Genomic DNA, 57,671 nt, shown 5'->3' on the forward strand with positions numbered 1-57,671 from the left:
GCATCTACATGGGTGATCAGCAGCGTGTCTTTTTGCAAACCCAAGTGACTATGCGAATGCGTGAACTTGATTTCGAGCGTTATTCTGATTATCTCGAATATATCTTAGATGGCGTATCGGGCATGCTTGAGTGGACACGCTTAATTGATCGCTTGGTGGTTAAGGAAACCAGTTTTTTTCGCCATAAAGAATCGATTGATTTTATTGCTCGGCACCTGGCTGATCGCTTGATGAATAATAATAGCGATGATGCTTTCGAACTATGGAGTGTAGGCTGCTCGACGGGAGAAGAGCCTTACTCGCTAGCAATGGTTATTAACGACGCTTATCAATGGGTTAATAAAGATCCACTGTACGGAATTACTGCGACAGATATTAGTCGTGCTGCTCTATCGCTGGCAAAAAATGGCGTCTATAACGATCGGAAGTTGGAACGGCTCAATGAAACTTACTGCAAGCGCTATTTCACTCAATTAGATGATGGCAAGTATCAAATCATTTCGTCACTGCGCGATCGCATTTGTTTTCATCAGGGAAATATTTTAAATATTGCTGAGATGCCAGTGGTTAAGGTCGACGTGATTTACTGCCAGAATTTATTAATCTATTTTAAAAAATGGCTGCGCGAAAGCATTATGAATGCTTTTGTTGAACGCTTAAAACCAGGGGGAGTACTCGTCATAGGACTTGGGGAAGTTGTTGACTGGTCTCATCCTAAAATGAAGCGTCTTTCCGCGGAAGAAGTACAAGCCTACGTGCATATATAAGAATGGGACCCCCAATGGGAGATAAACGTAATTACGCAGCCCTTGAGTGGGTAATAGGCGAGATTGGCGAAGCGCTGAATGAAGCGCGACAAGCCTTAGAGGCCTATGCCGACGATACCCGTGATAGCACGCGTATCCGCTTTTGTCTTACACATATCCATCAGGTTTTGGGTTCGCTCAAAATGGTGGAGTTTCACGGTGCCTCTTTGTTTGCTGAAGAAATGGAGCTTCTTGCCCACGCAATCATTAACAAAAATGTTGTGAATGAAGCGGAGGCTTTAGAAGTATTAATGCGTAGCTTGTTGCAGCTACCTATTTATTTAGATCATGTTAAGCGCATTCAGGATGATCACCCAGGTATAGTATTGCCTCTGTTGAATGATTTACGGGCTGCGCGTAAAGAGCGCTATCTGAGCGAAACAAATTTATTTACGCCAGAATTAGGCGCTTTATTAGAGCTTCATGGGGCTAAGCACCCTCTCCTGAACAATACTCAAAAGCTAAAAGAAGTTCTTAAAAAGCTCTTTGAAATGTACCAATACGCTGCAGCTAGTGTGTTGCGCGGTATAAAAATTGATGAAAACCTTGTTTACGTGAGTAAGGTATTTGCCCGCTTGCAAAACTCATCAACAGGTACGGTGCATAATAACCTTTGGCAGATGGCAGGTGCATTGGTTGATAGCTTAATTGAAGATGAGATTGAGCTCAGTGTTGCGGTTAAAGGTTTATTACGTCGCTTAGCAAAAGAAATTAAAAAACTCTATGAAGATGCTCCCGCGGCCTTTGATAGGCCTATTGATGAAGCCCTAGCACGCAATCTTTTATATTATATTGCACGCTCTGGTGAAGTTAGCCGCGGTATTAAAAATGTCAAAGAGCGTTATCGCCTAAATAGTGCATTGTTTGAAGGTGCCGTAGAAGGGCGTGGTTTCCACAAAAATATGATCTCGGCACCTGAGCCAGATACTATTCGATCTGTAGTCACGGCATTGCGCGAAGAGATGAATACCGTTAAACAGATTCTAAGCCATGTTGTCACCGAGGGTGGTGCGACCAGTAGTTTAGAGGCTTCATTGCCAATTGTTAAGCGTGTTGCCGATACCCTAGCGGTATTAGGCGTGGCTAATTTACGCCAAGCTGCCAATGCGCAGCATGATCGTCTTTTAGCGGCAAGCCAACATGTAGACGTCAATATAGATGAGCTCACCGATGTTGCTAATGAGCTCGTGACTATTGAGCATCGCTTAGATGCGATTGCCAAAGGTGCTGGTAAAGCTAATTTATCCGATGTTAATGAGCGCGATATTGAAATTGATGAGGCTAAAGTTGTTGTACTTCAGCAAAGTCGCATTGGCTTGGAAAAACTTAAAGAAGCGATTGTTGAGTTTTATTCGTCGCAGTGGGATAGGTCGGCACTCGCAGCGGTTGAAGGATTGATTAAAGATGTGCGCGGCGGTCTCGGTATGATACCGCTCGTGCGTGCTGCTGCGATCGTTGACAGTTGTGGGCAATTTATACAGCAGCATTTTATTGCATCGGAAGAGAATCCATCCGCTGAAACACTGACCGTTTTAGCGAACGCTGTTGAGGCTGTTGACTATTATTTAGATCGCTTGATTGGTGATTTTAGTGATGATGTTGATAGTTTTTTAGAATTAGCCGAAGATGCGTTGCGTGACCTTGGTTACAGTGTATCGGCTGATCAGGGCGTTGAGTCTTCAGAACAAGATGCCGCAGAGTTTGGTACTGATGACTTAACAGTCATTGGCGCGACCCCGCTCACAGATGAGCCGTCCGAACCCACAGTATCAAGCGATCAAGCTCACCATATGGCACCAGAATCTATTGATACTGAACTGGAGGTAACCACACAACAAGCCCCAGTATCGTTCGAGCTTGATGAGAGCGTGGATGAAGATATTGCGGAAATTTTTGTCGAAGAAGCCAGAGAAGTCCTCGAGACTCTTGAAGAGTCTCTTCCTCAATGGCGTAACGATACGCAGTCGAGTGACGGTGTAACTATTACCCGTCGGGCTTTTCATACTTTGAAAGGCAGTGGTCGAATGGTTAAAGCAGCTGATATTAGTGAGTTAGCCTGGTCAGTTGAAAATCTAATTAACCGTATTATCGATAATAATATTGAACAGCAGCCGATACATCTAGAGTTTGTAGAGCGTGTTTTCACATTACTACCTTCAATGGTTGATGCTTTTGAGCAGCGCCTGATTCCAGCATCACGCCCGCAAGCCAAATTGTACGAAGCCTGGGCAACAGAGCTGGCCAACGGGCAAGTTCCTGCCGATTTCAGTAAACCTGAAAATGATGCTATTGCGGCAAGGCATGTAACCGAAAATATACATACTGATGCAACCTCGCCAGCAGCTATAGAGCAAACACTGGAGGTTTCTGCTGCTGACGCCGCATCAGAAGCTGAGCGAGTCAGTCAAGAAGATGCAGTCGAAGAGCGTATATTATGGGAGTTATTTGCTTCTGAAGCACAAACACATTTGGCGGCAATTGACGAGTTTATAGGGGATATGGATGCTGCAGCACCTATTTATTCGACCCCGACCGATAGCCTGCAGCGGGCACTGCATACTCTCAAGGGCAGCGCGCACATGGCTGGCGTTGCCGATATTGCCCAGCTTGCGGCACCTCTTGAACTGCTGATCAAAGAGCTTAGAACCTATCAAGTAGTCGTTGATCAGGACGTCTTACAGTTGATCAAAGATGCTGCAGAGTATACGCGCGAAGGCCTAGAGTTTGTTGAGCGCAATGAGCAGGCTACACTGCCTAAGCTGGGGCAATTTATAGCGCGTGTAGCAGAGTTAAAAGAAGTACATCTTGGGCATCTTATTCGCGCGACAGGAGCACCTAACAACAAGACGGCGCATCCCGTAGACCCCCGTATGCTAGCTATTTTCATGGCCGAAGATATTCGTTTATTACTTGATGCTGACGAAGTCATCGAACGCTGGGAAGCGGATTTAAGCCATACAGAAGAACTGCCAGCAATGATGGCTGAGCTTAAAACGCTCGAAAGTGGTGCGGCGCAAGCCAATTTTCCATCGATGGAAATGTTAAGTTGCCAGCTGCATGACTTATATGTTGTGGCACTAGATTATTTGACTCCTGATGCCTCTGTATTCGAGGCGTTTAGGCAGGCTCATAATACGTTATTAGATATGATTGATGCTGTTGCTGCCGCCCAAACGTTGCCAACGGTTGATAGTCACCTCCAATATCAGCTCGATAGCTTTTTGGTTGTTCCCGAGCCTATCAGTGACATAGCAGGTCTGAATGAAGTTGATCTTACCAACATAGAATCCTTTGGTGAAGAGATATCCGATGCCGATTCTTTTGAGGGCGGCGCATCTGAGCATCACGATTTTGAGGGTAAGCCAGAAGAGCCTAATGCTGATGAAAAAAGTATTATTGAGCAGCGTTTTGTAGAGAGTCATTTCATACAAGAGCGTCCCGAACAAAGCGCTTTTGAAGGGGGTGCTTCCGAAGGCAGTTTTTCTGAAGATAGGACCTCTAAAGACAGCCCTTCTGATGAGAAAACTCTTGAAAGTAGCACGCTAGACAATTCTACCCTAGAAGATAGTACTCTAGAGCAGGGGGTTACAGAAGGTACTGCTAGCGAAGAGCATCTCCTTGAAGAGTCTACGGCAGATGCTCAGTTACCTGAACGCCTGTCCGCTGAAGACTTAGTAGCACAAGAGCAGTCGAGCTCAGAAGACCCAGAAGAGATTATTGCTGCGAGCACTTTAAGTGACAGTATCTCCAGTGATTTGATCGATACCGATGCGTTAAATATTACTGGTGCAACAGGGTATAGCGAAGCAGACGATACACTGGATCTTTCTTTTACTGGATTATCTGGTGAGGAAGGTTCAGAGCAAGAGCAGGTAGCAGGTGATTCGCTGTCAAACTCAGGCTTTGATTTAACCGATGACGTTAGCTTAACAGAAATCGAGGCTGAGATGCCTACGGCTGATGTTGCCGAAACGCAGTCTGTACCTGAACAAGAGACTACCGACGTTGAAGCTGTCGCTGCAACGCGTGAAAACGTAGAGTATCCTGTTGATACACCGATGCATACGCATATTGAAATGGATGCGTCGGATCTCTTTGACTCGGAAGAGGTGGATAATTTTGTAGTGACACCCGAATTATTAGATGACTCTCAAGAAGAGGATTCGGGTGTTGATGTGAGTCGGGTTGCTGATGACTTGGAGGTTCCTGCTGGTTTACACGAAGAACCACAACATTCTTCAATCGTTGAGGCTGAGGATGAACCCTCTCGGATGGCTGATCCCGACAGCGAGCAACAACCCATAAACCAACAACCCATAAACCAACAACCCATAGAGCAGCAGCCTATTGGCGGATTACTATTTGCTGGTGGCGACCCTTCCACTATTGATGCTGAGGATTTTGATGCCGAAATTATTGAGATATTCCTCGAAGAGGCTGATGAGCTTATTGAGCTCTTAGAGGAGTCAATACACTCATGGGAGTCCGATTGGTCAAGCCTTGAAGCCCCCGAAGAAATGAAGCGAGCCTTGCATACCCTTAAAGGTGGCGCACGGTTGAGTAATTTAGCCGTCTTCGGTGATTTGACGCACGAATACGAAACTTACCTTATTAATGAGGTAGGTCCTGATAAAGCAACAAATTTCTTTAGTATTCTGCATCAATATCAAGATTTAGCGCTAAACGGCATTAAGGGAGTAAAAGCACGCTTAGCAGGCGAAGAAGTCGCGCCTATTGTATCTCCCCATATTGAATCTGCCAATAATAGTGCCTCTTCTAGTGATACCGCTCTTAGTACAGCGCCTTCAAATGCAACCGTTAGTGACATACCAAGCGACAATACGGCAACATTACCAACGCCTAACGTTGATCTTGATGAGAGTACTGCTGAGGTGGTTGAAGCAGAGTCGAAAGCGGTGCGCTCGCTCGCGGATACACAAGAGGCCATGTTGGCTGCTCAACAGGCAGCCATGTTACTGGCAAGTCAAAAAGCGTCTAAAACGGATTTTGTTATGCCTGAGCCTCAGGCTCCGGCAGCACAAGAAACCCAGAAGGCCGTTACTTCAAACAAAAAAACAACTTCGCAAGAAGCCGTTAAGATTTCTTCTGAATTATTAGAAGAGCTTGTGAACTTAGCGGGCGAAACCTCGATTAGCCGTGGCCGAATTGAGCAACAAGTGAGTGATTTCGGTTCTGCTATTAATGAAATCGATACGACATTACGACGATTGCAAGAGCAGTTGCGTCGCTTAGATATGGAAACCGAAGCGCAAATTGTGTTCCGTCAAGAGCAGTTAGGTGAAAGCCAAGACTTCGACCCTCTAGAGATGGATCGCTATTCACAGTTGCAGCAGTTATCTCGCTCGTTAACCGAGTCGGCGTCTGACTTGGTAGATTTGAAGCGCACCCTCAGTGACAAAGTTAAAGATACGGAGACGATTTTATTACAACAGCAACGCATTAACTCTTCATTACAAGAAGGCCTAATGCGCGCACGTATGGTTCCTTTTTCACGTATGGTACCGCGCTTGCGACGTATTGTGCGGCAGGTAGCAGGTGAGCTAAACAAGCAAGTAAGCTTTGAGTTGGATAATGTTGAAGGTGAAATGGATCGCTCGGTGCTTGAGCACATGGTGGCCCCATTAGAGCATATGTTACGTAATGCTGTGGATCATGGTATCGAGCAGCCCGCTGAACGCTTAGCGGCAGGTAAGTCAGAGAGTGGTCGAATACTATTAAGCTTTTCGCGAGAAGGTGGCGATATCCTGCTCCGTTTAGCCGATGACGGCAAGGGTATTGCGCTAGAAAAGGTCCGTAAAAAAGCGATTGAGCGCGGTTTAATGGTGGCAGATGCTGAGTTAAGTGACCACGAAATCATGCAGTTTATTTTGCAGGCGGGCTTTAGTACCGTCGAGCATGTTACTCAAATTTCAGGTCGCGGTGTGGGCATGGATGTAGTAGCCGCTGAAATCAAGCAGCTTGGTGGCTCAATGACTATTGAGTCCAAGCAAGATGTCGGCACGCAATTTACTGTCCGCCTTCCTTTTACTGTGTCAGTAAACCGTGCCTTGATGGTTACTTTAGGCAAAGAGAGCTACGCTATTCCGTTAAATACCATTGAAGGTATTGTGCGTGTTAGTCCATTTGAGCTTGAGCACTATTACAGTCAAAATGATGCGCGTTTTGAATATGCGGGTGAAAGCTATGAAGTGCGTTATTTAGGTGGCATGTTGTATGACGATATGCATCCTCGCCTCGAGGGGCAGGTGATGCCTCTGCCGGTTATCTTAGTTCGCTCTGCCCAGCACACGATGGCTTTGCAGGTTGATAGTTTGATGGGCAGTCGTGAGATTGTGGTAAAAAGTCTAGGTGCGCAATTTTCGTCGGTGCAAGGCATGTCGGGCGCTACAGTGATGGGGGATGGTAGTGTTGTTGTCATTCTCGATCCGCATGCATTGGTTCGCCGCGCGGTAGCAACGATTGGTTTAACTTCGCCTAAAGTTGCCCAGCCCTTAGAAGTCGAACGTGTGACCAAAACGGTTATGGTGGTCGATGACTCTGTAACAGTACGTAAAGTGACAACGCGATTTTTGGAGCGTGAAGGCTTTAATGTTATTACGGCAAAAGATGGGGTTGATGCGTTGCAGGTACTGCAAACACGCATTCCTGATGTCATGCTGCTTGATATTGAAATGCCACGTATGGATGGTTTTGAGGTGGCTAAAAACATGCGTACAACACAAGAGTGGATGAATATTCCGATTGTGATGATCACATCGCGAACCGGTGATAAGCATCGTGAGCATGCATTAAGCATCGGGGTTAACCATTATTTGGGTAAACCCTACCAAGAAAAGCTGCTATTACAGAGTATCAATGAGTTGGTTGAGGCTTAACACTGCATGCCAGAGGCTTGTTTAAATGTAGGGGTTCTGGCGCATACCGCTGAGCAATTAGGGGAATTGGTGCGCCTAGTACAGACGGCTGGCCATCGTGCAAGTGCTTCTCTTGATAGCACTTTTCTTAAAGTGGTTACAGAGCTGCCCAAAGCCGATGCATGGCTAGTGGCTTCTGATTATCCCGAAAATGCACGAAAGTTATTAGAGGATCTGGACTTAACCGCTATTCCGGTTGTGTATAACGATGATGGGCCTTTGTCTGAAGAGGACAACGTATTATCGAGCGTTGAACTCCGTGAAAAGCGCGCTAAAAAATTAGCTGCGAAGCTAGCGCTGTTAACGCGTGGAGAGGTGCAAGATCGTATAGAGGGTAGTCGGGCCAGAGCCAAATATTTATGGGTTCTGGCAGCCTCAACGGGTGGACCTAAAGCGATCAGTGATTTCTTAGATGAAATCCCAGCTGAGTTAGCTGGAGTTGCTTTTTTATATGTTCAGCATATTGATGACGGCACTATGAAAACCTTAAAGCAAGTGGTCGATACACACAGTGCTTTTAATGTGCAAATGCTTGATGTGCCGAGGGTGATTCGCGAAAAAACCATTTATTTAGTACCGCCAAGCATGCAAATAGATTTATTAGATAATGGTGTTATAACGCCTTTACCTGTGCCTTGGAAAGGGGACTACTCTCCGTCGATTGACCAGGTTATTGCAAAAGTGGCACGTGTTTTTGCGGACCGTGGCGGCGCAATTATTTTCACAGGTATGGGCGATGATGGTGCGCGCAGTAGTCAGTTGTTACATTATCGTGGCGGTGAGGTATGGGTACAAAGCGCAGGTTCATGTGCTGTTGACTCTATGCCTGTTAGTGTGCAGGCAATCATGCAAGCGGGTGAAGAAGGTGAACCTGCACAGCTGGCCAGAAAGCTCGTCGCGCGCCATAGGCTCTATGCTTTGTCTCAGTAGAGGCTCAGTTTGGTAGGCGATATGTGCGCATAGCGAATACCATTGGCATGGCGTAATAAAAAATTCAGGTAGACAATAATTCGGGTAGAGCACAATGAATGACAATACTGTAGACAATGATACCGGAGGCATGGCGTGCTTTGTTTTGCCCATTCAAGCGGGAGCACTTTTGGTGCCTAGTATCAGTATTGCCGAAGTCGCTTCGGTAGCACCAATCTTCCCTGATAACAGTGGCCCAGACTGGTTTTTAGGGCATTACAACTGGCGTAACCGTCGAGTGCCATTGATTAGTTTCGAAAAGCTAACCCGTGATCAAGGTGGGGGAATTAACCCAAACGGTCGTATTGTATTATTCAAAAATACAGGCGCAAATACCGACGTAGGCTTTATTGCTATTCCTACGCAAGGTATCCCCCGTGAGGTCATGGTAATGATGGAAGATGTGACAGACAATGCAGTACAAGGTGATTTAAGCCCCTTTGAAGTCATGAGTGTAAATTGTGAAGGAGAAGAGATGACAATCCCTGATTTAACAGCACTAGAGGATGCTTATCTCGCTTATAAAGACAAGTTACTCTAGCAAAGACAGTTACTCTAGCGTATTGCCATATTTAATCTATCTAAATAGATAACGATGCAGTCCTACTGACAACCCTCATCGGACAGGGTACGCGTGGATTATTTTTTGGACCTTTGCGCTAGATTTGTTGTTTTTACATGTGCCGCCAGTGGTTATTACGCCGATAAATGTGACCAATGTTAAGCGCCTCTAACGGTGCGGCTCGAAAATGTGGATCAGCGCATTCAGTAGCCTTTTAATTATAGAAATATGTTGAGTTTTAAGTGAGCTTTTTAGCTGTTTTATAGAGGTCGTGCTAAACTCGTCGGCCTAGTCCATTATTTGTAGGTTATTCTTTGAGCACCGAACCCACCCCTAACAACACACCGGTCGTTAAAACGCACTTCCAAGACCTGAATTTAGCGCCGCCATTATTAAAAGCTATTGAGGATTTAGGTTTTGAGCATTGCTCGCCTATTCAAGCGGAATCTCTGCCTTATAGTTTGGCAGGCCATGATGTGCTGGGTAAAGCTCAAACTGGCACAGGTAAGACGGCCGCGTTTTTAATCCGAGTTATTGATGATTTATTAAAAAACCCTATCACCGAAGAGCGCTATGCCGGTGAAGCTCGGGCGCTTATTGTTGCACCAACACGTGAGTTGGTGATTCAAATTGCTGAAGATGCTAAATTGCTGACTAAATATACAGATTTAAAAATTCATACATTGGTGGGTGGTATGGATTATCAAAAGCAGCAAAATCGGTTGCATAATGAATTTGTTGATATTTTGGTTGCAACGCCTGGCCGCATGTTGGATTTTCGTGAGCGTCAAGATGTGCATTTAGATACGGTAGAGCTACTGGTTATCGATGAAGCTGACCGTATGCTGGATATGGGTTTTATTCCGCAAATGCGTCAAATAGTACGTTACACCCCTAGAAAAACACACCGCCAAACATTGATGTTCTCGGCCACCTTTACCGAAGAGGTTATGCGTTTGTCGGAGCAATGGATGCATGAGGCGAAACATATTGAAATAGCCTCGGAGTCAGTGACAACAGACAACGTCGAGCAGCATGTTTATATGGTTGCCGGCGATGAAAAGTTTACGCTGCTGTACAATTTATTAAATACTCATGGTTTTGATTCGACGATGGTTTTTGCTAATCGCCGTGATGAATGCAGAAAACTACATGACTATTTAAAGGCCTACGGTATTAAGTCGGGCTTACTCAGTGGTGAGATAGACCAAAATAAGCGCGTGAAAACCTTAGATGCGTTTAAATCCGGAAAAATTAGCGTACTCGTTGCTACCGATGTTGCTGGTCGAGGCATCCATATTAATGATGTGTCTCATGTGGTGAATTATACACTACCCGAGGAACCCGAGGATTATGTACACCGAATAGGTCGAACCGGGCGGGCTGGCAGTAAAGGTATTTCAGTGAGTTTTGCGTGCGAGGATGATTCGTTTCGCCTGCCCGCGATTGAAGAGTTAGTGGGGCGTAAAATTCATAGTGAAGTTCCCCCAGAAGAATTATTAACAAGCTTGCCTGAGCCGCTGACTCCTTTACCCGTACAGCAGCGTAGAGGTGGCAGTAGTCGTCATGGCGGTGGTCATCGTCAAGATGGGCATCGCAGTGGCGGGCGTGGACATTCTAGCTACCGTCGTTAAGAGGTGTAATCACTTGGAGCACTCTATACTTATTATATGCTTGAGTGTTTCTTTTCGTGTTTTACATATCACAATCCAGTCGTGTCAGTGCATTCGCTAGTCTACACTCAATAAATCATGTTCATTATTCAAGCAAGCCTACCCCTATTACTTGGTGCCGTGTTGAAGGGCGGTCTTCTGCGTTTATATCGCAAGCAAGCGCTAGGCGCTTAAGCCTTGCTCGGTATACCGCTTTTTCAGTGGCGGCGCTTATGAATAGTGATAAATACTGTTTATTGAGCGGGTACTGTGATTATGAAAAAAGTATTGATTGTTGAAGATAGTACGATGGTGATGCGTATCATCAAGCACGTTGTTAAACAATCCGCTGTTTTTACGCCTTTATATGCTGAGACATTAGCTGAGGCTAAGGCGCTGATCGATACAAATCCTGATATTTTTGCTGCAATGGTTGATTTGTCGTTACCTGATGCGCCCGACGGTGAAATAGTGGATTACACCCTATCACTAAAAATCCCAACCCTTGTGCTCACAGCCTCTTTTGATACTGAGCGTCGCAATATTTTGCTAGCAAAAGGTATCGTGGATTATGTCACCAAGGAAGGGCGCTTCTCTTATGTCTATGCTTGCAACCTTATTCATCGCCTGATCAAAAATGAAAATGTACATGTGCTAGTTGTTGATGACTCCTCAATGAGCCGCAAGATTGTAGTTAACATGATGCGTTTGCATCGATATCCAGTTCTTGAGGCTAAAAATGGCATAGAGGCGATTAAAGTTCTTCTGAATAACCCTAAAATCAAAATGCTGATCACCGATTACAATATGCCAGAGATGGACGGCTTTGAGTTGGTGCAAAAGTTGAGGGTAAAATACGTTAAGTCAGAACTTGTCATTATAGGGATTTCTTCGGAAGGTGACGGGCATTTAACGGCGCGCTTTATCAAGGCAGGTGCCAATGATTTTATTAAAAAGCCTTTTAATCATGAGGAGTTTTTCTGCCGCATAACACACAATGTTGAGCAGGTAGAGATGATCGAGCAGATTCGTGATGCCACTCGGCGCGATTACCATACGGGTATTTACAATCGCTATTATTTTTTTGAAAAAGGCTATGAAGATTGGCTGGCTGCTCAAGGCAATAATACTCCAGTTGCTCTGGCAGTCATTGACCTTGATAACTTTCGCTTGGTCAATGAAAAGTTTGGCAACGATGCCGGTGATGTTGTGATGCAGCATGTTGCCACGCGTCTCGATCAATCATTGGATCGCTTTTTAGTAGCGCGTACAGATGGTCAAGAGTTTTATGTGTTAATGGTCGGCCTGACAAATGATAAAGCGTGTTCATTATTGGAGCATGTTAACAGTGTGATATCGAATGCTAGTGTCGATTGGAACGGCAGTAAAATTGCTGTGAGCTTTAGTGCAGGGGTTGCCAACTATTCAGCGCAAAACGGTAGCGAGCAGTGCGATGAAGGCGGTTTTGATGAGCTTGTCATTAATGCTTACCAATGCCTGCATCGCGCTAAAGATGCAGGGGGTGATATGATTATTGGCGATGGCGGGGTGGCTGATGATGTACAGGAGTAGAGGGGTAGTGAATGAATCAAGCTAACTATTCTCAAGCTTGATCAGTGTCGCTTTATATAGCGTTTGTAGACGGCTTGAGCGCCCCATTTTGGTATTTTTTATATCGTTACATGACAATAAAACCGCTATAGAAAAGTTATGATAAAAAGCGACTGATCGAATAAGTTCGATACACTACACGTTTTCTTGTTAACGAGTATAACCGATGAGCACCAACGCACTTAAACGCGGCGTCAACCCGTCTTATGATATACAAACACCGGTTACTGCCGCTCCAGCGGTTGCCATTATAGGCGGCTCTGGCTTTTATGAGCTTTCGGACTTCGAGTCTGATAAGCAGCTCAGCGTACCAACACCTTATGGTTTAGTTGAGGGAATTGAGCAAGGCTTTTGGGCAGGCCAGCCGGTTGTGTTTATGAAGCGCCACGGTAACGGTCATAAAATACCTCCGCACAACATTAACTATCGTGCAAATATTTGGGCATTAAAAACACTGGGTATTCGACAAGTTATTGCGATCAATGCGGTGGGCGGCATAGGTGAGGGGTGTGCCCCTGGTGCGCTTGTGGTGCCTGATCAGATTATTGATTATAGCTATGGCCGCGAACATACATTTGCCGATGAACTAACCGATAAGCTCAATCATATTGAGTTTGCTGAGCCTTATACCGACAGTGTCAGGCAAGCTCTTTTGATCAGTGCGACAGCGCTGGCTTTACCTGTCATTACGACGGGGTGTTACGCTTGCACTCAAGGCCCTAGGCTTGAAACGGCAGCAGAAGTTACGCGTTTGCAGCGAGATGGCAATACGCTTGTTGGCATGACTGCTATGCCCGAGGCCGCCCTCGCGCGCGAACTCGAGATGCAATATGGGGCTATTTGTATTGTGGCAAACTGGGCGGCAGGTTTAAGTGATCAGCCGATTACACTGGCATTGATTCATCAAACCTTGAAAGAGGCTGTTACCAAAGTACAGCCTTGGCTGCAGCATTATTTGAGCCATTCCCAATCGTTATCTCTCAGTGAATGATTCAGTGTTCGCGAAATAGGGCGCTGATGGATTATTTTCTGGGCATTTAAGCGCCGGGAGCGTTTATATAGTCCTATGGATTAGTCCCATGGATGGCTTGAGCGCCCCGCTCGCGCTTATGAGTAGGCGATCGGCTTATAGATATTGATTCCCCAGCACCTCGCTGCAATAACGCAGCTATGATCGCGCGACTTACATATGCCGCAGTCAGAGCGTTTTTAGGTATTCGATAAGCGCCCACTTTTCGCCCTCTGTTAAGTGAGTGCCAAAAAGATGCCCGCTATTGCTATTGCCGTATAGTGTTGTATCAAAGTAGCTCGCATTTAGGTTTTGATGGTGTTGAAAGCCGACCTTGATTAAATCTAGCTCCTGATTGCCGACATAAAATGTTTGAGCTCTAAGCTCGGGAGGTTGAAGTAAATCCCATAGTGTAGGCACCGAGCCATTATGCAAATAAGGTGCGCTACTCCAAATCCCGTTGAGTGGGCGAGCGCGGTAGGCTTTGCGCGTCCAAGCCAGTGGCGCACTAAAATTGCTGGCATACTCGGTAGCTACTGCCGTAATAGCGCTCAGTGGTTTGTTCAGTATGACGCCAGCGGTTGCATTCATGACTAGCTCTATAGGCGGGACTTGGGCGGCAATTGGCGGGCCAGCCACAATGCCCATCTTTTCGCCTTGCAATTGCCCACTATGCACCTGCCGCTCAACAAAATTTGTTGCCATGACAGGGTCTGTGCCAATGCGTGCTATATCAACGAGTACGCTTTTGATTTTGCGCTTGGGCGCCAGTGGGTCAATGATCGTGTGGCAATCTTGGCAGTGTGTGCGGTAGAGTGTTTTTCCTAAAAACGCTTTGCGTGCATCAATGGCACCGAGCAGCTCACTGGGCCACTTGGGCCGAGTGAGTTTGTAATATTGTTGTTGCAGGTAGCCTAGGTTTTTAACGTTGACGCTGTTGCGATAACCTATGATATTGTCAGGATCTATATCGACACTGCCGTACACCGCAAGCGCTGTTGGTATATTTTGGGCGAGTGGTCCGGGTTCTTGATTAGGGGCTGAGCCATTCCATTGGACAAGGTCGTGATGAGAGGCGTCCCATAAGGTAGGAATACTCACGGGTCCGTCTGGGCTGTGTGCATTGGCCGGCATATTGAGTGCTTCAGCGGCGATGGTGTTGAAGATGATGCCTAGCGCATCTAGGCGGCCGTGCCCATAAGGGGTGCTAGTTGCATTGAGTGTAAGGCGCCGCTCGAGTGACTGCTGATAGTGCTCGAGGGCGACTTTTAACGGTGTTTCATCGCTATGAAGGGCGTCGGCAAAACGTGCTAAGCGCGCAGGCTGATCGAGGGTGTGTGTAATGGCCGCAAGAATATCCTGCTCAAATTGGGCAAAATTGAGTTGCGCACTTCCCCCGTCAATGAGTATCTTTTGCCCCTTGTAGCTCACAAGTGCAGTATGGCAAGCTGCACAGGTTAAGCCTGCCCATTGTTCGTTTTTGTGATCGGTAACGCTAAAGCCAATTGGAAGGGCGTAGGGGTTGTTAATGCTATGCTGCTGAGGAATAAAACCTAAAGTAGAGAGGTAGTCGGGGTCATTGATAAAATTTGGAAGTGTTGGATGCTCTAAGTGTAATAGCCACTGTAATGGCAAAATGTGTGAGCCAAAACTGGTGTGCGCTACTTGTTGGCGTATATCGGGTGTCCAATTTTGCGGTAGAGTGCGTATAGTGCTGGGTAGCCCATAATCTGGAAATAGGTGTTGTGAGGGCTTGTTGAGTGTGGCGGCCCATAAAATAGCAAGAGTCAGGACGATCAATAATGTGATAGCACCTTTTTTTACAGTACGTAGTATGCGAAATAAAGCGCGTAACATCGCCGCCCCTAATAGATTATTTTTATCGAGTATATACAAAGTGTATAACGTGTTTAGTCCGCTGCAAGCAAAATTGAGATTCTTACGCTATATGGCCGCTGTGGGCATGTTGAGTGGCTATATCGGTGTGGCGGTACCAGCTAAGGCTGATGACGCGGTGTTGGTGCCTGTTGATGAGCTGCAGCCAAAGCGCAATCCATTATTCAATAAGGATGACAGCGATGATGGTGCTTGCCAGTCGCTCGATTTGACTCGACAGGCATACCAGCGGCGTATATTTGGTGAGGCGCATGCTGATAATCGCTTTGCCGATTATCAAGGTATGACCATTGCTTCAATTGAATTTACGCGCATCGATGTTTTTGACGTAGCAGACCCAAAAGAAGATAACCCGCTTTTTCGGCTGGTTAACTCTTTAAATATGCGCACGCGCGAATCGGCCTTGCGGCCTCAATTGCTCTTTAGTGAAGGTGATGCGCTCGACCCTGCGGCGGTTGCCGAAACAGAGCGTAATTTACGCGAGCGTAAATACTTGGCTGATGCTTTTATTATGCCGGTTGGGTATTGCCGTGGTGGTATTCGCTTGGTGGTGGTTGTCAAAGATGCATGGACCACCCAACCGATTTTGACCGGTAGTCAAGCGGGTGGACAGAGTAAATCAAAAGTGGGGGTCGTCGAAGGCAATTTTTTAGGCACAGGCAGTGAAGTCTCTGCTGTTTTCACTAAAGATGATCAACGTAATTCATTGGCGTATAAATTCAAAAAAAATTATCTTTGGGGTCAGCCGCTGGCTGTCAGTTTTGGTTTTAGTGATAATTCTGATGGTTATGTGCGCAATGCTCAATTCGGTAAACCTTTTTATACCGATAGTACACTCACAGCTTTCGACGCCTCATTAGAGCAATTAGAGGCGCGTTTGACCGTCGATCAAAATGATAACACTTTGGTGTCATATGATATTCGTAGCGAAAACAAAAGTGCCTATGTGGGTATTCAAAAATCATTATTATCAAAGAGTGTTACGCGCTTGTATGCGGGCATTAGTCAGGTAAAGCAGTCTTACAGCCGATATGTTGGCGAGCTTTCGCTGGCACCGGATCAGCCTACTGATTTGACATATCCTTGGCTGTCGCTAGAGCAAAAGTCTACGGATTATATTGTGGCTAAAAATATTAATTCTATCGGGCTTGTTGAAGATTTACGACTGGGCGCTTACTGGCGCTTGACGCTAGGCTATAGCCCAGCGCGCGATCAAGCGCCATCAGCGTATGTGATGAGCGCGTCTTACGATGAGCTGTTTCAATTTACAAATCAATATGTCGGCGTCGCTTTACAGTTTGATGGTGTACGTTATAGCGAGGAAACCCCAGTCTCTGAAAAGGATTATTACAGTGCGACGGCATATTTTAATTACCGTTATTTAATGGGAGACCAGCAGCGTATTTTTGGTGCCGTACAATATTTTCAAACGCGTGCTGCGGCGCTTCATCAGTCTGCTCGGGTGGGTGGGCTAAGCGCAGTGCGAGGATACCCGGCCAACTATGTGCTAGGTGACAGGCTTTTAAGTGGCTCGCTCGAATACCGTTACCATAGCCATTTACATATTTTCAATATCATTCGCGTGGGGGCGGCTGCTTATGTCGATGTGGCTATGCTACAAAATACACACCATTTAGCTATTGCTAACGAAGGTTATGATGGTGAATTGTTAAGCGGTGTTGGTTTTGGTTTGCGTATTGCTTCTAGCAAAACACATGTGGGTAATGTTATACATATTGACATCGCCAAACCTATTGGCTACAAAGAAAACGCAGGTAGCTATCAGGTTATATTAAGTGCCGAAAATACATTTTAATGAATAGCCGTACTCGTGATGCGGCGGTGAGTTTGTTTTGTGTATTGGTAATGCATTAGGTATTATTCCGCACTTTGAGGCGGCATTCATTGGGCTGTCGTTTTCATTGTTTCATGGAGAATTTATGATTTACGTATTAATCGAACGTCGCATTGCTGACGGCATGGCAACAACATACGATGAGGTTGCACGCAATATGTTACAGCAGACCTATGTGGTACCTGGGTTTATTTCTGGTGAGGCGTACGAGGATATGAATAATCATAACCATCGCTTTTTATTGTGTAAGTGGCGTACCTCACGTGACTGGGAGCGTTGGTTGCACAGTACGCAGCGGGCTGAGCTGATTAATTATTTTGCGCCGGTATTACAAGAGCCCGAAAAAATTACTTTGCTGGCTGTTTAATTTTTAAATGGCTTTGCTGCCCTTTTTTGGGTGCGTTGCGTTTGCAAGCATTGCTCAATAAATGTATTGGTCGCCATCGCGGCATCGTCGATGGCGTTTTGGTGGGTTATTTGCGAGCGAGCGAGAGGCTTGAGGTCGTGGTTGGCGGTGTTTATCCAGTGTAGCTGAATGTCCGATGTCAATGCGTAGCTAATGACTTCTTCTTGATTGCCTAGGGCGTCTCGCGTGCCTTGAATAATGAGCGTCGGTTGCATGGGGTCGCTGAGGTGTTGAGTGCGTAGCTTCAGGGGTTGTTTTTGTGGGTGGAAAGGATAGCCCAAACAAATTACGCCTTCCCATGCCGGTTTGTCTTTTGACGCACTTTTATTCCCAGCATTTAATAATGTTGCCACTCGGCCACCCATAGATTTGCCACCTATAAAAAAAGGTATTGGGTCGCCTCTCTGAGCCTGTTGCCTGTGTATGAGCGCCCGCCATTGATCGACCAGCACCAATATGTTGGGTGGCGGCCTTTTGCTGCCACCGGTTCTACGTTGTGCCATGTAGTCAAACTCAAAGCGCAAAACACAGATATCGTAGCGGCTGAGCGTTAAGCTATAACGTGTCATAAACTCGCTGTCCATAGGTGCCCCAGCGCCATGCGCAAGCATGAGTGTCGCTTTAGGTGTGCGAGGTCGCGAGATAATAACAGGAGTATCACCTATTGTGCTATGTTGCACCTGCTGTGGTGATTGAGTTGTTGACGATTGTTGTTTAAGTGTCACAGTGAAGCGTTCTGTTGATACGGTCTTGGGTGTGCTGTGCTTCTTTATATTGGCGCTTTGTCATTAGTGTAATTGATTGAAGCTGATCATCAAAAACAATTAAGATATCGCCATTGAGCACTTGAGGTTTTAGTTTTTCAACTTTAGCGGCTAAGTTATACTCAATTTCACCGTAATCAGTACCTTCTCGGTTGATAAACTCCTCTAATATGTTGTTCAGTGTATCGGCTTGTATTTTTTCAGGGGGGATAATCATAAGTTATCTTTAAAGGCACAATGTGAGTAAATAACTATAGTAATACCAAAAAGAGGATTTGGATATGCAATTAATTTTAAGTGTATTGAGCGATGATAGACCTGGTGTGGTGAGAGCGCTAGCAAGTGTTGTAGCCGAAGAGCAGGGCAATTGGCTTGATTGTCAGTTAACACGCTTAGCTGGTAAGTTTGCCGGCGTTGTTTGCATTGATATTCCTGCGGCGCGCAAAGCTTCACTGGAAACAGCACTGGAGCGCTTGGGTAAGGTGGGTCTTAGAGTGCTGGTGGATGAAGTCGGTCAAGATATTGGGCATGAGGTTCGCTATGCAATGTTTAATGCTGCAGCCCCTGACCGACAGGGCTTGGTATTAGAAATGTCGCAAGCACTGTCTGAGCGGGGTATTAGCGTGGTCAATTTGCAAACAGAATGCTCGAGTATGCCCTACAGTGGCGATCCATTATTTTCAGCACGAGGTCAACTGGCAATCCCCGAGAGTTTATCTTTGGCCGCCGTTGAGGCATTGCTGGCGACCGTGGCAGACGAATTAGCAATAGATTTTTCACTGAACGATATGGGCAGCGCTGAGGTGTAAGACGTTAGTGGTGTGGATACCGATAAAATATAGTTAGGCTTTTAGCCTCTGACTTTAGGTGTTTAGTCTGTCATTTTTGGTCTAACGTCTAATTTATGTTGCTAATAAATACTTGTGGCTGGGTCGTCTGACACCGTGCCTTCACGGCTTGTGTCGCGTGGCATGGCGCTATCTTTGTTATCGGCGGCATCTGCAGGGGTAGGTTTTACATTGCCTTCGTGTCTTATATACTTGCCGTCTTCAAAGAATACGGTAAATTGCTTCTCGGTGGTTTTGCCTTTCCCGCTGCGGCGGCTATACACGTAATCCCAGCGGTCTGGATTGAAGGTATCAATAAGTATTGGTGAGCCTAACACAAATTGCACTTGGCGCTTTGTCATACCGAGCTCTAATTTGTTGATGTCTTCTTGATCAATAATGTTGCCTTGCTGAACGCTAATGCGATAGACCCATGGAAACTCTAATGAGGAGCAGGCGCTAAGGGTGAGCGTAAGAAGTGCGGTAGATAAGATGCGCAGAAGCATGTCGTGTCTCAATCATAAAAAGTGGGTGGATGATACCCGATATTGAGAGGCATTCAAGCCTACAAGTTCCTGTGAGGATAATAAAAATGTTTTTAAGGGGTGGAGACTTCTGAGTGCTACCGTTAGAATCCCTGCAGTAAATCAGTAGCACCTATGCCTTTTAGCTTTGAGGTTTTTGAGTGCATTTTAAGTGAATGAATTTAAGAGGTGTATATGCCGTCTGAAAATCAAGAATTGCGCAAAGTCGGTTTGAAGGTGACATTGCCTCGTGTAAAAATCTTACAAATGTTAGATCAAGCGCAAGAGCGCCATATGAGTGCCGAAGATGTTTATAAGGCGCTACTTGAGGCTGGGGAGGAAGTAGGCCTTGCGACGGTGTACCGAGTATTAACGCAGTTTGAGCAAGCAGGTCTGGTCGAGCGCCATAATTTTGATGGCGGGCACTCTGTTTTTGAGCTCGATAGTGGTGAGCATCATGATCATATGGTCTGTACTGATACCGGTCAGGTGGTTGAGTTTCACAATGATGAAATTGAGAAACTTCAAAAGAAGGTCGCCGAGGAATTAGGTTTTGAGTTAACCGGTCATAATTTAGTACTTTATGGCAAGCCAAAAACTCAGTAAAAAATAGCAGTTATTTTTATGGCTAATAGCTGAGTGCTGATAAGGGTGTAAGGCCTAAATCCTATAAAACCGATACAGTTTGCTGTATCGGTTTTTTTGTAGGCTAATGAATACCGCTATTGCTGGGTTGTCATACCCCTAGCCGTGAGCGCCCTAGGTAATGGTTCATGATTACCTGATTTCGGTACCCCTGAATAGTTAATCGATGATCATATTAGAGGATATTTAGTTCTTCCCAAATGTCATCGATATGTGTTTTAACGTCTTGGCTCATGGTAATAGGTTCGCCCCATTCACGATTTGTTTCACCTGGCCATTTGTTTGTGGCATCCATTCCCATTTTGGAACCTAAGCCTGCTGTGGGTGATGCAAAATCTAAGTAATCGATAGGGGTGTTTTCGATAAGTGTGGTGTCTCTGGCTGGATCCATACGTGTTGTAATGGCCCAGATGACGTCTTGCCAGTTGCGCGCATCAATATCATCGTCTGTGACGACTACAAATTTGGTGTACATAAACTGCCGTAAAAAAGACCATACGCCCAGCATGACGCGTTTGGCGTGGCCGGGATATTGTTTTTTGATGGTCACAATTGCCATGCGGTAGGAGCAGCCTTCGGGCGGTAGGTAGAAGTCAGTAATTTCAGGGAATTGCTTCTTGAGGATGGGGACAAAAACATCATTTAAAGCAACACCTAAAATAGCGGGCTCATCAGGTGGTCGGCCGGTATAAGTGCTGTGATAAATAGGTGCTTTGCGTTGCGTGAGTGTGGTCACTGTAAAAACAGGGAATTTTTCTACCTCATTATAGTAGCCAGTATGATCGCCAAAAGGACCTTCTTCTGCCAGTTCGTTAGGGGCGATATGACCTTCCAGAATAAACTCTGCACCAGCAGGAATGTGTAAATTGTTGCTAAGGCTTTTGGCAATTTGTGTTTTGGCGCCACGCAGCAAGCCGGCAAAGGCATACTCGCTGAGTGTATCGGGTACTGGAGTAACGGCGCCTAGTATAGTGGCAGGGTCGGCACCGAGTGCTACGCTGACAGGGAAGTTCTCACCGGGATGTTTTTGTTGCCACTCTCTAAAGTCAAGAGCGCCACCGCGATGGCTTAACCAGCGCATGATAAGCTTGTTTTTGCCGATGAGTTGCATTCTGTAGATGCCAAGGTTTTGCCTGTCCTTATCGGGTCCACGAGTAATGACGAGCGGCCAAGTAATTAAAGGTCCTGCATCGCCTGGCCAGCAAGTCTGAATAGGCAGCTGCGTGAGATCCACTGCATCGTCTTTAAATACTTGCGCTTGGCAAGGGGGATTGCTGATGATCTTTGGCCCCATGTTCAGGGCTTGTTTAAAAAGTGGCAGCTTCTGCCAAGCCTCTTTGAGTCCTTTTGGGGGTTCGGGTTCTTTTAAGAAGGCGAGTAATTCACCGATATCTTTGAGGGCGGCGACATCATCTTTGCCCATACCAAGCGCAACTCGCTCGGGGGTGCCAAATAAATTGCCCAGTACGGGTGTTGTGAAGCCAATAGGGTTTTCAAACAGCAGGGCAGGACCGCCTGCGCGTAATGTTCTGTCGCAAATTTCTGTCATTTCTAAATTGGGGTCAATAGGGCGAGTAATGCGCTTGAGCAATTTCTTGTGCTCAAGTAGTGCAATAAATTCACGGAGGTCATGGCAAGTCATAATATTTTTTTCATAGTCAATGGTGTGATGATAAATATAAGACAACAAAAAAGGGAGGCCAATAGGAACCTCCCTTTTTTGTTATTCATAAAGCGATACGAGGCTTTATTTACTCTTCATTGATAAGAAAAATTCATCGTTTGTGTTGTGAGCCTTAATTTTATCGGTAAGGAACTCTGTTGCTGAGATGTCTTCCATGTCATTCAGGATCTTGCGTAAAATCCACATGCGCGATAGCTCTGCCTCTGTCATCAGCAGATCTTCGCGGCGAGTGCCGGAGCGGCGAATATTGATGGCAGGGTAAATGCGTTTTTCAGCCATTTTTCGGTCTAAATGCAGCTCCATGTTACCTGTACCTTTAAACTCTTCATAAATCACTTCATCCATTTTGGAGCCAGTATCGACGAGAGTCGTGGCAACAATGGATAAGCTACCGCCTTCTTCTATGTTTCGCGCCGCACCAAAAAACCGTTTAGGACGCTCAAGCGCGTGAGCGTCTATACCACCGGTTAATACTTTGCCTGAAGAGGGGATCACCGTATTATAGGCACGTGCAAGGCGTGTGATGGAGTCGAGTAGAATGACAACATCTTTTTTGTGTTCTACTAAGCGCTTAGCGCGCTCGATAACCATCTCAGCGACTTGTACATGGCGAGCTGGTGGTTCATCGAATGTAGAGGCGACGACTTCGCCGCGTACAGAGCGCTGCATTTCAGTAACTTCTTCTGGGCGCTCATCGATGAGTAGAACAATGAGGTGGCATTCGGGGTTGTTACGTGTAATGGCTTGCGCAATATTTTGCATCATGATTGTTTTACCCGCCTTAGGCGGGGCAACAATTAACCCACGCTGGCCTTTGCCTATGGGGGATACTAAGTCAATGATACGGCCGGTTAAATCTTCGGTTGAGCCGTTACCGACTTCAAGGACTAAGCGATCTTGTGGAAAGAGTGGTGTAAGGTTTTCGAAGAGGATTTTGTTGCGAGAGCTTTCGGGCTTGTCAAAGTTAATGTCGTTGACTTTGAGTAAGGCAAAGTAGCGTTCGCCATCTTTTGGTGGTCTGATTTTACCTGAAATGGTATCGCCGGTACGCAGGTTAAAGCGGCGGATTTGGCTTGGCGATACATAAATATCGTCGGGGCCTGCAAGGTAGGAGGAATCTGCCGAGCGTAAAAAGCCAAATCCATCTTGTAATATTTCGAGTACACCGTCACCGTAAATGTCTTCGCCGCTTTTAGCGTGCTTTTTTAATAAATTAAAGATGACATCCTGCTTGCGTGAGCGGGCAAGGCTCTCCATACCCAGCTGATTCGCCATCTCAATGAGCTCTTCGATAGGCTTCATCTTGAGGTCAGTCAGACTCATCTGTGCGCCTGGCGTGCTTTTTTTAGCGTGATTATTTTGTTTGTTTCGGTTTTGATGTTGGCGGCGCTGTGGTTTGGCAGGCGGCTCACTCGGCTCGGACTGCTTATTGTCGGCAGTTGCCGCAGCTTTTGGTGAGGTTTCGGTTTTTTCGGAAGAGGGCGTGTTGCAAGATTGCGGCATGATTATTTGATTTTTTCTTGAGGTTTGCTGTTGTCTTAAACATAGAGCGATTAAGCCAGCAGGGCAAACGTAGGGTTAATAAAGGAGTGATTGATAATACTTCAGGCTATCGTGCTGATATAATCTTGTGTTGGATTGACTTCAGAAGGTAACGACAGGCCGTGACACCGGCGGTGTGATGAGATAGGAGTTACTTCATTTATCCCAGTTGTGCCTCAGTATAGCGGTTAATTGACCGAGGTGCAAAAAAAAGCAAGATATGAGGGGTGCGAGAAACGAGGGCTTGCGATTAAGCCCTCGTTGCAGCGTTAAAGCACTGAGTCAATAAAAGCTTTAAGCTGGACTTTTGATAAGGCGCCTACTTTAGTGCTTTCGGCATTCCCGTTTTTAAATATAGTGAGTGTTGGAATGCCACGAATACCTAGTTTAGCCGAGGTTTCTTTATTGGCATCAACATCCATTTTGCAGATTTTAATTTGGTTGCCATATTCGACGGCAAGCTCTTCAAGCACGGGGGCGATCATTTTACATGGACCGCACCAAGGTGCCCAAAAATCGACCAATACGGGGCCTTCGGCTTGTTTGACTTCTTCGTCAAAGCTGGCATCGCTTATTACTACGATTGCATCGCTCATAATCTTCTCTCCAGAGACGTATTAACTTGGTTATGGCCAATCATAAGGAGTGTAAGCAAGGCTTACAAGCTTAAAATGGTCAAGGCTATTATCTAATTAAATCTAATGTAAAAAAATTGCTAAAACAAAGCTCTTTGTTCAGTTGCAGCTTAGAGGTAAAGCCTATTTGAGCTAGTGGGTAAAAATTTTTCTTACGACACACTATCTGGGGGTACTTTTTTATTTTCCAAGGCCTGATAACTGGCTTAGTAGCTGTGTTTGCGCTGATTCAGCACCTGCTTTTTGTTCTAGTAAGTAGGTGCCATTTTGTTGGAGTTGCCAGCGTTGCACACTATCATTCACATAGAGCATCAATTCATTGTAAACACGGTCGGCCATACTATTATCTTCGATAGGGAAGCAAGTCTCGACGCGTCGATTGAGGTTGCGCTCCATTAAGTCGGCACTGGCGCAGTAAACCCGTGTTTCGGCATTGGCAAAATAATAAACACGTGTATGTTCCAAAAAGCGGCCAATGATCGAAAAAACGCGAATGTTATCACTTACGCCGACTATACCGGTGCGTAGCGCGCACATTCCTCGAATGATTAAATCGATGGTTACACCCGCCTGCGAAGCTCTATAGAGAGCTTGAATCACCTTCGGTTCCGTTAGGCCATTACATTTTAGAATAATATGTCCGGCTTTACCTTCTTCTGCGGCTTTGGCCTCGCCTTCAATCATTTTGATCAGTTGACGTTTTAGGGTGAAAGGTGCATAAATAATTTTACTCATGCGCTCGGTTTTACCCATGCCGGTTAGTTGTTGAAATACCTTATGCACATCTTCGCACAAGTTGGGCTCAGCACTGAGGTACGAGTAATCTGTATACAGGCGAGCATTGCCGCTGTGGTAGTTACCGGTGCCTAAGTGGCAGTAGCGTTTCAGTTCGCCATTCTCACGGCGTACGATGAGTATCATTTTAGCGTGAGTTTTGTAGTCAACGACCCCATAAACAACAACGGCACCGGCTTCTTGTAGGCGGCTGGCAAGTTCTAGATTTTCTTCTTCATCAAAACGGGCACGTAGCTCTACAATAACCGTAACTTCTTTGCCGTTACGGGCTGCCTCTAGTAGTGCGTGCACAACCGGTGAGTCATTACCTGTGCGGTAAAGTGTTTGTTTAATGGCGGCGACAGCGGGGTCTTTTGCGGCTTGTCTAAGTAGCTGCACAACGGGTGAAAAAGATTGAAACGGGTGGAGTAGTAAAAAACTACGCTTACTAATCGCATCAAATATATTGTCTTTACGGGTTAGTCCTTTGGGTATCTTGGGAGTGAAAGGGGGGAAGAGCAGGTCGGCGCGACCGATCATGCTTGGCAAGCGCATAAGTCGCTTGAGATTAACCGGCCCATTGACTCGATAAAGACTTTCTTCAGTAAGCCCGACCTCCTTTAATAAAATATGTGTCAAGTGCTCAGGGCAATTATCGGCCACTTCTAGCCTAACAGCCGTGCCAAATCGACGTGAGTGCAGCTCGCCTTTTAGGGTGATCGCTAAATCTGCAACGCCTTCAACGTCGACATCGAGATCGGCGTTGCGAGTGATTCTAAATTGATAGCACCCATTGACTTTCATACCGGGAAAGAGCTTTTCTGTGTGCGCATGGATCATAGAAGATAAAAAAACAAAGCTATGGCCGGGCTCACTAATGTCACTTGGTAGTGACACCATGCGAGGTAATGAACGTGGTGCAGGCACAATCGCTAAACCTAAATCACGACCAAATGCATCTTTACCTTCTAAATCAACAATAAAATTTAGGCTTTTATTGACGAGCCGCGGAAACGGATGAGCAGGGTCTAGGCCGATAGGACTGACGAGTGGTAAAACGTCAGTAGTGACGTAGTTTTCTATCCACCACTCTTGCTGTTCAGTCCAGTGACTTCGACGTAAAAATCGAATGCCTTCGTCTTCGAGTTTGGGTATTAATACATCATTTAATATGCGGTACTGTTCATCGACCATTTGATGTACTGTGTGGCTAATTTGGCTGAGTACATCTTTAGTGTGCATGCCGTCAGGTCCTACAACTTCACGCTCAAATAAAATACGTTGCATTAAACCTGCGACACGTATTTCAAAAAACTCATCCATATTAGAGGCTGAAATCAACAGGTATTTCAGGCGTTCAAGTAGCGGGTGTGACTCATCGAGTGCCTGAGCTAAAACGCGTTGATTAAAACCTAGATTGCTGAGTTCGCGGTTAATAAAAAAAGCGTGCTGATCTAAAGCGATATGAGTATTCGAAGTGGCGCTGGTGTCTTCTTTGTCTTGGGTGTCTAATGCATCGTTTAACATAGGATTATCTTCGTCGGCAAAATATTTATGCGTAATTAATTCATAGGGGGTTACAGTCTATAAGAGGTAATATTACATGACTTTACACGATGTATTGACACTCATTAGCTGTGTTAATGAGTGTCAATACCACCATAGTGTCGAGCCATTCATGAAATGACGGTGTCACTTTCAGCGGGTTAATGACTGTTTAAGGGGTGTTGGAGTAATTATAAGGGGAGGGCTGTGATGCTTTTGTTACATTAGGCGCCAAGGTCAGTTGAGCGAGAGTGGTTTGTAGTTGATGAAGAGTTATGGGTTTGCTCAGGTAAAGGTCCATACCGCTATCAAAGACACGCTGTCGATGCTCAGCTTCTGTATGTGCTGTTAGTGCAATAATGGTGTGTGGGTGGACCTGCTGTATTTGTTCCCACTCTCGAATTAGGCTGGTGGCTTCAAAACCATCCATGACGGGCATTTCGCAGTCCATAAAAATGATATTAAAGGCGGCTGTGCTTTGGGTGAGCGTTTCTACAGCCAGTTGCCCGTTGTTGCAAAGTACGCATTCAATACCTAATTTGCGGAGCATACCCTCAATGACCATTTGGTTAACTGGATTGTCTTCGGCTACAAGCGCATGCAAGTGTGGTAGGCGTTTAATTTGCGCTAAAGGGTGTACTTGTGCGTTTTTTGGCTGAGAATTTTGATGAAATAGAGACTCGATGCTGGCATTGTTGAGTGGGTTGGGGAGGTTTATTATGCGGTGAGGTAAGGTGCTATCTTGGGGGGCTCTTTGGGTCTTGAGGCCTGCTGTATGCGCCTCAGCAGAATCCTCAACGCGACCTAAAATGTAAATGACAACCTCTTTGGGGAGAGTGATTTTTTGACTGAGAAAGGTTTCATATTGGGCCGCATCTATTATTAGATATTGCTGCGTATCCCAGCGCAGACTATGCAAATTATCAAAGCTGTCGATAATTTTTGTATGACAAACCTGCTGACATAATTGAGTGAGGGGTTGAGATTGACTGAGTAACACCACCGTATGCGAGAGGGGTGCGCGGGCAGGTTGCGACTGATTGGCGTCGGATAGTAATTGAGCAGTAAACCAAAAGCACGCCCCTTGGCCTGGAGGACTCTGTACACCAATTTCACCGCCCATTAAAGCCGCCAGCTGTTTTGAAATGGTGAGCCCTAAGCCCGTGCCGCCATAGCGGCGTGTTGTGGTGGAGTCGGCTTGGCTAAATGCTTCAAAAAGACGAGAGGCAACCTCAGGCTTAATACCAATGCCGGTATCCCGAACACTAAAGCGCAATGTGAGCTGGTCGTTGTGCTTGCGTAGGCATTCAATCGTGATATCAACACTGCCTCGTTCAGTAAACTTGCAAGCATTACCAATCAGGTTAACCAGTATTTGGCGTAGGCGTGTAGAGTCACCAATAAGTGATGTTTTTACCTCATTTTTGATACAGCTAAAAAAGTGAATGTTGGGGTATTTGCCTGAAGCGTGAAAGAGCGATAAGCAATCGTTCACCAGTTGCGTCAACTCAAAGGGATGCTCTTCAAGTTGCATTTTGCCAGCTTCAATTTTTGAATAGTCGAGAATGTCATTAATAATCTCTAGCAGTGACTCACCAGAGCGGCCAATAATGTCCAATTGTTCGCGCTGTTCGTGACTCAAAGCGGTTTCCCTGAGGAGCTCAACCATTCCAATAATGCCATTCATGGGGGTGCGTATTTCATGGCTCATAGTGGCAATAAATTGACTCTTAGCACGGTTAGCTGCTTCTGCGGTGTATTGTTGTTTACGCGAGAGGAGTTTTTCTTCTTTTTCCATCATTAATGCAAGCTCAATGGCTTGACGTTGTTCCAGCTCTTTGATGATGGAGCGGCGCATGTATTCGAGGGCTTGACAAACTTCGCTCAGTTCATCGCGAGAGCGCATTTGCTGAGTTCTAAATAAAGGATTTTGGATTTTATCGAGGTTCATATTGCGGGCGTGACGGGCGATTAACTCTAAGGGTTGTACCAATTGTTGGCCCACAAGCCAATACAGCGTAGCGGCAATTGCAATAACGCTAAATAGCTCAAGTAATAGGTTGTGTTTGAAATTGCGCCAAAGCGTTTTAAATAAAGCATTTGCTGAATAGTACACAAATACCTTGAAGCGCTGCGTATGCTGCGCGTGCGTGACATCGATGAAATATGTGCGACTGAGCCTGCGCAGTGGCGCATGGATTGGGGGATTTTGGCTGGTTAAAGGCTCGGGAAGTAAGGTGTGCTGAGCGTTCAGTGGCGTTGCGTTTTTCGCGGAGAGCGGTGTGATTTGGATATGTGTAATAGGAGCTTTGAGTGTTAATTGATTGATGATCTGCTGCGCAGCTGCGACATTAGCGTGCTTGATTGCGTGACTTAAGTGTTTAATGTCTTTGTTAATTAATGTATCGACTTGCTGCTGTAGCTGCTGCTTAAGGTGAGTGTAGTCGGCCATGGTGCGGAAGGCTAAGGTAATTGTAGCCACTGTGAAGCCCGCTAGTATGACTAATATAGCGAGCTTGCGTGCCAAAGGTTGGTGAGTGTATAGCAAAAGTAATGACACTGTGTAGGCCTTTTTGAGTGGTGTAGGGCACCGAAACTATCTGATGGGCAGGCTTTATTGAGTGTAGTTAATGATTGATTTAGAGGTGTGTTTTATCGCTTGCGATGTGGTTATACGCGCTATTTTCAGGCGAGTTGTTTGAAGTTTTAGCAGGTAAGCAGGATTGATCGAATGCGCTAAGTACGGTATTTAAAAACCGAAACCCCAGTGCTGTGGTGCGTATAAATTGGGGGGTATGCAGAATCAGCCCTTGTTGGCTCAACGCATGTAAAATAGGTTGAATAGTGGTGAGTGGTAGGCCTGTCATCGCTTGAAATAACGGCGTCTCAAAACCTTGAGGTTGCCTTAGTGCGTTCATCATGAACTCTAAGGGTAAGCGATCTGGTGTTATAGGGCTGATACCTATTGCATGATGTTTGTTAGCGAGGTAATCCGCAGGAAGTCGTGTTTTACGATGACGTGTTATTTGGCCTGTCGCATGAGTGAGTTTACTGTGTGCGCCCGCGCCAATACCGAGATAATCACCAAAATGCCAATAGTTAAGGTTGTGTTTGGCTTGCTTACCAGGCTGACAGTATGCTGAGACTTCATATTGCAAAAAATTATGGTGCGCTAAAAGGGCTTCGCCGGCATCTTGTATATCGGCTAAAGCATCATCGTTAGGTAGTGCAGGAGGGGCATTGTAAAATACGGTGTTGGGCTCGACTGTTAGCTGATACCAAGAAATATGCTCGGGCTCTAGAGCAATCGCTTGACGGATATCGGAGGTTGCTTGTAAGGGTGTTTGGTTGGGTAGGCCATGCATGAGATCAAGGTTAATGTTGTCGATGCCTGCTTGTCTCGCCAGCTTAAAGGCATTGAATGCTTCGGCACTCGAGTGTATGCGCCCTAGTGTGTGTAAGTGCTCATCATTAAAGCTTTGCACGCCGAGCGATAAACGGTTGATGCCGGCGTGTTTAAGGGCGCCAAAGTGGGTGTATTCGGCGGTGCCAGGGTTGGCCTCTAGCGTGATTTCAATATGATTGGCAAACCCTAAAATGTTTTTCGCTGCGTCAATAATATCGCCTATTGCTTGTGCACTAAATAGGCTCGGTGTACCGCCTCCAAAAAAAATAGAGTGTAGGGGCCTATGGGTGACGGTATGAGTTTGAACCTCTAATGTTAAATCAGCGATGAGTGCTTGAACGTATTGTGTCTCAGGTAATGATTGCTCGCTGGTGTGAGAATTAAAGTCACAGTAAGGGCACTTGCGAACGCACCAAGGGATATGAACATAGAGGCTCAAGGGGGGTAAAGGAGCGGTGTTGGTTGATGTTGGCACTAAGATAACTCGGCAGTGTTCGTGGAATGATGGTGCGTATCATACGCAAAATACTGCCGTGATAGGAGTTGGCTTGGCCTTCATTGTCGCAATATGACTCGCCAATCGTTTAGTTAGGGCTAAATTTAAGCAGTAGTTGCTGCTCTAACTGCTCCACAAGCTCGCGAGCTTCTGGCGTAATGGTGCTGATTTCTAGTCCCACCTCATTAAAGGAGGGGTTAATACTTTTGGCTGCGCGTCGTACAACCGCTGAGCACTCTATAAAATGATCGCTGCCAAAGTTCTCAGGAAGCTCAATTTTCACACGATATTGCGCTTCTTCTTGCATTGTAAGCTTGGTTAGTAGTAAAAAGCCACACACGTTAATATCAATAATGTTACCAAGGCTTGTATTGTTGCGACTATCGAGTACTTTTAGATAGAGCGCGAGATTAGTTCTTTGTAGTAATCGACGTTCATGAATGTCAGGCATGGGGTACTCCAGCGTAAGGTAGTTATAAAACTGTAGTCCACTTTAGGTAGCCTTGCTAATGATGGCCCGCCATTGAAGCGCAAATTGTTTTGGGGCAATCATTGTTGACCTTAAGCTGCTTTGTCGGGCAGTGTTACGATGTAGGCGACACGCAGTGTAATCGTTAAGCTCGCACGATATGCTGTCGTTATTACTAATCACAAAATGATAGGGGAAATGTATGACTGTTAATTGTAGAGGGGCTGCATGGGTGACCACGGCGCTTGCATCTTGTTTGCTGTCTTCGGCCGCTTTTGCCGGCGGTTATATGGGCGTGAGTGTCGGTGAATCTCGGATAGAGTTGGGCAAGCCAAGTTTTGATGCCAACTTTGATGCCAAAAAAATAGATCTTAAAGATTCTGATATTGGCATGAAGGTTTTTGGCGGCTATCGCTTTACCATTATTGCTGTCGAGGCGGCTTATGTTGATTTAGGTAAAATTGAAGGCGCGCAAGGGACCTTTGCTGAGGCGAGTGGTTTTAGTGGCTTTGGTATGCTGCACTTGCCTCTAGGGCCTGCGAGTGTGTTTGGTAAAGTCGGTGGGTTTATTTGGCAAAATGAGGCTTCCTTAGGGCAGCTAGTCGACGAAGACAATAAGTTCAACGATGATGGCTATGACTTAGCTTATGGTGTTGGCGTCATGTTTGGCTTGCTCGATATTGACGCTCGCTTGGAGTATGAGTACTTCAATGTGGGCAAGTTTGAAGATGTCTCGCTGGTGTCTGTGGGTGTGAGTTATACCTTTTAGTCGCTTTTGGTGTGATGTGGTCGACATTTTTATAGAGCAGTGAATGCACTGCTCTATGATTCAGTTTACCTCTGTTGTGTCGGAATACACCGTTGTAGATGAATTGACCTGTTGGGTTAATGACTCACTAGCGCCGAATTTTGACCTCTTTAAGTAGTGACAAATAATAATGATTTAAGGTAGTAATGGGCATGTGGCATTGGTTTTCACGCGCAGCGGTTTCATCAGAAACGGCTGATTGGCTAGTAGAATGCGTTAGCTGGGCAATGCAAAATTTTGATTTAGAGCGCTTTCGTCAAAACACGCCATTAGTCTTGCCTACGAATGATTTTTTTCCTAAGCAAGTCGATAGTCAGCACGCAATGGCTGAATATATTTTTGGTCGCGTTGTGCATTTTGGGGGTATCGAAAGCTGGCCTTGGAGGGTGGTACCGCCTGAGCAATTTTATCCGGCGCCACCGCCTTTATTAGGGTTAAACCCAGCGGTAAGAGGTGAGGGTGAAACACCGATTTTATTACCCGTAGTCGGGCAGCCTGCGGAATTAATTGTTACCTACGCGCCTGATCAAATTGCTAAGCCGCAAGATTTGGTAGCGAGTATGGCGCATGCCGCAGCGCAACATATGCTCTGGCAAAGCCAGTTAGCGCCGCCGGGTGGGCAAGAATTATTTTTGCAAGCGGCAGAGGTCTTGGCGGTTTTTATGGGTTTTGGTGTTATGGTCACGAATTCGGCATATGCATTTAGAGGCAGCTGTGCAAAGTGCTATAACCCAAGAGCTAATCGCCAAGCGAGCCTATCGGAGAGTGAGTGTTTATATGCTCTAGCGCTATTTTGTGACTTGCAGCGTATACCTAGGCGTAAAGTGGCTAAACATCTGAAAAGCTATTTACATCCAGCACTTAAAAGTGCTTATAAGCAAATCGAAAAGCACCCAAGCACGCCGTACCTACGAGAATTAGCCGCTTAAACTTGAGACTCGCACAGGCTAAAGTACAATGTGCGTATTTTGGCGATAAAGACATGCAAAACGATCAGTTGGTCGTGATCGATAATTACGATTCTTTTACGTATAACGTTGTGCGCTATTTACAAGAATTAGGTGCGCGTCCGCGTGTTATCCGCAACGATCAGTATACCTTGGAGCAGCTGGCGGGTTGTAAACCCAGGGGTATTATTATATCACCAGGGCCTTGTACACCTGATGATGCAGGAATTTCTTTGTCGGTCATCGCGTATTTTTCTCAGCAAAAAACACCTATATTGGGTGTGTGTTTAGGGCATCAGGCAATTGGTCAAGTCTTTGGGGCTAAGGTGATCAGGGCTGCACATGTTGTACACGGTAAAGCATCGCGTATTCACCATTTGGGGCAGGGAATGTTTATGGGAATACCTAGTCCAGCAACGGTGGGGCGCTACCACTCTTTGGTTTTAGAGTCCAGCTCGCTGCCAGATTGTTTAAGCGTGGAGGCATGGCTCGATGAGGGCCAATCGGGTATGAACGAGTCCATCCCGCTAGCGCAGCGGGTGATAATGGCTATTGCACATAAGGAATTGCCAGTGCATGGTGTGCAGTTTCATCCAGAATCCATTTTGAGCGAGCATGGTCACACCCTGCTGGATAATTTTTTAACGCGCTACGATTTAAAGGCCAGTGGTCATGCTCAAATACCGTACCATAAAATCTCATAATGCGACGGTGTAGCACATGCCATTGGCTTGCTGATCAGCTGCATACGTGACAACGATACTGAGCGCTTACATAATAGAAACGATCAAAGCTATGTTATCCGATATTGGAGTGCGTAGCTTCCATTTAAACAGGTAGTAGATGATGAAAGTCATGGATATACAACAAGCAATAACGGTTCTTATGGCCGGTGAATCTTTAGGGCGCGAAGGTATGGCGGCTGTGATGACTCAAATTATGACCGGTGAAGCAACGCAGGCGCAAATTGGTGGCTTTTTGGTGGCCCTGACAATGAAAGGGGAAACCGTTGAAGAAATCACAGGGGCTGCTGAAGTGATGCGTAAACTGGCGGCGCCAGTCGATATTAAGGTACCTGTTTTAGTGGATACCTGCGGCACTGGCGGCGATGGTGCGGGCCTATTTAATGTTTCTACAGCGGCGGCTTTTGTCGTGGCGGCAGCGGGCGGGCACGTTGCAAAACATGGTAACCGCTCGATTACGAGCTCAACAGGCAGTGCCGATGTTTTAGAGGCAGCAGGAGTTAATTTGAAGGTTAATGCTGAGCAGGTGGCTCGTTGTGTGGAGTCGATCGGTGTTGGCTTTATGTTTGCGCCTGCGCATCACAGCGCGATGAAGCATGCCATTGGGCCGCGTAAAGAGCTTGGGATGCGAACCATTTTTAATGTATTGGGGCCTTTAACAAATCCGGCGGGCGCAAAGTGTCAAGTGTTGGGTGTATTTGATAAAACACTATGCCGGCCGTTAGCCGAAGTTCTAAAAGCCCTAGGAAGCGAGCATGTGATGGTCGTGAGTGCCGATGACGGTTTAGATGAAATATCGTTAGCGGTAAATACTCATGTAGCGGAGCTCAAAGAAGGCGTTGTTAGCGAGTATGAAATTTACCCAGGGACGTGCGGTATTGCGGTTCAATCGCTGGAAGGCCTCAATGTCGATAGCGCTGAGGAGTCTTTGGCATTGGTCTTGGGTGCTCTTAAAAATACAGCGGGTGAGCGCTTTCAAAAGGCACGTGAAATTGTGGCGGTCAATGCTGGCGCGGCATTGTATGTTGCGGGTATTGCCGATTCATATACTGAGGGTGTAGCGTTAGCCTTAGATACCTTAGCCACAGGCTTGGCTGGTGAAAAATTAAAAGAACTCGTAGAGATGACGGCATGTTTTAACGCGGCATAAGCTAGCCGTGATCGATAAGATAAAATAGACACCTAATGACTAAGAATATTTATGACTGATACCCCTACAGTACTCAAAAAAATTATTGCTCGTAAGCATGAAGAGGTGAGCGAGGCAAAGCAGCTCTTATCTGAGGCGCAATTGCTGAAGCTTGCTGAGAAGCAGCCTGTGACACGAGGCTTTCATCAAGCGCTACTGTCGCGTATTGCTTGCCAGCAAAATGCTGTGATTGCCGAAATTAAAAAGGCATCACCTAGTAAAGGGGTTATTCGTGAAGATTTTGACCCTGCGGCCATTGCCAAAAGCTACGAGCAAGCTGGTGCCGCCTGCTTGTCCGTGTTAACGGACAAAGATTATTTTCAAGGTGACAACCGTTATATGCAAGCGGCACGTAACGCTACAGCGCTACCGGTTATACGCAAAGATTTCATCATAGATAGCTATCAAATGACAGAGTCACGTGCACTGGGTGCTGATTGTGTATTATTGATTGTGGCGGCGCTGGACAAAGTGCAGCTCAATGATTTGCATCAGCAAGCTATCGATTTAGGCTTAGATGTACTGGTTGAAGTGCACAATGCAGCTGAAATGATTTTGGCCTTAGAGCTGGATAACCCGCTGGTGGGTATCAATAACCGTAATTTGCACACGTTTGATGTGACCTTAGCGACAACGTTTGAACTGCTGAGTATGGTGCCGCCAGAGCGGGCCGTGATTACTGAAAGTGGTATTTTTACCGCACAAGACGTGCGCACTATGCGTGATAAAGCGGTATATGGCTTTTTGGTCGGTGAATCGTTTATGCGCTCTCCGGTGCCTGGTGATAAGCTTGCTGAAATTTTTGGGGGTAAATAAGCGATGTTTATAACCCCGAGCCATATTATCTGCTAAGAGCAGGGCTTATCGTAATGCGCATATTTGTTTCTCGCGCGCTGAGCAAGTGACTAGTGGGCGGTTATTTAAGATCTTGTTGTTTGCTTACCTAGGCGACCCAAGGCTCAATGCGCATTCATCAATGCTGGGCCGCTTAGATAAGCGCGGTAATTAAGGGGTGATCGCGTGGTAGTTCGCGTGGTAGTTAACGCGTACCATATACCACCATTGTTTTACCTTTTACAGAGACTAGTCCTTGTTGTTCCAGTGTTTTAAGTACTCGCCCTACCATCTCACGAGAACAGCCGACAATTCGGCCAATCTCTTGGCGTGTAATTTTTATTTGCATGCCATCAGGATGGGTCATGGCGTCGGGCTCTTTACAGAGATCGAGCAGTGTACGTGCTACGCGGCCAGTCACATCTAAAAAGGCTAGATCACCTACTTTACGTGTTGTTGCACGAAGCCTGTGTGCCATTTGCGCACTTAAATAAAATAGATATTCTGGGTGTGGTTGGCTGAGCTCTAAAAACTTGGTGTAGCTTATCTCGGCGATCTCACACTCAGTTTTAGCGCGGACCCAAGCGCTGCGAGGGTCTTTGTCATCAAACAGGCCCATTTCACCAAAAAAATCGCCATCATTAAGATAGGCGACAATCATTTCACGGCCTTCATCATCTTCGATTAATACTGTGACAGAACCTTTTATGATGTAGTAGAGCGAATCACTGTTGTCTCCGGCGTAAATCAACGTGCTTTTGGCGGGATAGCGACGGCGATGACAGTGGGCTAAGAATCCTTCAAGGTTTTTGATGTGTGGCGTATGTGGGATAGCAACCAAAACGACGTTCCTCGGTAAGTAATCGGTGTCTGTTTATGTTTTACCAGATATCACAATAATATGCAGTGATTTATTGTGAAACGGTGATGTGTCGTGTTTTGCATCTAAAGCTCGTATGCGCTTTGTTGTTAACGCTAACCTTCTTTACCTTAATCTTATGGCCGGACCTTCTCTATGTGGCCGAATTAGCCGATAGTCGGTGCTCTAGTCATAATTTAGTAAAACACTCTTGCGTAAACCGAGCACTTACATAATCAAAATTATAGACGCACTTTGCAGTGCTTGTGCGTTGTGCATACATATTATTACGACTAATGCTGCTGCTGGCTATGCATGCGGTACTCGTTTTGTTATGAGGGGCACAGTTTTTACGCATTTTTTTGAGGTGCTGTGGTAATCTTGTATGTATTTTGTGATTGCGCGAGCAAAAATCGTACACTTGGAGTTTTTTATGCAGGCAACAGTGAAGTGGGTTGATGGGGTCATGTTTATTGCGGAGTCGGGCAGCGGCCATACGGTTGTCATGGACGGCCCGCCCGATCATGGTGGCCGCGATATGGCAGCACGCCCCATGGAGATGATATTAATGGGCTTAGGCGGCTGCGCCTCTTTTGACATTGTGTCTATTCTTAAAAAATCACGTCAAAAAGTCAGTGCTTGCCGTGTTGAATTACAAGCCGAGCGCGCTCAAGGCACGCCTTCGCCTTTTACTAAGATTCATTTACACTTTGTGGTCAGCGGAGCAGCGCTTAAGCCTATTCAAGTTGAGCGTGCGGTTTCATTGTCAGCAACTAAATATTGCTCGGCCTCAATTATGCTAGAGGCTGCAGGCGTTACTTTGACACACGATTTTGAAGTTGTAGAAGTCGATTAAACGTTTATTGATCTGGCAAAGTTAGCGTTACGACTCACTTTAGCGCTATATACGATAGGAGAGCCACGTCATGATACTAGCGATTTGGCTCATGGCTCGCTTAACGGGGCGTGGAAAGCGATAGCCGCCTGCGCTTAGCGCTGTAGCGCCATGTTCGGCTTCATCAATATGCATTTGCTTTACAATAGCATGTGACTTGACATCATCCGTAGGAAGGCTTTGCATATGATGCCTTAAGTGCTGGCATACTTGGTCTTCGGTGGCAGCGACAAAGCCTAAGCTGAGTTTATCGCTAATCAACCCCGCACTGATACCAATGCCCAGTGATGCGCCGTACCATAAGAGGTTTAGTCGGCTTGGTTGGGCGTTTAGCTCGTTGAGGCGTTGTTGGCACCAAGCTAAATGATCTTCTTCTTCGCTGGCGGCCTTTGCCATTTGTTTTTTGACTTTTGGGCGTTTTGCTGTGAGTGCCTGCCCTTGGTAAAGAGCCTGAGCGCAGACTTCACCCGAGTGGTTTACGCGAATAAGACCGGCGCTGTGTTTTTTTTGTGCGGGGGTAAGCTCGGTTTCTGATACGGTATCGGCAGGGCTGGCTCGCGTACTGCGATCTTGCTTGGCGTGAAGCGTCCGTATGACAGTATCTAATTGGTGAATACTTTTATCAATAAAACTGAGGTGGCGTATAAGTGGCGATGGCATAGCAATGAAGCCCTATAGATAAAGTCAATGTATCGAGTCAGTTTTTGAGTTTGGCGGTATGCAGCCTGACTCTATGTTAATGAATGTTCAGCAACCTGATTCAACAATAATATACGATGAAAATAGTTAAGTATGAATGCCTATAAACAATTGCGCCAAGCGCGTATGCAGACGGCACAGAAACCTTTTTTAGCGCGAGGCATTACAGTCAAGCGCTGTCAGGAGTGTTTATTGGGGCAGCAGTATTGCATTTGTGAGTGGTTAAAGCCTTTTGCGTGTGAGTTACCCTTCGATGTTGTCTTACTGATGCACCGTGACGAAATACTCAAACCCACCAATACTGGTCGGCTGATTGCCGAATCGTTTCCGAGGCAGTGTATGGCTTTTGAGTGGTCGCGCCTAGACCCCCCAGCTCAATTGCTGGAAATACTTGCTGATTCCCAGCGTCAATGCGCCGTGGTGTACCCTGCACGCAATGATCGTCAAGCGGTGAGTTTTGCCTCGCAAGCCCAATTGTTGGCAGCTAGCAAAACCGATGAGGGCAGCCGAAAGCCTACGCTGATATTTTTAGATGGTACGTGGCGCCAAGCGGCACGGATGTTTAATCATAGTGAGTGGCTCGGGCATATTCCCTTTTTTGCACTCGATGAGGTGGTTGTGGGTGAATATGCGATGCGTAAGGCGTCGGAGAACTCTCGGTTAGCAACGGCTGAGGCGGCGAGCTTAGTATTCAGTGCGCTTAAGGCAACCACAGCATGTACGCATTTGCAGCATATTTTTACGGTATTCAATCAGCATTACGCCGCAACACGGGCCTGTACGCAGGTGTTGCCGTCTTCATCACACTCCTATCTAGCGGATTATGACTCTAATATATGAAACTCAATATTTTTAAGCCCAATAAAGGTTCTGGCAAAGGGTCGACTCAACAGACTGCCGTGAAGCATCCTTTAGAAGGTGTTGTTTTTACCGGTATTGTACGTGATGTGGCCAGTAATGGTCAGGCGGTACTGGAGCATAGTTGTGGTGTGGCGGTATTTGTGCGTGGTGCCTGGATAGGTGAGCGGATCACCGTTAAGATCACCGCCTTTAAGAAGCGCTTTGCCGTTGCACATTTATTAAGTGTTGATGAGCCTTGCGAGCAGCGTATTACACCTGCTTGTCGCCACTTTATGAGCTTGACCCAGCCTCATACCCCCAGTTGTGGAGGCTGCGCGTGGCAATTTGTAGATTATGATGCGCAATTGGCGCAAAAGCAGCGATGGGTGCGCTCAGCCATAGAGCGCTTGACAGGTCAGGTGAGTCAAGCGGCGTTAGCACCGATAGCCGCAAGTGCCGAAGCGATGGGCTATCGCAATCGTGCAGAATTTAAAAGTGATGGACGCATTTTAGGTTTTAATGCGGCGCAAAGTGATGCCCTAATTGATATTAAAACATGCGGCCTACTCAATGCGCAGGTGGCTGAGTATTTAGCCGCCTTAAGGGCGCGCTTACCAAACCCGCAGTGGATAGGGCAAAAACGCAAAGGTAAGAAAAGCTACACTTTATTAGCGGTTGATGATGCTATGCCGGCTGAGGCGATTGAGGCAAATGTACGACGACCTTTTAGGCAAGGCAATAGCAGGCAAAATGCAGTGTTACAACAATGGCTGCACGATGCGTTAAGCCCTGTTGCTGGCTGTCAATCCAACAAAGTGCTCGAGCTATTTGCCGGCTCAGGTAATTTTACCCGTACGCTGGCAGCGCTGGGTTTTGAGCAAATTATTGCTGCTGAAGTTGTCCCTGTGGCGGTCGATAATTTACATTCGTTGGGGCTGCCAGGGGTCCAGGCTGAGGTGGCTGATTTATTTGATGAAGCGGCATTATCGACTTTGTGCAAAAAGCATGATGATGCCACAATACTGGTGCTGGATCCGCCTCGTGAAGGGTTAATGTGCTCAAAGCCTTTATTCGAGCATACAGGCTTCGAACGCGTAGCTTACATTTCTTGTGACTTAGCCACTTGTATGCGCGACGTACAAGGGTTTATGGCAAAAGGCTATACCTTGGTTAGCGTATTGCCTGTCGATATGTTTCCGCAAACCCCTCATGTTGAGTTGTGTGTCTTGTTAGAGCGCACAGGTAGATGAGCCGCTTGCAGTATACTATATGGCCTGCGGGGCTAAAGACAGATCTTCATGCGTTAAATATCGTATTAAAGCGCTCGGCGCGACGTAAAACATTAGGGCTTAAGGTGCGTGCCGGCGAGGTGGTGGTTTTTGCACCGACAGTCGCCTCTGATGCAGATGTCATGGCGTGGGTGAATGGTAAAGCACAATGGATACTTAGGCATGTCCAAAACCCTTTAGGTCATCATCCATCGGCGAGCACTCGAGCACCGTTAACCGCTCACAGTGAAGTATTTTGGTTGGGTCGTAAAGTTGTTTTAGGCGAGGCTGGAAAGGCCGGCTTATCGTGCATTGATACGGCGTTTTTTGGACGCCCATTGACGGATCAAAAAGTGCTTTTGCTCAATGCGTGTGAGACAGCAGCGAAGGAAGATTTAGTGGACCGGGTAACGCACTGGCAAGCGCAATTACAGCTCTACCCGCAGCACATCAAGCTGCGCCCTTATAAAAGCTGTTGGGGCAGCTGCAATCACCGTGGCGTGGTAGCCTTAAACACCTTACTCATGATGGCGCCCGAAGCCGTGCGCAACTATGTGGTTGTACACGAGCTGTGTCATTTAAAACATTTAAATCATTCGTCAGCCTTTTGGGCCGAAGTGGCCAAAGGTTGTAGGCCACCGAGTATTCGCAGTGCTAAGCACTGGCTTAAAGAGCATGGCGAACAGTTACTTTTTATTTATCGGTAAATATTTATGACAATACAAAAGACTCCTGATGCCCCTAGCGATAGCCCTGCCGGCGTTACTGCTGACACGGCGGCAACGGTGGTTGTGCGGCCTGAATTCAAAGACAAGTCGATACGTAGCTTTGTAATCCGCGGAGGCCGCATGACCGAAGGCCAGCAGTCGGCTTTTGATCAGTGGTGGCCAACGTATGGACGCTCTTTACATGATGGCTTGGCGGCTACGCAAATGATTTTTGCGGAGCAAAAACCTGTGGTTGTTGAGGTGGGTTTTGGTATGGGCGACTCTTTACTGGAAATGGCACAGGCTGATCCTAATACCAATTTCGTGGGCATTGAAGTGCATCCGCCAGGTGTTGGACGCTTAATTAATGAAGCTGGTAGGTTGGGGTTAAAAAACTTATGGGTTTTTATGGCTGATGCAACGGATGTGTTAACTGATTGCTTTGATGATAATAGTATTGAGCGATTACAGTTGTTTTTTCCTGATCCTTGGCACAAGAAAAAGCACAATAAACGCCGTATTGTGCAAAAGCCTTTTATGACTACTATTGCCCGTAAACTTAGGGTTGATGGCGTATTGCATATGGCAACCGATTGGCAACCTTATGCCGAATACATGGTTGAGGCTTTGGCGCAATGCCCAGAATATATCAACCCTATGGGAGCGGAACATTATTCACCGGCACCAGATTACCGCCCTAAAACAAAGTTTGAAAAGCGGGGCGAACGCTTGGGTCATGGTGTGTGGGATTTGCTCTATAAAAAATCGAGTAGCCATGGCCTGTAGGCCGTGTTTTACCGTGTGCAGTACTGGATGCTAGTCTGGCAATCATAAATCATGGCCTGCCTTAAGTTATGTGTCCTATACTCTTGCCTTATGCGGTATTTCAGTTATGTCTTAGTGGGAATATCTATGGATGCTCCAGCGTATAGGCAGAAAAAGTGCAAGCGAAAAAAAACCGGCTATTGCCGGTTTTTTTTTACTAACTCTGATTGCAGCAGCAATTAGATAGCAACAATGTTTTCAGCTTGAGGGCCTTTTTGTCCTTGAGTTACGGTGAACTCAACTTTTTGGCCTTCGGCTAAGGTTTTAAAACCAGAACCTGAAATAGCGCTAAAGTGAGCAAAAACGTCTGGACCAGACTCTTGCTCAATAAAGCCAAAACCTTTAGATTCGTTGAACCACTTAACGGTACCTTTAACTGTAGACATAATAATATCTCGATATGAAAATTTAAGTTTTGCTCATGTCTTGTGCTGTTGGTTTTTTGCCTTGGAAGGCTTGCCCAGTCGAAGTGCACAAGGGTGAGCGGTCGTAGCTGGAAATTAAGATGGTACTGAGACTACTGGTCGAGGTATTACAAGTAAAACAACGATAAGAAGAGTGTAACCAAAAGACTTTTTTCTAGCTGCCCTGAAGCATATAGTGGATTATTGAGATGTCAAATTTTTTTTCAACTATGGCGTAATTCTCATTTTTAGAGGGATTAGTACCTTATATGCGTGCCTGAATCTGGCTAATTGGTGGGCTATTCACTATTCTATAGCCCAAGGTTATGTCTTGCGATTGATGAGAGGTTGCGTTGACGCGTAAGTTATAGCGTAAGATTTAGAGGCTTTAGGTGTGATTTTTACTGCCATATTCGAGATTGCTTTGATACGGTTCTCGCTTATGCCTTTTTCTACTTCTAAACCCGTTAACAAACAGGGCAATGGGGTATAAGCTCCAATCTATGAAGTAAAGTGCGCAACAACGCGCAGTACTGTAGGTGTAACGTTTTTGCTAAGGGCAGATAAATGACAAAACGCGCGTTAATCGTTGATGACTCAAGAACAGCGCAAATGCGCTTGCGCAAAATGCTTGAGAAGTTTGATGTGGAAATTGATACATCCAACTCTGCCGAGGAGGCACTTGGGTACTTATCTTACCGGCAACCAGCGGTTATCTTTCTTGATCATCACATGGAAGGGATGAGCGGCCTTTCGGCACTTAAAATCATCAAATCCAACCCTGCAACGGCTTTGATTCCTGTGGTGATGTATACCTCAGAGCAAGGTGATGTGTACGTGGGGCAGGCTCGGGCGCTGGGTGCTTTAGATATTATTTCTAAAGAGGTTATTCAGTCTTCGAGTATTGAAAAGGTGCTCACAAGCTTAGGCATTGCGGCCGCGAACAATAATGCGCTTAACAATGAACCGGATGCGAAGCCTAAGTCTGGTCTGGGTGGGGTATTGCCTACCTCAAGGCCGTCACATAGCGCTGATTTTGACTCTAAGCGAGGCAAGCCAGCGGAATATATCGCCTCCAATGATTTGAATAAAGTACAGGCCCAAGTGGGTAAGCTCTTTGAAATACACATTGCTAAAGTTCGCCAAGAAATCGAAGATAATACTAAATTTTTGATGCGACGCCTTAGTAAAGAAATTCAAGATAAGTCTGCACCTAAAGTGGGCGCTGTAAAGCCAGATAAGCCTGTAGCCGTTGCCTCGGTGGAAGCGCAAGAACCTGTCAGTACAGGAATGAGTGGCGGCTCGATGCTATTTTCTGTGTTGGTGTTTTTAGCTTTAGTCTTTGTGGGTTATCAGCTATTTGCGAGTCATCAGGCCCAAGAAATCGCTAACGAGCAATATGAAATTCTAACGGCACAAAGTGATAAGCAAAATGCGCTCGTAACAAAAGTACTAGAGCAGCTAGCGAATGAGCGTCCTAAACCTAGTGGTGGTCCGGATGCGCGCGTTATGCTCGATGCGTTAGGTTGGGCGGTGAATATGAATCCTCAAGTGGCCTTTGGTACCAAGCCATTAGATGATCAGCGCATTTATATGTTAGGTGATTTATTGGCCTTGTTAAAGGCGGCTAATTTTACAGGTACGATCTTTATTGATGTGCATATGGGGAATTATTGTGCCGTGCAAGCGCCAAGCGGCGAGTGGATATTACCGGATGAGCAATCGAACATTGAAGAATGTACTTTCCTTGCCGATCAAGATCTTGATCTTTCGTTGAATGAGCAGGTTTCGGTGGGCTTTTTAAATTATTTGCACAGTACGCCGGTGCTTACAGAAGGCGGCATTAATGTAGAGCTGGCTAACTTGGGGTTTGATAGCCCTAAATACAGTTACCCTCCTACAACGAGCGCCACCAGTGCCGGTGAGTGGAATGCGTCAGCGGCACAAAATAGCCGGTTGTCTTTCTCGTTTACACCTGAGTGATCACTAAAGTAGTGACTCGCTCTGTTGTTGTTTGCTAAAATCTCACGGCCTCTTCTTTGGAAGGGGCTTTTTTTTGCGTGTCTTGTATTTCTGTCAATTTTGCGTGCGGCCTCTGTTATCATCGCCTATCTATCCCTAGCAAGGCGTTTGCTTATTATTAGGAGTCAGCATGTTTGCCCATAATGCCAAGTATGAAAATGCGTTGTCGTTTTCGCGTTTTGATAGCGATCACTTTTTATCCCCCCAGTCTATGCACGATTTTGAGTTAGAAGATAAGCGTTGGGCCAGTGCTGAGCATTATTACCAGTGTGCGAAGTATGGCTCGGCACCTTATGCTGCTACCGTAGAGGCGGCAACATCAGCACAGCAAGCGTATCGGCTGGGCAATGTATGGTGGCGTTGTCGGCGAGCTGATTTTAAAGCTGTCCGTAAAACGCTGATGACTCGTGCACTGTACAGTAAAACAATTCAAAATACTGAAGTTGAACAGGCATTATTGGCTACGGGTGAGCAATGGATTATCGAAAATTCAGCGTATGAACATTACTGGGGTATTGGGCGTGATCAGCGTGGCGATAATCATTTGGGTGTGATTTGGATGGATATACGACGTAAATTATTAAACGCCCAAAAGGCCAACAATAAGGTAGAAATATAATGGCAAAGGCGCAATCAGCGTTTGTCTGCAATGATTGTGGCGCAGACTACCGTAAGTGGCAAGGACAGTGCAGCGAGTGCGGGCAGTGGAATACAGTACAAGAAGTACGGCTGGGGAAACCGGCTCAAACCACAGGTGGTGCGGCGAGCTTTACTGGCTATGCGGGCGGAAAGGCCAGTGAGGTCAAATTATTAAAAGATGTGAGCTTGCAAGACTTACCGCGCTTTAGTGCTGGGATGGGGGAGTTTGATCGTGTCTTAGGTGGTGGTTTTGTGCCCGGTTCGGTGGTCTTGATTGGCGGCCATCCAGGCGCGGGTAAATCGACTATTTTACTGCAGACGCTCTGCCATTTGGCGGCCGTGAAAACCGCCCTTTATGTGACTGGTGAAGAGTCTTTACAGCAAGTGGCAATGCGTGCTCAGCGATTAGGCTTGCCCACCGATAAACTGAATCTATTATCCGAAACTCGTGTGGAGTCGATTGTTGATACCGCACATGCACTTCAACCCCAGCTGGTTGTGGTGGATTCTATTCAAGTGGTGCATTTAGATGATATCGCTTCGGCACCGGGCAGTGTGTCGCAAGTGCGTGAAAGTGCGGCTTTTTTAACGCGTTACGCTAAGCAAAGTGGTGTGGTATTGGTCTTAGTGGGGCATGTTACTAAAGATGGAAGTTTAGCCGGGCCTAAGGTGTTAGAGCATATGATTGATTGCTCTATCATGTTTGAAGGTGATCATGATTCCCGCTTTAGAACATTGCGCGGCCATAAAAACCGTTTTGGTGCGGTCAATGAGCTGGGTGTCTTTGCGATGACAGAGCAAGGCCTCAAGGAGGTCTCTAACCCTTCGTCTATTTTTTTGCAGCGCAATGATCAGGTAACCTCTGGCTCAGCGGTGATGGTTGTTTGGGAGGGGACACGGCCGCTGTTAGTGGAAATTCAAGCGCTGGTTGCCGAGAGCCATTTGGGTAATCCGCGAAGGGTGTCTGTGGGATTAGACCAAAACCGTCTGAGTATGCTGTTGGCGGTCATTCATCGTCACGGTGGCCTAATGCTTGGCGATCAAGATGTTTTTGTGAATGTCGTGGGCGGCGTGAAAGTCGTAGAAACTTCAGCGGATCTGGCTCTGATTTTGGCTTTGGTATCGAGCTTTAGGGATTTCGCGTTACCGCAAGACCTTGTGGCATTTGGCGAGGTGGGTTTGGCGGGTGAAATTAGACCCGTCCCCAACGGTCAAGAGCGGTTAAGAGAGGCCGCAAAACACGGCTTTAAACGTGCTATTGTCCCTATAGGTAATGCACCTAAAGATCCTATTGCAGGACTAAATATTGTGCCAGTTAAGCATCTGTCTGAGGCGTTAGAGCACTTGTAGTAAGCGTAATGACTGATTGCCGAGTGCGAGTGGTAAAAGCTGAATTGCTGGCCATACTCATGATAGGGTGTAATAACGAGCAATAATAAACGGCCATTTTTATGTCTACTAATGCATTGATTTTATCGGGCGGCGGCGCACGAGCAGCTTATCAAGCTGGGGTGTTGTTGGCCATGTCCGAAATCATTCCGTGCTTGCAAAACCCTTTTCCGATTATCTGCGGAACTTCAGCTGGTGCTATTAATGCCCTCGCCATGGCCTCGCATACAGGTTCTTTTAATACATCGGCGGCGGCACTTGCGCATACTTGGTGCCATCTTGAGGTTGATCATGTCTATAAAACAGGCTGGGGAGATTTAACGGCAGGTTTGCTAGGCGTGGCTCGGTCGCTATTGCATCAAGGGGTGGGCGAAGGCAAGACTTTAGGGCTTTTAGATAATAGCCCTTTACGTGCATTGTTAAAGCAAGTGATTCCATTTGATAATATCCAAACACGTATAAATGATGGTGAGCTTGAGGCAATTTGTGTAACGGCTTTGGGCTATTCGTCGGGCGAGTCAGTGAGTTTTTTTCAGGGCAATCCGGCATTAAGAGGTTGGCGGCGCGCACGTAGAGTGGGAACACCGACGGTGTTAAATATTGAGCATTTATTAGCGTCATCGGCCATTCCTGCGGTGTTCCCCGCTGTTGCTTTAAGTAAAGAGTACTTTGGTGATGGTGCCATGCGTCAATTGGCACCGATTAGTCCAGCGCTGCATTTAGGGGCGAGCCGTATATGTGTTGTTGGAGTGAGCCATAATCCTATGAAAAAGCGTTGGCAGGCGCCCAAGCGCGCTTTGGCGCACCCGCCATCTATTGCGCAGGTTTTTGGGCAAATGTTCAATAGTGCATTTATTGATACCTTGGAGGGTGACTTAGAGCACCTTAATCGGACCAATACGCTGCTTGGATTAGCAGATAAGGAATATTGTAGTCATACCCACAACCTGCGCCCAGTCGAAACCCTAGTGATTTCCCCTTCCAAGCCTATCGACAAAATAGCGGGTAGACGCGTGCGTGATCTACCTAAAAGCTTACGCTTTTTTATGCGTGCTATAGGTGCAACAGCCCGTGGTGGTGGCGCTTCGGTCGCCAGTTATTTGTTGTTTTCATCGCAATACTGTACCGAGCTTATGGAGTTAGGTTATCAAGATGCCATGTGGGAGAAAGGTGCAATCGAAGCGTTTTTTAGCTATCCATGTACTTAGAATTGGTTTTACTGCTTAGGTTTTAGTACTCGGGTTTAAGGTGCTTTTGTTTGCATGCTTACATTTACTGAAAGCGCAGGTCGAGCGCAGTAGTAGGCACCCATGTTACATGCTGTTTTTACGCGCTCGGTGGCTGTTTGTGATTGGTGTTAATTAGTTACTTTATTGGCATTGTTTTGCTCGATCTATCGGGTTTTTTTTCGCATTCAATTATTTGTCGCCAGTTATTTGACTGCGTTGATTTTGTTGGCTATTACTTTATTACAGAGAGACTTTACACCGTGTGAAATCTTCTGTGGGGTGTCGTACATTAACAACAGCACAGTGATGTGTATTGGCTATTGGTTAGCCAAAAGTGGAGAGAGTCATGCTGGGCGAAAAATACGTGCTTGTCATTGAAGATAATACTGAAGTACAGCACGCAATAAAATTAATCTTTGATTTTATGGGCGAGCAGGTCGTGGTGTTGAATTTTAATCAGTGGAAGAGTCAGCAGCAAGACCTTGCACAGCAAGCGGAAGATATCTCGGTCATTGTTTTTGGTGGTACAGGTACTCGCAGCGCGACGGAGGCTTGTCATATCGAGCAAGAAGGGCTTGTGGTAAAAAGCCGCTTTGGCGCAACGGCAATAATGACGATGGGCGTTGACTATGAAGAGCGACTAGCGCTGCTCGATGACAGTATCAAGCGACGTGTACTGACGCAATTACCCTATCCTTTTACTTATTCGCAACTAGTGAATGCATTGCATCGTGCGCAGCGTTTTAATCAAGCTTATGCAAATGCCTCACAAGCGCCCAGTCAGCGTCCCGTGCATTTGTTCCGCAGCTTAGTCGGGACTAGCAAAGAAATTCAAGCAACACGTCAGGTGATGGCGCAAGTTGCTGATACTGACGTTACTGTTTTAATAGAAGGCGAATCGGGAACGGGTAAAGAAGTGATGGCGCGTAACCTGCACTACCATTCGCCTCGCCGAGACGGGCCTTTCGTCCCCGTCAACTGTGGAGCCATCCCAGCAGAGCTATTGGAGAGCGAGTTATTTGGGCATGAAAAAGGGGCCTTTACCGGTGCCATCAGTGCGCGTGCGGGTCGCTTTGAGATGGCTGAAGGTGGCACGTTATTTTTAGATGAAATTGGTGATATGCCTTTGCATATGCAAGTTAAAATATTGCGGGTATTACAAGAAAAAACATTTGAAAGAGTGGGGGGGAATAAAACTTTTACCACGAATGTGCGTATCATCGCGGCTACACATCGACATTTAGAAGGCATGATTGCCGAGGGTGGCTTTCGTGAAGATTTATACTATCGTCTCAATGTATTTCCTATTGTTGCCCCTTCTCTCAAAGAGCGCGCAGAAGATGTTCCTTTACTGATTAATGAATTGGTGTCCCGCCTTGAAAGTGAGCAACGTGGTTCGGTGCGCTTTAATTCTGCTGCTATTTTGAGCTTGTGTAAGTATGCTTGGCCAGGTAATGTGCGTGAGCTCGCTAATTTGGTTGAGCGCATGGCCATTATGCACCCTTTTGGTGTGGTGGGTGTGCAAGATTTGCCCGAAAAATACCGCCATCAAGACTCTGACGTAGAGGATGATATTGAAATGGAGATGGAGCATATTGCGGCATCACCGGCGGTGGTGAGTATGAGTGATCGTGCACTACTGCCTGAGGGGGGGATTGATCTTAAAGAATATATTACTGGCCTAGAGCAAAACCTGATTAAGCAAGCACTCGATGATTCGGGTGGTGTAGTGGCCAGAGCCGCAGAGCGTTTGACAATTCGCAGGACAACCCTAGTCGAAAAAATGCGTAAATATGGTATGAGTCGATAATAAGTCCGCGGCGACACCAAGTCATGTATCTAGCAGCCTATTATAGTTAATAGGCTTGCTGAGCTTTACGCTGATGACGACTTATCGAACTGAGGTATACGGCCGCTAACACACGGTCGTTGAATTGGCTGCGCTTACATACCAATGCATCCGTGTATTACACCTATACCCTCGCGTCTATGCGGCATTGGCCTTGTGTATTTTTGCGCTGTAAAGTTCTCTCGTCTTATCGCTATAAACCGCCATTGGGTATAGGTTATATCACGCCGAGTCATCTTGAGTGTTTAGCGATGTGTATATGAGTTATGTAAAATTATTGACGTCATTGGCAAAAACACTGTCTTTGTCGAAGGGCAAGGGCGAGCCATTTTTAATCGTGCGTATTGAAAAATTACTGTTAATGCTGCTTACTACAGGTAGTCTTTGGATTTCTTTGAGTGTTTTTTCATAAGACATAAGGTCTTTAGCAACAATTTCCAAGCGATAATCTGCAACCCCAGAAACTAGATGACAAGAGATAATGTTAGGAATGTCGTGTACGGCACGCTCAAAAAATATACTACCCTCCTCTTTATTGTTCTCGAGAGAGACATCAACAAAAACTGTAATAGGTAAGCCTATTTTTTCGCGAGAAATAATAGCGCGATAACTCATAATTAAGCCAGAAGCTTCAAGGTTCTTCACTCTGCGGTGGCATGGCGAAGGTGATAAATTTACCCTCTCTGAGACTTGGATATTAGTGAGGCGCCCATTATTTTGTAGGGCTTGTAAAATTTTGATGTCAGTGTTGTCTAAATTCATAATGTACTCACATTGAAATAGTGTGCTAACTAAGAGGGGCATAGTAGCGTGTTCTACTAATAATGACGAATATCTTAGATAAACCCGCAACGACATTTTCGTAATATAAGCGATATTATGAGCGCACTTATTATGTAGATTTGGGATGTCTTTAGATGGCTTTTTTTATTCGACCCGTTTCTGGTACAGGAGCGGGCACGCAGGGGGTGAATTTTGCCGGTTTTGCAGCCATTGGATTGACGATTTTAATCTGGAGTAGCTGGATTATCACAGCAAAAATGGGTGTGGAGTTAAATCTAACATCATTTGATTTGGCGGCAATGCGTTATGGTTGTGCGAGTATTTTTTTGAGCTACTTTGCCTATCAATATCGTAGTGTAATATTTTTAACTAAACCTGGGCACTTAATATGTATCTGTCTAGGAGCTGGGTTGCCATTTCTCTTCTTAGCTACTTGGGGCCTTAAGTTCACGCCTGCTTCGCATGCGGGTATTTTAATTCCGGGCTCTTTGCCTTTGTTTGTGACTGTCTTAACTGCGTTGCGTGCTGGCGTATACCCTAGTGCTGCACGCTTGATTGGCGTGGCTGGTATTATGGTTGGTATTGCAATTCTGATTATTCCTGAAATGCTCGCTTCTGATAGCCCGACAATGTTTGTGGGGCATTTACTTTATTTAGCGGCTGGTCTGAGTTGGAGTATTTATACCGTGGCCGTTAATGAAAGTGCTATTCCTCCATTGGCAGCCTCTGGCTTATTTAGTGTTGTTTCGTGTGTATTATTGTTTATTTTATATATCTTTGGTGCTGCGGATACAAATATAGCTTCGATCGTATTGACCCACGATGTGAGTCGCTATTTATTGATTGTGGTTGTCCAAGGTTTTTTTGTAGGCACACTCTCGGCCTTTTGTTTTACCTATGCCGTGATGACGTTGGGGGCTTCAATTGCAACAGCATTGAGTTCGTTAACGCCATTGATGGTTGTTTTATTGAGCGTACTATTCCTTGGTGAAACTATTAATACTGTTATATTAATCGCCATGGTGATTGTGTGCTTTGGCGTTGCAGTCATGAGCTGTAATGGCCTGTTTCGAAGTTTCGTAATCCCCCCCATATTTTATAGAATGAGGTCAAAATAAGTATGTATACATCCCAAGAAACCCCCGAGCATGAGCAAGTACATTTTTTTCATGACCGTAAAAGCGGATTGCGGGCAATTATTGCGCTGCATGACACAGCATTAGGTGATGCTATGGGTGGGTGCCGTATGTGGCCTTATACTTCTTTTGATGATGCGCTTAAAGATGCTTTGCGTTTGTCAAAAGGTATGAGCTATAAATGCGCGTTAGCAGGCTTGGATATTGGTGGCGGAAAGTCAGTGATTATTGGCGACCCAATGAAAGATAAAACCCCTGAACTATTAAAAGCCATGGCCGAATCGATTAATCAGCTAGGGGGGCGCTATGTTGCTGCAGAAGATTCGGGTACGTCAGTAGCGGATATGAAGGCGATGCAGGAGTATAGCGACCATATTGTGGGTACCACCGTTCAAGAAAACCGTCTGTGGGAGCAAAATGATGGCGACCCTTCACCTGCAACCGCTTATGGTGTGCTGATGGGGATTCAGGCGAGTGTTATGCACAAGTTTGGCAAGGAAAGCCTAGAGGGTTTGAATGTCAATATTCAAGGTCTTGGTCATGTGGGTTTTCGCGTTGCTAAGCATCTTGCTGAGGCCGGAGCGAATATCTATGTCTATGATCCAGTACCTGAGCGTCAAGCACGTGCAGTGAAAGAGCTAGGTGCTGTTGCTGTGAGTGCGAGTGATGTTGTGACAAAGCCTGCTGATATTTTTTGTCCTTGTGCGATGGGTGCCGCGGTTAATTCGACGACATGTGAGCAGTTGGATGTCGCCATTGTTGCTGGTGCTGCCAATAACCAGTTAGCGACATCAGAAGAAGGACGTCGCTTATTTGAGCGTGGTATTCTCTATGCGCCTGACTTTGTGATCAATGCAGGAGGAATTATTGAAGTGGGTATGGGTCGCAAAGGCGAGAGTTCTGATGCGGTAAATAGTCGTGTGGTGGGTATTTCAAGTACATTACTTGAGATTTTCGTACGTTCTGATGCCGATGCAATACCGACTTTTGAAGTGGCCGAACTGATGGCTCAAGAGGTGATTGAGCGCGCACGCAATAAAAGTATTGAACCTAGAGCTGTGGCAGCTCGAGTGACTAACCCTCAGGATAAGACGGCCCTTGCGCTTTAAGACACTTGTGAGTTATTAGTTTAGTATTTTTGGTCATTACATAAATTAAAACCGCATAAAGGCCACTCGATGGTTGTTGTGCGGTTTTTTTATGCTCGTCTATATCTTTTTAGTAGGTCGCTAATGAGTGTAGTGTTTAGGCTAGCAATGAAGTGTCTATATTGAAGGTACGAATCGGTATGAAATGAATACCTAGAGCGTTTCCTAGCTCAGCGGCCCATAAAGGAGTCGCTCTAGAGTATTGTTAATATAATTAATATGCGTGTTGGGGGCTGCTGGTTAAGATGGCGTAATTCCCCAGGTTTTTAAGGCAAGGCCGACGCTATCGATAAACATTTGCGCAGAAACCATAATCAGTAACATACCCACAAGTTTTTCAAGGGCGCTAATACCTCGCTTGCCGATGAGCGAGGCAATGGGTTGAGCCCCCATTAAAATGGCTACCGATGCGCCCCATGCAATGGTGAGTGCAAGTATCCAAATATGCATGCGTGCAGGCTCGCTGCTAGCGAGCAAGATCAAGACAGCAATGGTTGATGGGCCTGCAATCAGCGGTACAGCCAGAGGGACAATCAGAGGTGTGCCTTGTCCATCTACTTTAAATAGTGAGCGATCGCCAGGAAATACTAAGCTCAGTGCAATTAAAAATAATACGACAGCACCAGAAAGTTGGAGTGCGGCGACACTTAAATGTAAGGCTTCGAGTATATATTTACCGGCAATTAAAAAGCTTAATAAAATCAAAAAGCCAATAATCATTTCGCGCAATAGTACTTTTTGACGCTGCTTTTTTTCGACATGTGATAACACGCTGAGAAAAATAGGAATGTTCCCGATAGGGTCAATCACAAAAAAAATCGTTAATATTGCAGCAGATAATTCCATCGTAGGAGCCTTGTAAAATCAGGGGGACCTTCACCTCGTGAATCGAAGTGGGTAAGTGGTTTGTATTATAGAGTAATTGCTTTTTAAAGTTGAGCCTAGTGTGGCTATGTATCGGTTTTTGTTTTTTAAGTGTGCAGGTGCTGGGTGATTGGCGATAGCGTAGATGTTTAATGCATTTAAAACTCAGCGCCGACAGTAAAGTACAAATACCGACCTTTTAAATCATAGGTTCTAGCGTCGTAGTTGTCATTAAAGGCTGAAGCAATAAAGGGGGGCTGTCGATCTAGTAGGTTTTCTATACCTAGTGATATAGAAAAAGGGTGCGTTGATGTCGCATAGCGTAGTTGTGCATCAAACGTGACCCAAGAAGAAATACGACGTGTATCGGTATTACCTTGGGTATTACGGTAATGCTCTGACATGGCGCCGATATAGTTTATCGCATAGTTGGCAATGAAGTTTTTGAAAGGGAAGTGAAAGCCGGCGTTGATTTTCCAGCGGGGTAGGGCGCCATCACCAGACCCAGCAATATCCCTAAAGGTGCCAGCGAGCTCATTGTTGATGGAGTGATTATTGCGGTGGTTACGGTAGCTGTGCAAATAGGAGGCGTTTAACGTGTATTGGGTAGTGTTTCGCGTTGGGCGATAGTGTAAATGAATATCTGCCCCAGTTACTTGGCGATCTCCAATATTGATTAGCGGTGCATTAATGAGAGTAATATTCCCGTTACTGTCACGCCTAACAAAGTCTTTGAAAGCGCCAATGCGTGCATTTTCATCCACGATAGTTTGTGGGCTAGAGTGAATCACATTCACCACGTTGATAGTGTAGGCATCAATAGAAAAGGATAAATTAGGGACAGCTAAAGGCGTGGCATGCAGGCCTAAAACGTAATTGCTGGATACCTCAGGCTTTAAATCGGTTGAGCCGCTATATTGCACCAGAAATTGATTGAGGCTTGAGTCACTTTGCGTGATGCAGCCGCTGTAGGTATTGATGTTTTGTGTGAGCGCGCAAGGATCATTTAAGGCGCTATATTCGAGCGTGCCTTCGGTATAGAGTTCTCGAATACTGGGTGTGCGAAAGCCTCGAGAGTAAGTTGCGCGCATTAATACCGAGGGTGTCAGTGAAAAGCGCAGACCTATTTTAGGTGATAAGTTATTCGTGGTAGTCCTTGAATATGTGTAGCGGGCGGCCAATTCAATATCAAAAAGCGTGTTTTTGGGGAGCTTATCACGTAGCGGAATATAGAGCTCTGAAAACATTTCCAATATGGAGCGCGTGCTTTTTACCGGTGCTTTAACTACCGAACCAATAGTCGATGGACTGTTGTTGTGGTTGGGGCTGAATTCTGAGCGCTCTTTGCGGGCATTCATGCCGATGGCATAATCAATACTTTTTGCTTGCCAATCTAAGCGCTTATTCAGTTGCGCATTAAATCCGTAAATATGACTTTCACCTTTTGCCGATTCTGCTGTTTTAATAAAGGCCAGCTGCTCTTGAGGTATGGTTTGAGGCGAGGTAAAGAGATTGATCGGCGTGCAACCGTCGATGTTTTGACCCAAGCATTGGCTGCTAGGGCCAAGGGCTTGCCTTAGTCGGTGAGCGTCTATTAAGTTGTTGCGATGTTCTTGGGCTTGCGTGGTATTCCAAAAAAAATGTGTCTTGATGGTTTGTTGGCCGACGTGGTATTGAAAGCCGATATTGGTGTAAAGACTATTGGCTTTATTGATTTGTGTGCGCGGTTCTAGCTCTATGAGACGGCGCCGTAAATCTGTAATGTCGAGGTTGAAGGGGTTATAAATATTGCTTTGGCTGACGGTAATCGGCTCGGGTAAAAATGCTGTGTAAATAGGGGTGGGTGCGAGTGTAATAGCGGCTTTTGTTTGGCTAAAAAGGGCAAAGCTTTGTACCGTTAAGTGATCATTCAGGCTATGTTGTGCATTACCATAAAGACTTAAACGGCTCGAGGGAGATATTGTAGATGTCTGCTCACGAAAGTTAAAAAGGTCTTCGGTGGTTGTAGGGCGATAGTCATTGACTGAGTTTCGCGCTGGGTGAGTATTGGGTGTTATTGAATCTGCCGGTGGCGCAGTATTTAAAATTAAGTTTTGTCCGTCTGGCAGTGTGAGACTTGTATAAGGTGAGGCGCTCGTACGCTTATCTTGCCCCCCTTGCGCGCGACCATCAGCGCTGGCGCTGAGTACTCTATCTCGGCTAAATAACCCGTCTTGTCGGTAATAAGATAAGGCTAGTAAAGCCGAGTGCGTATCGCTTGTTTTACCGATTAATCCGTTAGTACTTTTAGTATGGGTATCCCCTTTACTGGTAATACCATTGTAATGTTCGAGTTTGACGCCGTTATAGCGCTCTAACATATGAATATTGATAACACCTGCAATCGCATCTGAGCCGTAAATAGCCGAAGCGCCATCCTTGTAGATATCGAGTGATTGGATGGCAATAGGGGCCATGGTGTTCAGGTCAACTGAGTCGCCGGCTAAGCCATCAAAGACGGCGCGATGGCCGTTAACAAGCACTAGCGTGTTATTTGCTGGCAGTCCGCGCAAGGCCACTTTTGTTGTGCCGTCACCGCCATTGGAGACGGCTGTACTGGTTGAGTTGCCTGAGACGGAGGGGGTAAATTTTAAGAGTTCAGCCAGTGATTGCGTGCCTGATCGTGCCAGTTGTTCGGCAGTAATAATATCAATAGGCGCAATGGCGTTATTTTGTGTTTTGCGAATGTGTGAACCGGTCATCCAGTGGCCTAAGACTTCGATGGTTTCAATCGTGCTGCTGCGGTTTAACTCAAGGGGCGCGCGCGCCTGAGCGGGTGTTTTATTGCGGATAATTGCAATGGATTGTTGACCGACTTGCTTGTATTGATAGTCTGAATTTTTAAGTAATGTGTCAAGCGCGGCTCGCGTACTGTGGAGGCCGCTTAGTTGTGTGATCTGTATATTATCTGTGATACGGTCAACAATCAGAATATTAGTACTGGTTTGACTGCCGAGTTCCACAAGCGCTGTTGCTAGCTGGTCAGCCTTTATCTGTAGTAAGTGCTCGGTGTCAAGATCGTTACCCCAGCACCTGCAAATGCCTGCAAAAAAGAGTACGAATAGTTTTAAGGGCGAGAGCCGCTTAGCGCAATAGGAGGGTATAAAACCGAGAGTTATCACAGTAAGGCGGCCGGTTTAGGCGCTGAATTAATGAGTTAATCCACAAAAGGCAAACATTCACTGCAGCCTAATTTGTGGTGCACGCCCGTGATGAACTAACTCTAAATTAAAGCTGGCAAGAAGTGCAGCGAGCGCCTCTTCAGGATCATTGACATTGAGTGTTCCGTCTACTTTTAATCCGTTGATCATCTCTTTATCGAAGGTGGATACAGGTGTAAGTGAGACAGGCGTTGTTAAATATCGGTTCAAGTCTTCAATAACTTGCTTAAGGGGGGCTTGAGAGTAAATGAGTTGTTGGTTTTGCCACGCCAGTTGGTGGGTGATATTGGCGTCATTCACCACGGGAGTATGATACGGCTCAAGGGTAACGTGATGATTAGCGGTAACTTGCATGCTGTGATTAATACCGTTAGTTTCTATGAGTACAACACCTTCAGTAATTGTAACAGCGGTGGTATGAGCTTGTTTTTTGATATTGAAGGCTGTGCCAATAGCGTGTACACGGCCATCTCCGGTGTTCACAATGAAAGGTCTGTTGGGGTTGCTCGCAACATTAAATAAAGCTTCACCTTTGACCAGTTTCAGGTAGCGTTGTTTGGCTGTAAAGCGGATATCAATTTGGGTGTCGGTATTCAAAGAGAGCGTGGAGCCATCTTCAAGGGTGATACGTTTGGTTTCACCCACGGCAGTACTGAACGACTGTAGTTGTGGCTCGTAAGGGGCGGGCAGGTAATTAAGGCTCAAGGCGCCCACAATCAATAGTAAACAAGCGGTGAGTGCAAGCAGATGAGTGTAGCTTTGCGATACGGTATGCCGAGAGCAGTGTTGGTCAACTTCGTGGATAAACTCGGGTATTTGGTCGAGTTGACTTGTCAGTTGCCAAGCCTCTTTCATTTTTTGATAGGCCTGCTGATGCTTCGTGCTAGCGTTGATCCACTTTAAAAAAGCTTGATTATCAGCCACTTTTGGTGACCCCGTATTCAGCACGCTGACCCATTGAGCCGCTTCTTCAAGTAGTCGATCGCTTGGTGATGATTTCATAGTAATCATATAAGAATATTAGACATTGGATACCAAGCGCTTATTTCGCCAAGTGAGGGCATCTTATGATGGTGCATTAACTAATAGTAGCATCTAAATGACGCTGCATCACAGCGCCTCATTGTCTTCTAGTAATTCTTTTCGACATTGTTTCAGTGCGTTAAAAATATACTTTTCAACGCTTGACGTGGAAACGCTCATTGTGGCAGCAATGTCGTTATATGTCATGCCTTTTATGCGATGTAAGAGAAAAGCACGACGCTGCTTCTCAGGCATACGCGATATGACCGATTGAATGCGAGTTAGTTCATGTTGGGCTGAGACAACTCGATCAGGCCCAGGGGCCGAGTAAGCAGAATCAGTGGTGTTATTCTCATTTG

The 57,671-nt window shown here is 46.0% G+C and carries 47 protein-coding genes (2 of these 47 cut by a window edge); 28 read left to right on the plus strand and 19 right to left on the minus strand.

Annotated features, from left to right (window positions below; all coding sequences use genetic code 11):
• The 7 genes from AC438_RS02915 to AC438_RS02945 form a co-directional block, all read left to right on the plus strand.
• Positions 1-767 carry the 3' portion of a CheR family methyltransferase gene (locus tag AC438_RS02915; RefSeq protein WP_053979779.1) on the plus strand. The gene continues 82 nt to the left of window position 1, outside the view, so 767 of the gene's 849 nt are visible here — the last part of the coding sequence; its start codon lies beyond the left edge, outside the window; it ends in the stop codon at positions 765-767.
• 14 nt (positions 768-781) lie between these two features.
• On the plus strand, positions 782-7,702 hold the full coding sequence (locus AC438_RS02920; RefSeq protein WP_053979780.1) for a hybrid sensor histidine kinase/response regulator: 6,921 nt from the start codon (positions 782-784) through the stop codon (positions 7,700-7,702).
• Positions 7,703-7,708: 6 nt separating this feature from the next.
• The gene (locus AC438_RS02925) at positions 7,709-8,671 is read left to right on the plus strand and encodes a chemotaxis protein CheB (RefSeq protein ID WP_053979781.1); all 963 of its coding nucleotides are present in this window, start codon (positions 7,709-7,711) and stop codon (positions 8,669-8,671) included.
• Positions 8,672-8,765: 94 nt separating this feature from the next.
• Entirely contained in the window at positions 8,766-9,251 is a 486-nt protein-coding gene (locus AC438_RS02930) for a chemotaxis protein CheW (protein ID WP_053979782.1), read from the plus strand.
• Positions 9,252-9,586: 335 nt separating this feature from the next.
• Positions 9,587-10,906, plus strand: a complete 1,320-nt coding sequence (gene rhlB / locus AC438_RS02935) for an ATP-dependent RNA helicase RhlB (protein ID WP_053979783.1) — start codon at positions 9,587-9,589, stop codon at positions 10,904-10,906.
• Positions 10,907-11,200: 294 nt separating this feature from the next.
• A complete protein-coding gene (locus AC438_RS02940) occupies positions 11,201-12,496 on the plus strand; it encodes a response regulator (protein ID WP_053979831.1) in 1,296 nt (431 codons plus the stop codon).
• 205 nt (positions 12,497-12,701) lie between these two features.
• Positions 12,702-13,526, plus strand: a complete 825-nt coding sequence (locus tag AC438_RS02945) for an S-methyl-5'-thioinosine phosphorylase (protein ID WP_082353907.1) — start codon at positions 12,702-12,704, stop codon at positions 13,524-13,526.
• A 207-nt stretch (positions 13,527-13,733) separates the two neighbouring features.
• Here the strand turns inward: AC438_RS02945 and AC438_RS02950 are convergent, their stop codons facing one another.
• On the minus strand, positions 13,734-15,401 hold the full coding sequence (locus AC438_RS02950) for a di-heme-cytochrome C peroxidase (protein WP_053979784.1): 1,668 nt from the start codon (positions 15,399-15,401) through the stop codon (positions 13,734-13,736).
• A gap of 49 nt (positions 15,402-15,450) precedes the next feature.
• On the opposite strand from AC438_RS02950, the gene AC438_RS02955 reads away from it, so the two are divergent.
• Both AC438_RS02955 and AC438_RS02960 read left to right on the plus strand, forming a co-directional pair.
• Complete coding sequence (locus AC438_RS02955) at positions 15,451-17,256, plus strand: BamA/TamA family outer membrane protein (protein ID WP_162230684.1); 1,806 nt, start codon at positions 15,451-15,453, stop codon at positions 17,254-17,256.
• 124 nt (positions 17,257-17,380) lie between these two features.
• Positions 17,381-17,662 carry an antibiotic biosynthesis monooxygenase family protein gene (locus AC438_RS02960; RefSeq protein ID WP_053979833.1) on the plus strand — a complete coding sequence of 94 codons (282 nt, stop codon included), beginning with the start codon at positions 17,381-17,383 and terminating at the stop codon, positions 17,660-17,662.
• Here AC438_RS02960 and AC438_RS02965 read toward each other — a convergent pair.
• Together AC438_RS02965 and AC438_RS02970 are read right to left on the minus strand one after the other, a co-directional pair.
• Complete coding sequence (locus AC438_RS02965) at positions 17,659-18,426, minus strand: alpha/beta family hydrolase (protein ID WP_202904693.1); 768 nt, start codon at positions 18,424-18,426, stop codon at positions 17,659-17,661. The genes AC438_RS02960 and AC438_RS02965 overlap by 4 nt on opposite strands.
• Complete coding sequence (locus AC438_RS02970; protein WP_053979786.1) at positions 18,416-18,682, minus strand: YheU family protein; 267 nt, start codon at positions 18,680-18,682, stop codon at positions 18,416-18,418. The genes AC438_RS02965 and AC438_RS02970 overlap by 11 nt, the downstream gene beginning before the upstream one ends.
• Before the next feature lie 64 nt (positions 18,683-18,746).
• Here AC438_RS02970 and AC438_RS02975 point away from each other — a divergent pair, with 64 nt between their 5' ends.
• Entirely contained in the window at positions 18,747-19,274 is a 528-nt protein-coding gene (locus AC438_RS02975) for a glycine cleavage system transcriptional repressor (RefSeq protein ID WP_053979787.1), read from the plus strand.
• Between the two features lie 101 nt (positions 19,275-19,375).
• Here the strand turns inward: AC438_RS02975 and AC438_RS02980 are convergent, their stop codons facing one another.
• Positions 19,376-19,798, minus strand: coding sequence for an outer membrane protein assembly factor BamE (locus AC438_RS02980; RefSeq protein WP_082353910.1), 423 nt, complete (start codon positions 19,796-19,798; stop codon positions 19,376-19,378).
• Positions 19,799-20,011: 213 nt separating this feature from the next.
• Here AC438_RS02980 and fur point away from each other — a divergent pair, with 213 nt between their 5' ends.
• Entirely contained in the window at positions 20,012-20,422 is a 411-nt protein-coding gene (gene fur / locus AC438_RS02985) for a ferric iron uptake transcriptional regulator (protein WP_053979788.1), read from the plus strand.
• 214 nt (positions 20,423-20,636) lie between these two features.
• Here the strand turns inward: fur and ubiD are convergent, their stop codons facing one another.
• From ubiD to AC438_RS03020, 7 genes are all read right to left on the minus strand, one after another.
• On the minus strand, positions 20,637-22,103 hold the full coding sequence (gene ubiD, locus AC438_RS02990) for a 4-hydroxy-3-polyprenylbenzoate decarboxylase (protein ID WP_053979834.1): 1,467 nt from the start codon (positions 22,101-22,103) through the stop codon (positions 20,637-20,639).
• A gap of 105 nt (positions 22,104-22,208) precedes the next feature.
• On the minus strand, positions 22,209-23,468 hold the full coding sequence (rho, locus tag AC438_RS02995) for a transcription termination factor Rho (protein WP_053979835.1): 1,260 nt from the start codon (positions 23,466-23,468) through the stop codon (positions 22,209-22,211).
• Positions 23,469-23,956: 488 nt separating this feature from the next.
• Positions 23,957-24,283 carry a thioredoxin TrxA gene (gene trxA, locus AC438_RS03000; RefSeq protein WP_053979789.1) on the minus strand — a complete coding sequence of 109 codons (327 nt, stop codon included), beginning with the start codon at positions 24,281-24,283 and terminating at the stop codon, positions 23,957-23,959.
• Between the two features lie 219 nt (positions 24,284-24,502).
• Positions 24,503-26,623 (minus strand): polyphosphate kinase 1, encoded by a 2,121-nt coding sequence (gene ppk1, locus AC438_RS03005; protein ID WP_053979790.1) that lies wholly within the window; start codon positions 26,621-26,623, stop codon positions 24,503-24,505.
• 190 nt (positions 26,624-26,813) lie between these two features.
• Complete coding sequence (locus AC438_RS03010; RefSeq protein WP_156316976.1) at positions 26,814-29,123, minus strand: ATP-binding protein; 2,310 nt, start codon at positions 29,121-29,123, stop codon at positions 26,814-26,816.
• Positions 29,124-29,280: 157 nt separating this feature from the next.
• Entirely contained in the window at positions 29,281-30,522 is a 1,242-nt protein-coding gene (gene hemW, locus AC438_RS03015) for a radical SAM family heme chaperone HemW (RefSeq protein ID WP_202904694.1), read from the minus strand.
• 109 nt (positions 30,523-30,631) lie between these two features.
• On the minus strand, positions 30,632-30,994 hold the full coding sequence (locus tag AC438_RS03020; protein ID WP_053979792.1) for a PilZ domain-containing protein: 363 nt from the start codon (positions 30,992-30,994) through the stop codon (positions 30,632-30,634).
• Between the two features lie 220 nt (positions 30,995-31,214).
• Here AC438_RS03020 and AC438_RS03025 point away from each other — a divergent pair, with 220 nt between their 5' ends.
• The 5 genes from AC438_RS03025 to trpC all read left to right on the plus strand — a co-directional run bounded on the left by AC438_RS03025 (position 31,215) and on the right by trpC (position 35,515).
• Complete coding sequence (locus AC438_RS03025; protein WP_053979793.1) at positions 31,215-31,781, plus strand: porin family protein; 567 nt, start codon at positions 31,215-31,217, stop codon at positions 31,779-31,781.
• Between the two features lie 191 nt (positions 31,782-31,972).
• Positions 31,973-32,749, plus strand: coding sequence for a hypothetical protein (locus tag AC438_RS03030; RefSeq protein ID WP_156316977.1), 777 nt, complete (start codon positions 31,973-31,975; stop codon positions 32,747-32,749).
• Between the two features lie 53 nt (positions 32,750-32,802).
• Positions 32,803-33,471 (plus strand): anthranilate synthase component II, encoded by a 669-nt coding sequence (locus AC438_RS03035; protein WP_053979836.1) that lies wholly within the window; start codon positions 32,803-32,805, stop codon positions 33,469-33,471.
• 151 nt (positions 33,472-33,622) lie between these two features.
• Positions 33,623-34,660 (plus strand): anthranilate phosphoribosyltransferase, encoded by a 1,038-nt coding sequence (gene trpD / locus AC438_RS03040; protein ID WP_053979837.1) that lies wholly within the window; start codon positions 33,623-33,625, stop codon positions 34,658-34,660.
• Positions 34,661-34,711: 51 nt separating this feature from the next.
• Positions 34,712-35,515, plus strand: coding sequence for an indole-3-glycerol phosphate synthase TrpC (gene trpC / locus AC438_RS03045; RefSeq protein ID WP_053979795.1), 804 nt, complete (start codon positions 34,712-34,714; stop codon positions 35,513-35,515).
• A gap of 223 nt (positions 35,516-35,738) precedes the next feature.
• Here the strand turns inward: trpC and crp are convergent, their stop codons facing one another.
• Positions 35,739-36,374, minus strand: a complete 636-nt coding sequence (gene crp, locus AC438_RS03050) for a cAMP-activated global transcriptional regulator CRP (RefSeq protein ID WP_053979796.1) — start codon at positions 36,372-36,374, stop codon at positions 35,739-35,741.
• 451 nt (positions 36,375-36,825) lie between these two features.
• Here crp and AC438_RS03055 point away from each other — a divergent pair, with 451 nt between their 5' ends.
• On the plus strand, positions 36,826-37,248 hold the full coding sequence (locus AC438_RS03055; protein WP_053979838.1) for an OsmC family protein: 423 nt from the start codon (positions 36,826-36,828) through the stop codon (positions 37,246-37,248).
• A 45-nt stretch (positions 37,249-37,293) separates the two neighbouring features.
• On the opposite strand, the gene coq7 is transcribed toward AC438_RS03055, so the two are convergent.
• Positions 37,294-37,947: a 2-polyprenyl-3-methyl-6-methoxy-1,4-benzoquinone monooxygenase gene (gene coq7 / locus AC438_RS03060; protein WP_053979797.1), complete on the minus strand. Its 654-nt coding sequence runs from the start codon at positions 37,945-37,947 to the stop codon at positions 37,294-37,296.
• 132 nt (positions 37,948-38,079) lie between these two features.
• Between coq7 and AC438_RS03065 the strand changes: the two genes are divergently transcribed.
• The 4 genes from AC438_RS03065 (at position 38,080) to trmB (ending at position 41,587) form a co-directional block, all read left to right on the plus strand.
• On the plus strand, positions 38,080-38,826 hold the full coding sequence (locus AC438_RS03065) for a tRNA-uridine aminocarboxypropyltransferase (RefSeq protein ID WP_053979798.1): 747 nt from the start codon (positions 38,080-38,082) through the stop codon (positions 38,824-38,826).
• Positions 38,823-40,076 (plus strand): class I SAM-dependent RNA methyltransferase, encoded by a 1,254-nt coding sequence (locus AC438_RS03070; protein ID WP_053979799.1) that lies wholly within the window; start codon positions 38,823-38,825, stop codon positions 40,074-40,076. The genes AC438_RS03065 and AC438_RS03070 overlap by 4 nt, the downstream gene beginning before the upstream one ends.
• A 5-nt stretch (positions 40,077-40,081) precedes the next feature.
• Complete coding sequence (locus AC438_RS03075; protein WP_162230685.1) at positions 40,082-40,801, plus strand: M48 family metallopeptidase; 720 nt, start codon at positions 40,082-40,084, stop codon at positions 40,799-40,801.
• An 84-nt stretch (positions 40,802-40,885) separates the two neighbouring features.
• Positions 40,886-41,587, plus strand: a complete 702-nt coding sequence (trmB, locus tag AC438_RS03080; RefSeq protein ID WP_053979839.1) for a tRNA (guanosine(46)-N7)-methyltransferase TrmB — start codon at positions 40,886-40,888, stop codon at positions 41,585-41,587.
• A 218-nt stretch (positions 41,588-41,805) separates the two neighbouring features.
• Here the strand turns inward: trmB and AC438_RS03085 are convergent, their stop codons facing one another.
• Positions 41,806-42,012: a cold-shock protein gene (locus tag AC438_RS03085; protein WP_053979801.1), complete on the minus strand. Its 207-nt coding sequence runs from the start codon at positions 42,010-42,012 to the stop codon at positions 41,806-41,808.
• A 585-nt stretch (positions 42,013-42,597) separates the two neighbouring features.
• On the opposite strand from AC438_RS03085, the gene AC438_RS03090 reads away from it, so the two are divergent.
• The 5 genes from AC438_RS03090 to AC438_RS03110 all read left to right on the plus strand — a co-directional run bounded on the left by AC438_RS03090 (position 42,598) and on the right by AC438_RS03110 (position 49,119).
• Complete coding sequence (locus tag AC438_RS03090; protein ID WP_053979802.1) at positions 42,598-44,013, plus strand: response regulator; 1,416 nt, start codon at positions 42,598-42,600, stop codon at positions 44,011-44,013.
• Positions 44,014-44,182: 169 nt separating this feature from the next.
• The gene (locus AC438_RS03095) at positions 44,183-44,671 is read left to right on the plus strand and encodes an NADAR family protein (protein WP_053979803.1); all 489 of its coding nucleotides are present in this window, start codon (positions 44,183-44,185) and stop codon (positions 44,669-44,671) included.
• On the plus strand, positions 44,671-46,041 hold the full coding sequence (radA, locus tag AC438_RS03100) for a DNA repair protein RadA (RefSeq protein WP_053979804.1): 1,371 nt from the start codon (positions 44,671-44,673) through the stop codon (positions 46,039-46,041). The genes AC438_RS03095 and radA overlap by 1 nt, the downstream gene beginning before the upstream one ends.
• Positions 46,042-46,142: 101 nt before the next feature.
• Positions 46,143-47,288 (plus strand): patatin-like phospholipase family protein, encoded by a 1,146-nt coding sequence (locus AC438_RS03105; RefSeq protein ID WP_053979805.1) that lies wholly within the window; start codon positions 46,143-46,145, stop codon positions 47,286-47,288.
• A 367-nt stretch (positions 47,289-47,655) separates the two neighbouring features.
• Entirely contained in the window at positions 47,656-49,119 is a 1,464-nt protein-coding gene (locus AC438_RS03110) for a sigma-54 dependent transcriptional regulator (RefSeq protein WP_053979806.1), read from the plus strand.
• 303 nt (positions 49,120-49,422) lie between these two features.
• Here the strand turns inward: AC438_RS03110 and AC438_RS03115 are convergent, their stop codons facing one another.
• The gene (locus tag AC438_RS03115) at positions 49,423-49,920 is read right to left on the minus strand and encodes an Lrp/AsnC family transcriptional regulator (protein WP_053979807.1); all 498 of its coding nucleotides are present in this window, start codon (positions 49,918-49,920) and stop codon (positions 49,423-49,425) included.
• 155 nt (positions 49,921-50,075) lie between these two features.
• On the opposite strand from AC438_RS03115, the gene AC438_RS03120 reads away from it, so the two are divergent.
• Positions 50,076-51,059: a DMT family transporter gene (locus AC438_RS03120; protein WP_053979808.1), complete on the plus strand. Its 984-nt coding sequence runs from the start codon at positions 50,076-50,078 to the stop codon at positions 51,057-51,059.
• A 2-nt stretch (positions 51,060-51,061) separates the two neighbouring features.
• Complete coding sequence (locus AC438_RS03125) at positions 51,062-52,186, plus strand: Glu/Leu/Phe/Val dehydrogenase dimerization domain-containing protein (RefSeq protein WP_156316978.1); 1,125 nt, start codon at positions 51,062-51,064, stop codon at positions 52,184-52,186.
• Positions 52,187-52,465: 279 nt separating this feature from the next.
• Here the strand turns inward: AC438_RS03125 and AC438_RS03130 are convergent, their stop codons facing one another.
• The 4 genes from AC438_RS03130 to AC438_RS03145 all read right to left on the minus strand — a co-directional run.
• A complete protein-coding gene (locus AC438_RS03130; protein ID WP_053979809.1) occupies positions 52,466-53,071 on the minus strand; it encodes a MarC family protein in 606 nt (201 codons plus the stop codon).
• Between the two features lie 176 nt (positions 53,072-53,247).
• A complete protein-coding gene (locus tag AC438_RS03135; protein WP_053979810.1) occupies positions 53,248-56,091 on the minus strand; it encodes a TonB-dependent receptor in 2,844 nt (947 codons plus the stop codon).
• Positions 56,092-56,307: 216 nt separating this feature from the next.
• Entirely contained in the window at positions 56,308-57,291 is a 984-nt protein-coding gene (locus AC438_RS03140; protein ID WP_162230686.1) for a FecR family protein, read from the minus strand.
• Between the two features lie 108 nt (positions 57,292-57,399).
• Positions 57,400-57,671, minus strand: the 3' portion of a protein-coding gene (locus AC438_RS03145) for an RNA polymerase sigma factor (RefSeq protein ID WP_082353920.1). Its footprint extends 271 nt past the window's final position; the window shows 272 of its 543 coding nt (coding positions 272-543); its start codon lies beyond the right edge, outside the window — the gene reads right to left on this strand; its stop codon occupies positions 57,400-57,402.

This window comes from Marinagarivorans algicola, from assembly GCF_001292705.1.
In the GTDB taxonomy this organism is placed as follows: Bacteria; Pseudomonadota; Gammaproteobacteria; order Pseudomonadales; family Cellvibrionaceae; genus Marinagarivorans; species Marinagarivorans algicola.

Bases quoted from the DNA above. Each gene is read 5' to 3' on its own strand.
- AC438_RS03090 (WP_053979802.1), top strand. From the start codon at position 42,598: ATGACAAAACGCGCGTTAATCGTTGATGACTCAAGAACAGCGCAAATG.
- AC438_RS02980 (WP_082353910.1), bottom strand. From the start codon at position 19,798: ATGCTTCTGCGCATCTTATCTACCGCACTTCTTACGCTCACCCTTAGC.
- AC438_RS03025 (WP_053979793.1), top strand. From the start codon at position 31,215: ATGACTGTTAATTGTAGAGGGGCTGCATGGGTGACCACGGCGCTTGCA.
- AC438_RS03140 (WP_162230686.1), bottom strand. From the start codon at position 57,291: ATGAAATCATCACCAAGCGATCGACTACTTGAAGAAGCGGCTCAATGG.
- AC438_RS03095 (WP_053979803.1), top strand. From the start codon at position 44,183: ATGTTTGCCCATAATGCCAAGTATGAAAATGCGTTGTCGTTTTCGCGT.
- AC438_RS03130 (WP_053979809.1), bottom strand. From the start codon at position 53,071: ATGGAATTATCTGCTGCAATATTAACGATTTTTTTTGTGATTGACCCT.
- AC438_RS03065 (WP_053979798.1), top strand. From the start codon at position 38,080: ATGAATGCCTATAAACAATTGCGCCAAGCGCGTATGCAGACGGCACAG.
- AC438_RS02960 (WP_053979833.1), top strand. From the start codon at position 17,381: ATGATTTACGTATTAATCGAACGTCGCATTGCTGACGGCATGGCAACA.
- AC438_RS03125 (WP_156316978.1), top strand. From the start codon at position 51,062: ATGTATACATCCCAAGAAACCCCCGAGCATGAGCAAGTACATTTTTTT.
- AC438_RS03115 (WP_053979807.1), bottom strand. From the start codon at position 49,920: ATGAATTTAGACAACACTGACATCAAAATTTTACAAGCCCTACAAAAT.
- AC438_RS03055 (WP_053979838.1), top strand. From the start codon at position 36,826: ATGCAGGCAACAGTGAAGTGGGTTGATGGGGTCATGTTTATTGCGGAG.
- AC438_RS02940 (WP_053979831.1), top strand. From the start codon at position 11,201: ATGAAAAAAGTATTGATTGTTGAAGATAGTACGATGGTGATGCGTATC.
- fur (WP_053979788.1), top strand. From the start codon at position 20,012: ATGCCGTCTGAAAATCAAGAATTGCGCAAAGTCGGTTTGAAGGTGACA.
- AC438_RS02920 (WP_053979780.1), top strand. From the start codon at position 782: ATGGGAGATAAACGTAATTACGCAGCCCTTGAGTGGGTAATAGGCGAG.
- ubiD (WP_053979834.1), bottom strand. From the start codon at position 22,103: ATGACTTGCCATGACCTCCGTGAATTTATTGCACTACTTGAGCACAAG.
- trxA (WP_053979789.1), bottom strand. From the start codon at position 24,283: ATGAGCGATGCAATCGTAGTAATAAGCGATGCCAGCTTTGACGAAGAA.
- AC438_RS02945 (WP_082353907.1), top strand. From the start codon at position 12,702: ATGAGCACCAACGCACTTAAACGCGGCGTCAACCCGTCTTATGATATA.
- AC438_RS02930 (WP_053979782.1), top strand. From the start codon at position 8,766: ATGAATGACAATACTGTAGACAATGATACCGGAGGCATGGCGTGCTTT.
- AC438_RS03020 (WP_053979792.1), bottom strand. From the start codon at position 30,994: ATGCCTGACATTCATGAACGTCGATTACTACAAAGAACTAATCTCGCG.
- ppk1 (WP_053979790.1), bottom strand. From the start codon at position 26,623: ATGTTAAACGATGCATTAGACACCCAAGACAAAGAAGACACCAGCGCC.
- AC438_RS02970 (WP_053979786.1), bottom strand. From the start codon at position 18,682: ATGATTATCCCCCCTGAAAAAATACAAGCCGATACACTGAACAACATA.
- AC438_RS03030 (WP_156316977.1), top strand. From the start codon at position 31,973: ATGTGGCATTGGTTTTCACGCGCAGCGGTTTCATCAGAAACGGCTGAT.
- trpC (WP_053979795.1), top strand. From the start codon at position 34,712: ATGACTGATACCCCTACAGTACTCAAAAAAATTATTGCTCGTAAGCAT.
- AC438_RS03085 (WP_053979801.1), bottom strand. From the start codon at position 42,012: ATGTCTACAGTTAAAGGTACCGTTAAGTGGTTCAACGAATCTAAAGGT.
- rho (WP_053979835.1), bottom strand. From the start codon at position 23,468: ATGAGTCTGACTGACCTCAAGATGAAGCCTATCGAAGAGCTCATTGAG.
- coq7 (WP_053979797.1), bottom strand. From the start codon at position 37,947: ATGCCATCGCCACTTATACGCCACCTCAGTTTTATTGATAAAAGTATT.
- radA (WP_053979804.1), top strand. From the start codon at position 44,671: ATGGCAAAGGCGCAATCAGCGTTTGTCTGCAATGATTGTGGCGCAGAC.
- AC438_RS02975 (WP_053979787.1), top strand. From the start codon at position 18,747: ATGCAATTAATTTTAAGTGTATTGAGCGATGATAGACCTGGTGTGGTG.
- AC438_RS03105 (WP_053979805.1), top strand. From the start codon at position 46,143: ATGTCTACTAATGCATTGATTTTATCGGGCGGCGGCGCACGAGCAGCT.
- AC438_RS03070 (WP_053979799.1), top strand. From the start codon at position 38,823: ATGAAACTCAATATTTTTAAGCCCAATAAAGGTTCTGGCAAAGGGTCG.
- AC438_RS02925 (WP_053979781.1), top strand. From the start codon at position 7,709: ATGCCAGAGGCTTGTTTAAATGTAGGGGTTCTGGCGCATACCGCTGAG.
- AC438_RS02950 (WP_053979784.1), bottom strand. From the start codon at position 15,401: ATGTTACGCGCTTTATTTCGCATACTACGTACTGTAAAAAAAGGTGCT.
- AC438_RS03120 (WP_053979808.1), top strand. From the start codon at position 50,076: ATGGCTTTTTTTATTCGACCCGTTTCTGGTACAGGAGCGGGCACGCAG.
- trpD (WP_053979837.1), top strand. From the start codon at position 33,623: ATGGATATACAACAAGCAATAACGGTTCTTATGGCCGGTGAATCTTTA.
- AC438_RS03110 (WP_053979806.1), top strand. From the start codon at position 47,656: ATGCTGGGCGAAAAATACGTGCTTGTCATTGAAGATAATACTGAAGTA.
- AC438_RS03035 (WP_053979836.1), top strand. From the start codon at position 32,803: ATGCAAAACGATCAGTTGGTCGTGATCGATAATTACGATTCTTTTACG.